Here is a 53,578-nt window from a genome sequence, read left to right on the forward strand (position 1 = left end):
GACTGGCCGCGACCCGGCACGAGGGTGGCCATGGAACCCGAGGCGTCGACCACCGTGGTCAGCCGCGCGCTCTGGACGGTGATCGTCCACATCCCCAGCATCTCCTGGAGCTGCTTCGCCGACGGTGCCTCGGCCGCCGACGTGGCGTACGGCTGCGGCGACCTGCCGCCCGCCGACGTGACGACGGCGTCCTCGGCCGCCCCGTCGGCGGGGCGGAACCCGTACCGGGCGAAGACGGCTCGCGAGCTCCTGTCGTTGAGCAGGGTCATGAAGCGCAGGGCCGCCCGGGACTGGGCGAGGGTCAGCTTCTCCTCGTCGACCAGCGTGTAGGGGTAGTCGAGCAGCGGAGTGCCGTCCTCCGGGTAGAACAGGTTCAGCCTGCCGCTGCCCGTCGCCTCCGCGTTGTGCGTGAAGGCGGCCTGCTCGGATATGAGGACCGCCTGGTTACGTCTCGGATTGCCCTCCTCGGCTCCGGAGCCGCTCCGCGCCAGGGTCTCCAGCACCTGCGCGTCGCTGTCCGACATCCGCTCGGCCAGCACCTTCGCGGTCTCCGCGACCCTGGTGTCGCTGTCCCCGCCCTGCTGCGCGGACGAGCCGCCGATGCTGGTGAGCGCGAGGAGGCCGGTGGCGCTGCGCGCCGGGTCGGCCGCGCCGAGGCGGACCTTCTCCGACTGGAGGGAGGCGCCGACCAGCTCGGCCCAGGAGTACGTCTTCTTCGGCCAGCCCAGCCGCTTCGACGCGGACGGCACCATGGCGAGGGCCACCGGGGAGGAGGCCACCGAGTCCGAGGGGGAGATGGGGGTGCCCGTGCCGAGCCCCTCGGCCCGGTCCAGCCAGAGATCGGAGTCGGGCAGCCAGACCTGGAAGTCCGGGGTCTCGCCGCCGCCCGCGAGCGCGTCGGCCACCTTGTAGGAGTCGCGGGCCACCACCTCCACATCGAGGCAGTGGCCGTCGGATCGCACCTCGTCCGCGAAGGCCTGCTCGGCGATGTCCCGGACCGCCGGGGCGATGTCCGGGGAAGCGGCCAGGGACAGACGCACGGCGGAGTCCTCGCAGGACTCGGAGAACGACAGCAGGCCGCCGTTGACCGCCACCCCTGTTCCCGTCGCCACCGCGAGGACGAGCAGCGTGGCGATAGCGATGGTGCGACGCCTGCGCCGGGGAGACGCGTCCCCGCGTGTCCCCGGCGCGCCGGCGTCGGGCAAGCTGTGACGTCCCATGTCGGTGGAGCCCCCTGAAGACGAACGATGAACGAGGAACGGTGAACAAGGAAAAGGGGGACCTCACCACCGGCGATGGTGGTCGTCCCCCGGCCTGTCGCGCATGATCTTCGTACCTGCATTCGAGACCCTAGCGGGACGGTGGGCGGGATGAGACGCGATTGCAGAACAAAAGGCAGGTGGAGCGGTGAAGGTGGGGCGCGTGGCTGATTCTTATCCTCAAGAGGGCGTATCACGAGGGATCTTGCGGTCGGAGACGATCCTGGTCCTGGCGCTCTCCCTGGGCGCGAGTGCGGTCTCCGCACTCATCAGTTTTGTCGGATCGCTGACGAAACCGGGGGGTCTGAAGGATCAGGCGGCGACGCTCAACGGTTCGTACGCCCCGGGCCGTCCATGGCTGGATCTGGCGTGGCAAATGTTCGGAATCGCAACGGCCCTGGTGCCGGTCGCCCTGGTGGCGCACCTGCTCATCAGGGAGGGGGCGGGCCTGCGGACCATCGGATTCGACCGCACCAGGCCGTGGTTCGACCTCGGTCGCGGAACGCTGATCGCGGCGGGCATCGGCAGCGCCGGGCTGGCCTTCTACCTGGTCGCCAGGGCGAGCGGCTTCAACCTCACCGTCGTACCGGAATCGCTGCCCGACGTCTGGTGGAAGTTCCCCGTGCTCATCCTCTCGGCGGCGGAGAACTCCGTGGTGGAGGAGGTCATCGTCGTCGCCTACCTGCTGCGGAGGCTGGACCAGCTGGGCTGGTCACCGATGGCCTCGCTGGTGGCCAGCTCCGTGCTGCGCGGCTCGTACCACCTGTACCAGGGCATCGGCGGCTTCATCGGCAACATGGTGATGGGCGTCGTCTTCGTGCTGCTGTACCGGCGTTGGGGGCGGGTGGGGCCGCTGGTCGTCGCCCATACGCTGCTCGACATCGGGGCGTTCGTCGGGTATGCGCTGCTCGCGGGGAAGGTGGACTGGCTGCCGACGCCGTAGGGACGGCCTGGTCCAGGGCTCAGAGGGCGGTCAGCAGCTCGCCGTCGATGACGGTGACCGCCGAGCCCGTCAGCAGGGTGCGCTCGCCGCGCAGCGCGGTGCGGACGAACCCCGAGCGGGCCGAGGCCTGGAGCCCGGTGAGGTCGTCGCGGCCGAGGCGGGCCGACCAGAACGGGGCCAGCGCGGTGTGCGCGCTGCCCGTCACCGGGTCCTCGTCGATGCCGACACCGGGGAAGAAGCCGCGCGAGACGTAGTCGTAGCCGCGGGCGGGGTCCTCGGCGGCGGCCGTGGCGATGACACCGCGCCGCGAGTGGGCCTTGAGGGCGGCGAAGTCCGGGGCGAGAGCCCGTACGGTCGCCTCGTCGCGGACCTCGACGAGCAGGTCTCCGATGTGCTCCCCGGTGTCGTGGACCGAGACCGGCTCCGCCCCGAGCGCCTCGGCGAGTCCGGGCGGCGCGGTCTCGGCGCGCAGCGGGGCGGTGGGGAAGTCCAGGGTGAGGGAGCCGTCCGCGTGGGCGGTGGAGGTGAGGATCCCGCAGCGTGCGGTGAAGCGTACGGTGCCGGTGGCCCGCCCCGTGGTGTGCAGGACGTGCGCGGTGGCGAGCGTGGCGTGCCCGCACATGTCGACCTCGGTGGCCGGGGTGAACCAGCGCAGCGCCCAGTCGGCCTCGCCGCCCGGCGGCAGGGGGTGGGCGAAGGCGGTCTCGGAGAGGTTGACCTCGGTGGCGATCTCCTGGAGCCGTTCGGCGTCCGGGAAAGCGGGGGACTCCAGCAGGAGGACGCCCGCGGGGTTGCCGGAGAAGGGGCGGTCGGTGAACGCGTCGACGATACGAATCCTCATGGGGCGACCGTAGAGGGGCGGCGCGGCCACGGACCAAGGCCAATCGCGGGTTCCTGGCCCTCTTGGCCGGGCGCGCGCCGGCGGCCCGGGCGCGCGTCGGCGGTTCAGACGGCCCCGGCGCGCGTCGGTGGTTCAGACACTCGTCGGTGGTTCAGGCGCCCGTCGGTGGTTCTCAGGGGCAGCGGGCGCCGCCGCCGTGGCCGGGGCGGCCCGGGCGGGTGTCGAGCGACCAGGTGTGGGTGCAGCCGGGGCACTGGAGGTGCAGGACGGGACCCTTGTTGGAGATCAGGTAGCGCCAGTGCTCGCCGCAGGTGCGGCGGTCCGCGCAGGTCGCGCAGTGCCGGGCGTCGTCGCAGGCGGGGCAGGCCACCCAGGCGCGGCGGGCGATGTCCGCCTGCGGATCAATGGGCAGCCGCACGGCCCTGGTCCTCGCCCGGCAGGACACCGGCGGCCACCAGCCGGTCATAGGTGCGCTGCTGCTCGGCGTCGAGGTCCGAGTAGAGCAGGGCGTAGGCCTCGTCCTCACCGCGCAGGGCGGCCATCGGGTCCCAGTCCGGTCCGAGCGCGGCGACGACCGCAGCCCGTCGCCGGGCTTCCTCGAGGGTCAGGTCGATGGTGAAGGGGATGAGGTCGGCGGTCCCGTCCTGATGCATGGCCGCACTTCCGGGGTGGTGGGGACGCGGCCATCACGGCCGGTGACAGCATCATGCCCGCCGCCGTCACCAGGAGGCTGGTGCGCAGCCCCCACCCCTGCGCGAGGAAGCCACCGAGCAGCGAGCCGAGCGGGGCGGACCCCGGAGCGGAGCAGTTGGGGGAGGGGGATGGCACAAAGACCCCTGGGGTTGGCCGGAACGAGGACCGCCGGCCAGGGCGCGCGAAGGCGCGCCCTAGGGGCGGGGTGAAGGGCTCGCTGTGCCGCGACCTCAGGGGCAGCACGCGATGACGGGCCGGTCTCGGCCTAGGACGTCAACGCGCGCTCGGACGACCGGGCATGCCTCACCGCTTCCCTCGTGGCTCACTCGTCGGCCCGAACGCTAGCGCGCGGCGGCGGGAGGCGACAGGCGAGTTCGGCCGGGACCGGCTGTGTGGGCGGGGCAGGCCGTGCGGGCGGCGGCGGCCGTCGTGGCAGCTTCTTGCCAGACGATAGCTTCCGATATATCGTTGACGCATCGCGACAGATCAACGATGGAAGGAGCGTAGCGATGCGTTCACACGGATACGGGCACGAGCATGAGCACGGACCGGGGCATTTCGGGCCCGGTCATCAGGGTCATCACGGTCGGGGCGGCCACGACGGCCGCCGGGCCGCCTTCGGGCCGTTCGGGCCGCCGTTCGGCGGTGGTCCCTTCGGTGGCGGGCGCGGCCGGGGCGGAGGCCGGGGAAGGGCGCGGCGCGGTGATGTGCGCGCGTCGATCCTGGCCCTGCTGAAGGACCGGCCGATGCACGGTTACGAGATGATCCAGGAGATCGGCGAGCGCAGTGGCGGGGCGTGGAAGCCCAGCCCCGGTTCGGTCTACCCGACGCTCCAGCTGCTGGAGGACGAAGGGCTGATCGTCAGCGCGAGCGAGGGCGGCAAGAAGCTGTTCACGCTCACCGACTCCGGGCGCGGTGAGGCCGAGTCCGGCCCCGAGGCTCCCTGGGAGGAGGTCGGGCGCGGTGCGGACTGGGAGGGCGTGAACGAGATCCGCCAGGCCGGATTCGGTCTGATGGAGGCGTTCGGGCAGGTCTGGAAGACCGGCTCCGCCGATCAGCGGCAGAAGGCGCTGACCGTCATCAACGACGCCCGTAAGAAGCTGTACCTGATTCTTGCCGACGAGCACTGAGTCGGTGGTCCCGCCGCCGATGCCGAAGGGGCCCGCTCCGAGCGGGCCCCTTCGGCGTGCGTGCGGTGGGTGTCAGGGTGTGACCAGGCCGTCGAGCTTGCGCAGGGACTCCTGGAGCGCCGCCGTCGCGGAGTCCTTGAGTTTGCCGCCCATCAGTGAGACCGCCGCACCGGTGAACTCGCCCTCGATGCGGACCGTGGTGGCGCCCCCGTCCTGGGCCGGTGCCAGGGCGTAACGCATGGCCAGGTTGACCCCCATCGGGCCCTTGCCCCGGGTCGTCAGCAGCCGGCCGGCCTCCAGCTCGTCGACCGTCCACACCACTTCGGCGGGGAAGCCCATGAGCTTCATGTTCTCCTCGTAGGTGGCCCCGAGCTCCAGGGGAGCGGGGCCGCCCTTGGGAAAGCTGGTGTGGGTGGCGTTCCACTCGCCGTACGACGAGAAGTCCGTCAGCTGCGCCCAGACCTTCCCGGCGGGTGCTTCGATGCGCGCCTCGGCGCTGACTTCGGCCATGCGACCACCCCTGGTTCATCCGGTTCCGGTGGAGCGGAACGTAACGGCGGCAGCTCCAACATTCAATGCTGATGAACCGTCAGATTCGCTGGCGCTGCCGGGTTCCGCCAGATCTCCGCCGCGTCGAACCGGTCCGACGCGCGCGGATGCGGGCCTTCGTCGTGGCAGTGGAAAGCGGCCCAGAACAGATCGGCGGGCAGGGCGTCGTCCGGTGCGTACACGCGGTAGACGTACTGCATCCCGTCCAGGGCGAGCAGAGCGACCATCCAGAACACCCTTGGTTTCCTCCGCCCGGAGCCGATGCGTGTTGTTACGTGCCGTGTGCCATCAGTGACGTACGCGCGGGGGGTGACGGTTGCCAAGGGGAGTGCGGCGCAAGGCGGCGCGCCCTCTTGAAGGCGATGGTTGTACGCCATGGCGCGATCTCATCCGCAGGGATGAGGGGGCGCTCCGGTGTACCCAACTTGGGTGGGACGCGTGAATGGGCCGCTCCGCCGATGCTTCGCCGCCCGGGGACTGATGGGGTGGAGTAGTGCAAAACCGGACGCCGAGGATCCCCGAACAGCCCACCCCGAACCCCGTCGACGCCGACGCCGGACTCACCGTCGAACTGGCCTCGGTGGTGACGGGTGCGCGCCGGCGTGCGCTGCGGGACGGCGACCGGCAGATCGACACCGCCCACCTGCTGCACTCCCTCATCGAGAGCGACCCCGAGGTCCGCGAGGCCTTCGACGGCGGACCGCAGCTGGCGAAGGTGCTCGGCTACCTCGTACAGCGCAGCATCGGTTACGGGCTCCGCTGGCAGGGGTCGGTGGAGGACTCGGGCGCCGTTCCCGTCGTAGGGCACCCGGCCGCGGACGTCGTACGGGACCCGGCCGCGGAGGGCTGGTCGCCGTCGGCCGCCACCGCGATGGAGGACGCGCTGCACCGTGCCGGGCTGCGCGGGGAGCCGCGCGCCCGCGGGCTGGATCTCCTCGCCGCCCTGGCCGCCGACGGCGAGTGCCGTGCGGTGGAGGTGCTGGGCCGGGCGGGCGTGGACGCGCGGTGGCTGTCGGGGCGCGCGGTGGAGCGTACGGCGGAGGTGTCTCGGTAGGGGGCTGTGTCTTGTGGCCGAGGTGATATGGGGGGCCTGAGCGGGGTGCGTACCGCCTGCGCGTCTCGACAGGTGTCACAGAGGTGACGCTGCTGTCGGCTGCTGTCATGATGTGCCGATGCACGCGTCTCGGGGTACTCAGAAACGAAGCGCCGGCCTGGGGCTCGCCCTCCTCTCGGCCTTCGCTTTCGGCGGCTCGGGGGTCGCCGCCAAGCCACTGATCGAGGCGGGGCTCGACCCGCTGCACGTGGTGTGGCTCCGGGTGGCGGGCGCCGCGCTCATCATGCTGCCGGTCGCCTGGCGCCACCGGAACCTGGTACGTGAACGGCCCGCCCTGCTCGCCGGGTTCGGGCTCTTCGCCGTGGCCGGTGTGCAGGCCTGCTACTTCGCCGCCATCTCCCGTATCCCGGTCGGTGTCGCGCTCCTCGTCGAGTATCTGGCGCCCGCGCTGGTCCTCGGCTGGGTCCGGTTCGTGCAGCGCCGGCCCGTCACCCGGGCCGCCGCACTCGGCGTGGTCCTGGCGGTCGGCGGCCTCGCCTGCGTCGTCGAGGTCTGGGCCGGGCTCAGCTTCGACGCCCTCGGGCTGCTGCTCGCCCTCGGCGCCGCCTGCTGCCAGGTCGGCTACTTCGTCCTCTCCGATCATGGCGGCCAGGAGGCCAAGGGCCGGGAGGGCAGGGAGGGCAAGGGCGGCGACGGCGGGAGCGTCGAACCTCCGCCTCCGCTCGGTGTCATCGCGTACGGACTGATCGTCGGTGCCCTCGTCCTCACCGTCGTGGCGCGCCCGTGGGGCATGGACTGGTCGCTGCTCGGCGGTACCGCCGGGATGAACGGCACCGGGGTCCCCGCCTGGGTCCTGCTCGGCTGGATCGTGCTGATCGCCACCGTGCTCGCGTACGGCACCGGCGTCGTCTCCGTCCGGATGCTGTCGCCGCAGGTTGCCGGGGTCGTGGCCTGCCTGGAGGCGGTCATCGCGACCGTGCTGGCCTGGGTGCTGCTCGGCGAACACCTCTCCGCCCCGCAGCTCATCGGCGGTTTCACCGTCCTGACCGGTGCGTTCATCGCCCAGTCGTCCGCCCCCAAACCGCCGTCCGGGCCCGTCGCCGCGGGCGCGGGTGCGGCGGCCGCCGCCGGGGAGAGCGAGTTGTCCGCCGGGCGGGCCTCGCATTAGTGTGCCGATCATGCATCTGACTGTGCTGCCGCCGCCTGCCGCCTAGCGCGGGCGGCCACTCCTGACGAAGACCGGGCTCGGGCAGTCCCCGAGCGGTTCGTCGCTGCCCGCGTGCGGAGCCGAGCGACCACCACCCTGTCCTCCTCTGGAGCGGTCCTATGTCCCTTCCCGCTGTTTCCGCGCTGCCCGTCGGGCGGAGCCTGCTGTATCTCGTCATCGCCGGTGTCGCCTGGGGCACCGCAGGTGCGGCCGCCTCCCTGATCTTCCGGGTCAGCGATCTCGGTCCCCTCGCCCTGTCCTTCTGGCGCTGCGTCGGCGGCCTCGTCCTGCTGGCCGGGGCGCTCGCCGTACGTCCCCGCCGGGCACCCCGGCAGACCGAGCCCCGGCGTCGCCGGCTGCTGCGCATCCTCGGCACGGGGGTCGGTCTCACCGTGTTCCAGAGCGCCTACTTCGCGGCGGTGGACCTCACCGGCCTCGCCGTGGGCACCGTCGTCACCCTCGGCGCCGGGCCTGTCCTGATCGCCGTCGGCGCACGGCTGATGCTGGGCGAACGCCTCGGCAAGGGCGGCCTGGCTGCCGTGACCGGGGCGCTCGCCGGACTGGCCGTGCTGGTCCTGGGCGGAGAGGGCGGCGACATCGTCCCGGCCGGGGTGCTGCTCGCGCTCCTGTCCGCCTCCGGGTACGCGGCGATCACCCTGCTCACCCGATGGCTGGGGCGGGACGGCGGCGGCGGTGACGCGCTGACCACCAGCGCCTGGGCGTTCGGCATCGGGGCGGTGGGGCTGCTGCCCATGGCCGCGGCCGAGGGCCTCGTGCCGCACACCGCCGAGACGGGCCAGGTGCTGTGGCTGCTCGTCTACGTGGCGGCGGTGCCCACCGCGCTCGCGTACGCGCTGTACTTCGCGGGGGCCGCCGCCGTCCGCTCGGCCACCGTCTCCGTGATCATGCTCCTGGAGCCGGTGAGCGCCGCGCTCATCGCGGTGACCGTCCTGCGGGAGCGACTGACGGCGGCCACCGTCCTCGGCACCCTGCTCCTGCTGACCGCCGTGGCCGGGCTCGCCCTGGCCGAGGCGCGGGGCGCCTCGGCCACGCGCCGGAGGGAGGGCGAGGCGGTGGCTGTGTAGCGGAGTGGCGGGGGAGGGCCGGGGCCGGCCGTCGAGGCGGGGCCCGCCCCTCCCCGGATGGCTCCGGATCAGAGCGCGCGGAGGTAGTCCGGTACGCCGATGGCCGGGTCCAGGTCGTCCGCCGGGACCGGCTGCGCGTAGCCCCGGGTGAGCGGCACGATCCCGGTCCAGTGGGGGAGGGTGAGGTCCTCCGGCTCGTCGTTGGGGCCGCCGGTGCGCACCTTCGCCGAGACCTCGTCCAGGTCCAGCCGGATCACCGCCGTGGCGGCCAGCTCCTTGGCGTTGGCCGGGCGCGCGTCCCGGGAGCGGCCGGGGACGGCCTGGTCGACGATCGCGTCGAGGGCGATGCGCCGCTCCTCGGGGTCGGTCACCGTGACGGCGGTGCCGTGGACCACCACGGAGCGGTAGTTCAGCGAGTGGTGGAAGGCGGACCGGGCCAGCACCAGCGCGTCGACATGGGTGACGGTCAGACAGACCGGCAGCCCCGGGTCCGTCGCCCGGGCGGTCCGCAACGGGCGGGAGCCGGTCGACCCGTGGACGAACAGGCGCTCCCCGACCCGGCCGTACATGGTCGGCAGCACGACCGGCGCCCCGTCCCGGACGAAGCCGAGGTGGCAGAGGTAGGCCGCGTCGAGTATCGAGTGGACCAGCTCCCGGTCGTAGGAGGCGCGCTCCTTGGCCCGGGTGGGCACTGTGCGGGCGGTGGGCGTGTAGGGGGCGGCGACGCCGGGGCCCGTGGTGGTGGGCGGTGCGGTGTCCTGCATGGCGTACTCCCGTTGCGGATCTCATTGCACTAGTGCATACTGTTGTTTGTGCTAGGAGAGTATCGGATCAGTGGGCGGCGCGCATCGGAGATTGCCGCCAGTGTGGAGCGCGGGGTCGGTTCCGGAGACCTCCCGCCCGGTCATGTGCTGCCCCCCATGCGGGAGTTGGCCGAGCGGCTGGAGGTCAACCCGAACACGGTGGCGGCCGCCTACCGGACGCTGCGCGAGCGCGGAGTGATCGAGACGGCGGGCCGCCGGGGGAGCCGGGTGCGGCCGCGTCCGGCCAGCACGTCGCGCGGCTCCCTGCGCATCGAGGCTCCGCCGGGCGTACGTGATCTCGGCGAGGGCAACCCCGATCCGGCCCTGCTGCCGGAGCTCGGCCCGGCGCTCGCCGCGGCCGCCGCGGTCCACGCGGAGAGCCCGGGGCTGTACGGAGAGGCGCCCGTGGTCTTGGAGTTCGCCGCGTACGCGCGTACCGCGATGGACGCCGACGGGGTGCCCGAGGGGCCGGTCGCGGTGACATCCGGAGCCCTCGACGCCATCGAGAGGGTGCTCGCGGCGCACCTGAGGCCGGGCGACGCGGTGGCGGTGGAGGACCCGGGGTGGGGCAGCGTCCTCGACCTCGTACCGGCGCTCGGGCTGCACGCCGTGCCGGTCGGGGTGGACGACGAGGGGCCGCTCGTCGCGGATGTGGAGCGGGTGCTGCGGGCCGGGGCGCGGGCGCTCGTCGTCACCGACCGGGCGCAGAACCCGACCGGTGCCTCGGTGAGCGCCGGCCGGGCCCGGGAGCTCAAGGCCGTGCTCGCCCGCAACCCGGGCGTGCTGCTGATCGAGGACGACCACGGCCACGCCATCGTCGACCTGCCGCTGCACCCGCTGGCCGGGACCACGGACCACTGGGCGTTCGTCCGGTCGGCGGCCAAGGCGTACGGCCCCGACCTGCGGGTCGCCGTCCTCACCGGCGACGCGGTCACGGTCGACCGGGTGACGGGCCGGCAGCGGCTGGGGCCCGGCTGGGTCAGCCGGCTGCTCCAGCGTGCCGTACTCCACCTGTGGACCTCGGAGGCCGTCGACACCGCCGCTGTCGCCCGGTCCTACGGGGAGCGGCGCGACGCCCTCGTGCACGCGCTGGCGGAGCGCGGGGTGGCGGCCCACGGGCGCAGCGGGATGAACGTGTGGGTGCCCGTCAGCGACGAGACCGGGGCCATCGCCCGGCTGCTCCACGCGGGCTGGGCCGTGGCCCCCGGAGCGCGCTTCCGGATGGGCACGCCCCAGGCGGTGCGGCTCACGGTGTCCCCGCTGACCACGGCGGACATCGGGCCGCTGGCGGACGCGGTGGCGGCTGCGGCGGGGCCGGCGCGGCCGGTGACGTACGGCTGAAGTGCGGTGCTGTGCGGTGCGGTGCGGTGCTGTGCTGTGCCTGCCGGTCACATGCGGTGCCTGCCGGTCACGTGCGGCTGAGGCGCTTCGTCCGGTCGCCCGCCGTACGGGTCCGGGCGGCGGTGGTGGCCGACGGGCGGCTCTGGGTGAGCGCCGCCCCGGCCAGCACGATCACCGCGCCCACCGGGGTGTTCCAGGTCAGCTGCTCGCCGAGCAGGGCGACGCCCGCGGCGGTGGCGATCACCGGGATGAAGTAGGTGACCATCTGCCCGGTCGTCGGTCCGACCTCCTGGACCAGCCCGTACTGGAGCAGCACCGCAAGCCCCGTGCCGAGTGCTCCGAGCGCCAGGACCGACAGCGTGGGCAGCAGGGGGAACGTGTCCGGTGCGGAGGTGAACACCGGTGTGACCACGGCCAGTTGCAGCGTCCCGATGAAGAGCTGGCTGCCGGTGAGCGTCAGCGTCGAGGAGCCGGTCCCGGCCAGCGTACGGCGGACGTAGATCCAGCCGACCGCGTAGCTGAACGAGGCCAGCAGCGCCATCCCCGTACCTGGCAGGTCCAGGCCGGAGAAGCCCTGCCAGGCGCCCAGGACGGTCAGCACCCCGAGGAAGCCGACGCCCAGGCCGGCGACGCGGCGGCGGGTCGGGCGGTCCTCGGAGAGGGCGACCACCGAGAGGGCCATGCCCCACAGGGGTGAGGTCGCGTTGCAGATGCCCGCGAGGGTGGAGGGGATCGTCAGCTCGGCGTAGGAGAAGAGGGAGAACGGCAGCGCGTTGAGGAAGAACGCCGCCACGGTGATGTGCCCCCAGGTCCGGGCCGAGCGCGGCAGCCGCTCACGGCGCATCGCCATCGCGACGGCCAGGACGGCGGTCCCGGCCAGCAGCCTGCCGAGCGTGACCTGGAACGGCGCGAACCCCTGGGTGCCCACCTTGATGAGCAGGAAGCTGAACCCCCAGATCAGGGAGAGCGCGGCGAACCGGATCCGCCAGTCTACGGCCGGGCGCCGGGTGGCGGGAGCGGGTGTGAAAGGGGGTACGGAGGCGGCCGGAGGGGCGGCGGGCTGCTGGCAGGGGACGCTCATGGCTCAACGATGACGAACAGCATTGATAAGAACAAGCGAGAGTTTCTGTGCTGGTTCGCGTAGCATCGCTTACATGTTGAACGTGGGGCGGACATCGTGAATCGGGAGCGGACATGTTGAGCCGGGAGCGGACATGCTGAATCTGGAGCGGCTGCGCACCCTGGACGCCCTCGCCCGGCACGGCTCTGTGAGCGGAGCCGCCGGGGGGCTGCATGTCACCACGTCGGCGGTCTCGCAGCAGATGGCCAAGCTGGAGCGCGAGGTCGGGCAGCAGTTGCTCGCCAGGCACGGGCGCGGCGTCCGCCTCACCGACGCGGGCCGGCTGCTCGCGGACCACGCCGCACGGATCCTGTCGCAGGTCGAGCTGGCCCAGTCCGACATCGAGGCCCAGCGCGGCGAGGTGGTCGGCGAGGTGACGCTCTCGGCGTTTCCCACGGCGGCGCGCGGACTGCTGCCCGCCACGCTCACCGCCCTGCGCGTGGACCATCCCGAACTGAGAGTGCGTACGCGGGAGCTGGAGCCGGAGCAGGGGCTCCAGGCGGTGCTGCGGGGCGATGTCGACGTGGCCGTGGTGCTCGACTGGAGCAACAAGCGGCTTCCCGTGCCCGGCGGCCTGGCCAAGGCCGAACTCCTGGAGGACGCACCGGATATCGCCATGCCGGCCGGGCACCCGTTGGCCGGCCGTGCAGAGGTGGATCTGGAGGACTTCGCCCAGGACGAGTGGGTCTCCTGGCCCGAGGGCGAATTCTGTTACGAGTGGCTCATGTTCACCCTGCGCTCCCGGGGCATCGAACCGCGCATCTCCCACCTCGCCGGAGAGCACCACACGCAACTCGCCCTCATCGCTGCTGGGTTCGGCGTCTGCGTCGCACCACGACTGGGCCGTGGACCCGTTCCCGAGGGGGTCGCCCTGGTGCCGGTGCGGCAGACCATGCGCCGCCACATCCACGCCGTCTGGCGCACGGACGCCGACCGCCGCCCCTCCGTCCGGGCCGCCGTCGCGTCGCTGCGGGCGGCGGGAGCACGGGTGGCGGCCGGGATCTCCACGGCGGGGTGACTACCGGGACAGGTCCGCCAGCTTGCGGAAGTCCCACGAGGTGATGGCGTCCGGGGTGAGCCGCAGCCAGGCGTGCCGGCCGTCGTGCGGCATCTCCTCCATCCCGAAGTACTTCACGGGGAACAGCCGCTCCGGTACGTCGAGTTCGGGGCACGGCTCGCCCGTACGCGGCGCCTCGCCGACGAACTCCGCCGTACCGGACAGCTCCACGCCGCGCAGCTCGTCGTACTCCACGCCGTCGTCGACCACGACGGCGATCCGCGGGTCCTTGCGCAGCTGGGACCAGCGCAGGCTGCGGGTGATGGAGTACAGCCAGAGCGAGGTGCCGTCCCAGACGAACCAGAGCGCGCCGATGTGCGGAGGGCCGTCGGCGGCGAGCGTGGCGACCCGGCAGGTGCGCTGCTCACGGAGGTAGGCGTCCCGCTCCTCGGGGGTCATCATGATCCGGCGACCGCGGCGCTGGGTGTCGGTCATGCGGGTTCCTCCCCTTGTCATCTGACGATCTGTCAGAAAGCATGGGGCCTCTTTCCGTGCGGCGCAATGCCACTCGCCCCGCGCGGCAGACCCCGGACGGGAGAAGGCCCACAAGGAGGAGGAGCGCCGTGGCGTCCAGAGAATCCCAGGAACGGCTCGCCGCGCTGCTGGCCCCCGACACCACCGTACTGCTGACCGTCGAATGCCAGCAGGGGGTCGTGGGGCCGGACAGCGCCCTGCCCGAACTCGCCGCGGCCGCCCGCTCCTCGGGCGCCCTCGACAACATCGCCCGGCTGGTCGCCGCCGCCCACGAGAGCGGGGTCCAGGTCATGCACGCCGTCGCCGAGAGCCGCCCCGACGGACGCGGCGCCAACCGCAACGCCCGGCTCTTCCGCGCCGCCGCCCGGCTCCCCGTACAGCAGCACACCGGCACCACCGCCGTACGGGTCGCGGCGCCCGTCCAGGTCGCGGAGGAGGATCTCGTCGTGCGGCGGCTGCACGGGCTCTCGCCGCTCGCCGGGACCGATGTGGACGCCCTCCTCCGTAACCTCGGCTGCCGCACGCTCGTCGTCACCGGGGTCTCGGCCAACGTCGCGATCCCCAACGCCGTGTTCGACGCCGTCAACCTCGGCTACACGGCCGTCGTCCCGGCCGACGCGATCGCGGGGGTGCCCGCCGAGTACACCCCCGCGATGATCCGCAACACGCTCGCCCTGGTCGCCACCGTCACCACCACCGACGACATCCTGGGCCGCTGGAAGGAGCCCCGCAGGCGCGCCGGGACCTGACCTGGCACAGACCTCTACGCCAGGGTGATCGAGTCTCCCGCCACCGAGATCTCCCGGGCGGGCAGAGGCTGGGTGGCGGGCCCGGCGGTCGGGCTGCCGGTCGCCGCGTCGAACGTCGAGTTGTGGCAGGGGCAGGTGATGACGTTGTCCACCACGTCCTTGACCGCACAGCCCTGGTGGGTGCACGTGGCCGAGAACGCCTTGAACTCACCGGCGCTCGGCTGGGTCACCACGACCTTCTGCGCGGCGAAGACGACCCCGCCGCCCTCGGGGATGTCGGCGGTCTTCGCCAGGACGGCCCCACCCGACCCGCCCGCCCCGCTGCTCCCGGGCTGCTGCTCGACCGACTCCGCGCCACCCGACCCGTCCGAACCCCCGCACGCGGTGAGTGCGGCGGCCGCCCCGGCCGCACCCACCGCCAGGACGACGGTGCGGCGTTCGAGGAGGGTCCGGCGCTCCTGGGCTGCGCTCATCGTGGCAAATCCCTTCATCGGTATCCATGAGTGTGTCCTTCGGCCATGGGTACGGAGAGCGGGGCGCGGGTGTTCAGCGGACGGGTGCGGAGCCTGGGGCCGGGCGCGGGAGGGGTGGGTGCCCACCCCTCCCGCCTGGTCAGGGCGCGTCGACCAGTACGCGGCCGTCGGCCGGTGTGCGTGTGGCGGCACGGCCGGCGTACGCGGACTCGACCCGGGACCGCTCAGTCGCGTTGGGGACGGAGTTCCTGCAACTGGTGCCCGCGCTGGAGCCCGACATCAGCTGGGAGCAGGGGCCGGGCTTGGTGTCCGGCAGGCCCAGGTTGTGACCGATCTCATGGGCGGCGATGCGGGTCTTGTCGTGCCCTTCCGAGACGGCCAGGCTGCCGAGCTCCACCCGGGCCTGGCCGCCGGGGCGGACCGGGCCCAGCGTGGCCTGCGGCCAGCCGTTGGTGGCGACGATCTGGATCTCGGCGCGGGTGCCGGGCCGTGCTTTCGCCAGCTTCACGTTGCCGACGTTCGCGTTCCACGCGGCGACGCCGGCGGTGACGGCCGACTGCCAGCCGGTGGCCCGGGTGTCGTCGTAGTAGAGCGTGGTCACCGCGGCGACGCGGGCGGGCGCGGCCGGTGGGGAAGCGGACGCGGCGTGCGTCGCCGGGGCCATGATCATGGTGAGCGCCGCGGCGGTGCCTGCTGCGGCGAACCACTTGGAGTGGGGCATGGCTTGGTCCTTTCGCTGGGCTGGGACGTACGTGGGAGGGGGCGTGCCGGGTCACATCGGAATTGACGGTGCTCTGTCAAGGTGTCGCGGTCGGAAGTATGCGCGCGTTCCGCCGGTTCCGGCCCATGCCGATCGGCCATCACGCGGATGGATGGGTGGCGCCATGGGGTTGCGGGCGGGTCAGTCCGACCTGACGCAGCGGGCCTCGAAGGCGTCCCGGACGAGTCCGAGCAGCAGGGGGCGGGCGCCGAAGAGGGGGGATTCGCGGTGCAGGGCCAGCAGATGTCTTCCGAGCAGGGGGTCGCCCGTGAGTCTTCGCATGGCCACGCCCTCGCGTGCCCGGGCCGACCCCTGCGCCAGGGTGAGGCCGACGCCCTGTGCGACCAGGTCGCACAGGATGCTCAGGTCGCCGATCCGGTGCGGTGACAGCCTTGGTACGAATCCGGCCGCCGCGCAGGCGTCGACCAGTGCCCCGTAGTCGTCGCAGCCCGGGTCGTTCGGCGGCAGGAGCCAGGTCTCGTCGGCGAGGCCCGCGAGGTCGATCCGGTCCTTTGCGGCCAGGGGGTGCCCGGCCGGGAGGATCACGACGACGGGTTCGAGTCCGATGATGTCGACCGCGACCCCGTCGGGAGGCGTCGTACCGAAGCCGTCCAGGTCGACCAGGCACGCCGCGTCGATGGACCGGTTGGCGACCTGGTCCATGGCTTCCCCGGTGCTGGCGAACTGGACGAAGCTCACGGGGTTGCTCAGTGCCGCGGGTAGATGGAGCGTCAGGTGGCTCAGCATCGGACCGGAGCTGCCGCCGACCGTCACCGGCTCGGGGCCGTCGGCCGACCGGAGCCGGTAGCTGCGGATCCGGTCGGCGCTGGTCACCGCGGAGCGGGCGTGCGAGATGACGAGTTCGCCGGCCCGGGTGGGCACCACTCCGCGGGCCGAGCGCTCGAAAAGCGGCTGGCCGAACGAGGCCTCGATCCGCCGCAGCTGGGTGGTCATGGCCGGCTGGGAGAGCATCAGGGCGGCGGCCGCCCGGGTCAGGCTGCCCGCTTCGGCGATCGCCAGCAGAATGCGGAGATGCCGCAGTTCCAGGTCCATGGCTGATTGAGGCTAGTTCACGCGCGTATGTCATGTCCATGAGTCGACGTGGGGTCGAGGGCGGCGGGGTGGACGAGGCGAGGTGGACGCGGTGGACCACGCGGATCGGGGTCAGGCGGAGGCGGCGTGCGCCGGGCCGCCTCCGCCCGGCTCCGGCTCGGCGGCCCGGGCCCTGGCGGCCCGGGTCGCCGGACGGATGTGGGCTCAGAGCGCCCCGGTGTACTGCTGGATCCAGGACCGCCAGGAGGCCAGGTCCGTGTAGACGGCGCCGCCGACGCCGCAGGTGCTGCTGTTGGAGCCGCTGCGGCTGGTGGCGCCGGCCAGTTCGAGGCGGCCGTTCCGGTTGACCAGGGCCGGGCCGCCGGAGTCGCCGTAGCAGGCGGTGTTGGAGGTGGTGCCCGCGATGCACAGCTCGCGGCTGTTCACCATGCCGAGGCAGGAGCTGTCGGGCAGCACCTTGGTGTCCAGCTGCTTGAGGTAGCGGGGTGCGCCGGTGGAGCAGCCGCGCTGCGGGCAGGTCTGGCCCCAACCGAGCAGCCGGGTGGCAGAGTTGTCGGGCGGGGTGGAGGCGGTGATCGGCACGGGCGTGTTGGCGACCTGGCTGCTGAGCCGGAGCAGGGCTATGTCCTGGCCGGGCATGCTCTGGCTGCTGGAGGGCCGGACGATCTGCGAGACGCCGGCCAGGGTGCCGCCGCTGAGGTGGTCGTTGGAGCCGATCCGGACGCGCAGCGCAGACGCGGGGAGGGCGCCGTTGCCGTACGTACAGTGCAGGGCCGTGACCATCCATCCCGGTGAGATGAGCGAGGCGCCGCAGTAGTGGCCGCCGTTGACCTGGATGGACCCCATGAACGAGTAGGTGGAGGTGGCCTGTCCGCCGCCGACGATGGGGTTCGGGGCGGCAGTGGCGGTGCCGGTGAAGGCCGGAGCGGCGATGGCCAGGCCGAGGGCGATTCCCGCGGCGAGCAGGGGCCGGGAAAGGGGCATGGGAGGTCCTTCGCGTGGGAGGTGTGGGAGGTCCGGAGGGGGCGGGCCGTCGATCCGACCGGTGGTCGCGTCTTGTTCGTGGCCCGTCAACCTGCCGTCCACAGGAGTATGGGAGGGGCCCGCGGCGGTCCGCCAATGTCAGCGCCCCATAACATCCGGGAGTACCGGCAGGTAGTTCGCGCCGGGCGCGGTGCTATCGGCGGGCGGCACGGAGGGAGCGGCCGATAGCCTGGCCGCATGCTCACCGAAGTCACCGCGACCCGCTACGTCACGCCCCTGCGTGAGGGCGGCTCGCTCCCCGGAATCGTCGAGGCCGACGACCTGGGCACGTACGTCATGAAGTTCACCGGGGCCGGCCAGGGCCGCAAGACGCTCGTCGCGGAGGTCATCTGCGGGGAGCTGGGGCGGCGGCTCGGGCTGCGGGTGCCGGAGCTGGTGACCATCGAGCTCGACCCGGTCATCGGTCTCGCCGAGCCCGACCAGGAGGTGCAGGAGCTGCTCAAGGCGAGCGGCGGGCTGAACCTCGGCATGGACTACCTGCCGGGCTCGCTCGGCTTCGACCCGCTCGCCTACGAGGTGGGTGCGGCCGAGGCCGGGCGGGTCGTCTGGTTCGACGCGCTGATCAACAACGTCGACCGCTCCTGGCGCAATCCCAACATGCTGGTCTGGCACGGCGATCTCTGGCTCATCGACCACGGCGCCACCATGATCTGGCACCACAACTGGCCGGGCGCCGAGGCCTCGGCGGCGAAGCCGTACAACGCCTCCGACCATGTGCTGGCCCCCTTCGCCCCGGACATCGCCGCCGCGGCCGCCGAGCTCGCCCCGCTGGTCACCGAGGAGCTGCTCACCGAGGTGGCCGCCGAGGTGCCGGACGCCTGGCTGGTGGACGAGCCCGGGTTCTCCTCCACCGACGAGCTGCGCCGGGCCTATGTGGCGCCGCTGCTCGCGCGGGCCGCCACCATCCACGAGCGGATCACCCTGGACGCGCCGGCCCCGAACCGGCCCTCCCAGGCCCCCGGCTGGCTCACCGAACGCCTGCCACCCCGGCCTCAGCCGACCGGTGAGGACCGCGCCGCGGCAGCCGCCCGTACCGGCCAGGAGGGTGGCCGATGACGCGCCGCGATGTCTTCGAGTACGCGCTCCTGCGGGTCGTCCCCCGGGTCGAGCGCGGGGAGTGCTTCAACGCCGGGGTCCTCGTCTACTGCCGGGCCCATTCGTTCGTCGCCGCCCGTACGCACCTGGACGAGGCGAAGCTGAGGGCGCTGGACCCGTACGCCGACGTGGTGGGCGTACGGGCCGCCCTCCGCGCGGTCGAAGGGGTCTGCGGCGGCGGGGAGGGGGCCGGGCAGGCGGCCGGTGACGACGCCGGGCGGCGCTTCCGCTGGCTGATCGCGCCGCGCTCCACGGTCGTCCAGCCCGGGGCCGTGCACACCGGGCTCACCACCGACCCGGCCGGTGAGGTGGAGCGGCTGCTCGACCTGCTGGTGCGCTGAATCCGGTACGAGGGGGTCGCCGCCCGGTGTGACGTGCGGCCCCCCGGGCCGCGCGCCGTTGACACCGGGTGCCAGGGCTTCTAGCGTCTCGACTGCTGAAGGTACTAAGCGGTTGCTCAGCCATCGGGTCTCTCTGTCAGGGAACGGCCACGACGTCCGCTGAGCCGCTATCCAAGGGCGAGGAGAACCAAGCATGTCCACCACCGAGCAGCGCGTCGCCATCGTGACGGGAGCGGCGCGGGGCATCGGCGCCGCCACCGCCGTACGCCTGGCGGCCGAGGGCCGCGCCGTCGCCGTACTCGACCTCGACGAGGCGGCTTGCAAGGAAACCGTCGAGAAGATCACCGCCGCCGGCGGCACCGCGCTCGCCGTCGGCTGCGACGTGTCGGACAGCGCCCAGGTGGAAGCCGCCGTCGCGCGGGTCGCCGCCGAGCTGGGTGCCCCGACGATCCTCGTGAACAACGCGGGCGTGCTCCGCGACAACCTGCTGTTCAAGATGAGCGAGTCCGACTGGGACATCGTGATGAACGTCCACCTCAAGGGCGCGTTCCTGATGGCGAAGGCCGTCCAGGCGCACATGGTGGAGGCCAAGTTCGGCCGGATCGTCTCGCTGTCCTCCTCCTCGGCCCTCGGCAACCGCGGCCAGGCCAACTACTCCGCCGTCAAGGCGGGCCTCCAGGGCCTCACCAAGACCCTCGCCAAGGAGCTCGGCAAGTTCGGCGTCACCGCCAACGCCGTCGCCCCCGGCTTCATCGTCACCGAGATGACCGCGCAGACCGCCGCCCGCGTCGGCATGGGCTTCGAGGAGTTCCAGGCGGCCGCCGCCACCCAGATCCCGGTCCAGCGCGTCGGCCGTCCCGAGGACGTCGCCAACGCCATCGCCTTCTTCGCCGGTGACGACGCCGGCTTCGTCTCCGGCCAGGTCATCTACGTGGCCGGCGGCCCCCTCAACTGACCCGAAGGGCAGCGAACGACATGACGGTGCAGGACAGCGGAAAAGTCGCCCTCATCACGGGCGCGAGCCGGGGCATCGGCTACGGGATCGCCGAGGCGCTCGTCGCGCGCGGCGACCGGGTGGCCATCACCGGGCGGGGCGAGGACGCCCTCAAGGAGGCCGTGGAGCGGCTCGGAGCCGACCGGGTCATCGCCATCCCCGGCAAGGCCCACGACGAGTCCCACCAGGCGGCTGCGGTCGAGCGGACCATGGAGGCGTTCGGCCGGGTCGACTACCTGGTGAACAACGCGGGGACCAACCCGGTCTTCGGCCCCATGGCCGAGCTCGACCTCAACGTGGCCCGCAAGGTCTACGAGACCAACGTGATCTCGGCGCTCGGCTTCGCCCAGCAGACCTGGAAGGCCTGGCAGAGGGAGAACGGCGGGGCGATCGTCAACATCGCCTCCGTCGCCGGCGTCGCCCCCTCGCCGTTCATCGGCGCGTACGGGATGTCCAAGGCGGCCATGATCAACCTGACCGCCCAGCTGGCGCACGAGTTCGCGCCGGTCGTCCGGGTCAACGCGATCGCCCCCGCCGTGATCAAGACCAAGTTCGCCGAGGCGCTCTACGAGGGCCGGGAAGCGGAGGCGGCCGCCGCCTATCCGCTCGGCAGGCTCGGTGTGCCCGAGGACATCGGGGGTGCCGCGGCCTTCCTGACCTCGGCACAGTCGGACTGGATCACCGGACAGACCCTGGTGGTCGACGGAGGAATTTTCCTCAACGCCGGCGTGGGCTGAGAGCAGCCTGAACCGTTTTGGCCCTGATTGACTCAAGTGCCCCGCCGGGCTGACGGATTGTCCCGGCGGGGCGCTGCGGTATGGTCTGCCGACCCATGGCTGATCGAGGAGCGTGCACGTGTTCTACCGGGCCAGTCTGCAGGCCGCTGCAGCCCTAGCATCCCTTTCTCTGCTGGCCGGCTGCGGTCTTCTTTCCGACAGCGGATCGGAAGAGAACCAGAAGATAACCGTCGGGACGACGAGCTCCCCGTCCACGCTGGACCCGGCGGCGGCCTGGGACGGCTCCTGGGAGCTGATGCGGAACATCTACCAGACGTTGATGAGCTTCCCCACCGGCAGTACGAGCCCCGAGCCGGACGCGGCCGACACCTGCACCTTCACCGACGCCACGAGCATGGCCTACCGGTGCACGCTCAAGAAGAACCTCAAGTTCTCCAACGGCGAGAAGCTCGACGCCGCGGCCGTGAAGTACTCCATCGACCGGGTCGTGGACATTCACTTCAAGGGCGGCCCGGCCGGCCTGCTCGGCTCGCTCGACCGGATCGAGACCAAGGGTGACGACACCGTCATCTTCCACCTGAACAAGTCCGACGCCACCTTCCCGTTCATCCTGGCCACGCCCGCCATGTCCCTGGTCGCGCCCGGCGACTACCCCAAGGACAAGATCCGCGACGACGGGAAGATCACCGGCTCCGGCCCCTACCTCCTGGACTCCTACGAGGGCGGTGTCTCCGCGGAGCTGTCGAAGAACCCCGACTACAAGGGCTTCGCCAACCGGAAGAACAACGCGGTCACCATCCGGTACTTCGAGAAGTCCAGCGAGATGGTGAACGCGCTCAAGGCCAAGGAGATCGACGCCACCTACCGCGGTCTGACCGCCGAGGAGGTCGTCGGCCTGGAGGACAAGAAGGAGGGCAACGACGGCCTCCAGATCATCGAGACCACCGGCGCGGACATCCGCTTCCTGGTCTTCAACCCGAAGGACCCGGCCGCCGCCAAGCCCGCGGTCCGCAAGGCCATCGCCCACATCGTCGACCGGGACGCGCTGGTCGCCAAGGTCTACCGGGGCACCGCCGAACCCCTCTACTCGATGATCCCCAAGGGCATCTCCGGGCACACCACCAGCTTCTTCGACACCTTCGGCGACCCGGACGTGAAGAAGGCCAAGGAGATCCTCACCGAGGCGGGCATCACCGAGCCGGTGAAGATGACCTTCTGGTACACCACCGACCGGTACGGCTCCTCCACCCAGCCCGAGTTCGAGGAGCTGGAGCGGCAGCTGGAGAAGACGGGGCTCTTCGACATCACGCTGGAGAGCGCCCCCTGGAAGACCTTCCAGGAGGGCTTCACCCAGGGCGAGTACCCGGTCTTCGGCCGTGGCTGGTTCCCGGACTTCCCGGACCCGGACAACTTCATCGCCCCGTTCGTCGGCGAGGAGAGCGTCACCGGAACTCCGTACCGCAACAAGGAGATCACCCAGCAGCTCATCCCGGCCACGCGGCAGGAGAGCGACCGGGGCGCGGTCAGCAAGCAGTTCGAGCGGGCCCAGCAGATCCTCGTCGACGACGTCCGGCTGCTGCCGCTGTGGCAGGGCAAGTTGTACGTCGCCTCCGGCGAGGACATCGGCGGCGGCGAGCGCGCACTTGACCCGCAGACCGTCATGCAGATGTGGGAGTTGTACCGCAAGGCCAGCTGGTAGCAGATACCAGGCAGCAGGTGTGCGGGCCCGGGGAGCAGGTCTCCCCGGGCCCGTTGTCAGTGGCGGGCGGTAGGTTCTGGGATCAAGAACCTGTTGCTCACCGGAGGTTGTGGACGTGACCGATATCGACCTGCTGCCCGAGTCCTGGCGCGGCGTCCTCGGCGAAGAACTGCAGAAGCCGTACGTCAAGGAGCTGGCGGACTTCGTCGAGGAGGAGCGGTCCAAGGGGCCGGTCTATCCGCCGCGCGAGCAGGTCTTCGCCGCCCTCGATGCCACGCCGTACGAGAAGGTCAAGGTCCTCGTCCTCGGCCAGGACCCGTATCACGGCGAGGGCCAGGGGCACGGGCTCTGCTTCTCCGTGCGGCCCGGCGTGAAGACGCCGCCCTCCCTGCGCAACATCTACAAGGAGATGCAGGAGGAGCTCGGCCTGCCCGTCCCGGACAACGGCTATCTGATGCCGTGGGCCGAACAGGGCGTGCTCCTGCTGAACGCGGTGCTCACCGTGCGCGGCGGGGAGGCCAACTCCCACAAGGGCAAGGGCTGGGAGAAGATCACCGACGCGGTGATCCGCGCCGTCGCCGAGCGGCCCGACCCGGCCGTCTTCGTCCTCTGGGGGAACTACGCCCAGAAGAAGCTCCCCCTGATCGACGAGGAGCGCCACGTCGTGGTGAAGGGCGCCCACCCCTCCCCGCTCTCCGCGAAGAAGTTCTTCGGCTCCCGGCCCTTCACCCAGATCAACGAGGCCGTCGCGGCCCAGGGCCACCAGCCGATCGACTGGCGCATCCCGAACCTCGGCTGAGGCCCGACCGGGCCGTGGAGCCCGTGCCTCAGCCGTATTGCCCCGGCCCGGCGCTAGCGTCGGGAAGGACCGGGACCACGACCGGCCGGCACGGGCCTGAGGAGACCACAGTGGTGGAGCAGCAGGAGGCGTCCGAGGACGCCGTCATGACCAGGATCGGCCAGGCGGTCATGCTGCTCCACGGCGGTGACCGGGAGGAGGCCCGCAACCGCTTCGGCCTCCTCTGGTCGGAGCTCGGCGCCGACGGTGACGGCCTGCACCGCTGCACCCTCGCGCACTACATGGCCGACACCCAGGACGACCCCGGGGACGAGCTCGCCTGGGACCTGCGGGCGCTGACGGCCGCCGAGGCGCTGAGCGGCGAGCGGCCGGCCGAGCACCGGGACTCCTTGGCGGTCCAGGCGCTCTACCCCTCGCTCCACCTCAACCTGGCGGCGGACTACGTCAAGCTCCAGCGCCCCGACGCGGCCCGTATCCACCTGCGCCAGGCCCGCGACGCGGCGGATGCGCTGGAGGACTGCGGGAGTGGGGCACCCGGCCCGTACAGCGGTTACGACGGGGGAGTGCGGGCCGCCATCGAGCGGCTGGAGGAGCGGATGCGGGGGGTGTGAGACCCGGGGGATGCGGGGCCCGGGGCGGCCTGGATGCCGGGGCGGTCCGAAAGCCCGGCCGTCCCGGGCCCCGGCGGGCTTCACCGCCCGTACGTCTCCTCGCAGATCCGGGCCTCCCTGCTGTCCCCGGGCCAGCCGCCGTACCCCCGGCCGAGCGCGCACACGTCATGCAGGCCGCCGCCCCGGGCCTGCGGCAGGGCGGGCAGCACGCCGGGAGGGATGACCGGGACCTGCCGGGGCGGGGTCCGCCGGGGCGGTGGCGCGGCCCGCTCCGGCGGCCGGGGTGCCGGGGGAGGCCCGGCCCGCCGGGCCTCCGCGGAGGAGCGAGGCGCGGGGAAGGCGGGCCTGCCCGGTGAAGGGCTCGGCTCCACGATGGTCTCCAGCGCCTCCCGCCCGGGCGGCTGCACCACCTGCGGGAACACGTCCTGGGCCGGTCTGCTGCTCTCCGTCGTCGAAGGCTGCCGCGGGCCCGCCTCCGGATCGACCGACACACAACCGGAGACGGCGGTGACGGCCACCCCGACCAGGAGTTTCGTGGTGAATCTGGTTCGCTGCACGCGGGTAACTCTGCGCTGCGGACAGCCGCCCGGGCAGCCCGTGGGCGAGGAATGGCCCGCACGAGTGACCCGGTCAGCACGGCGCCCCGGCCCGCCGCCCCGCTCCGGAGCCCCGGCCCGGCGCCCCGCTCCGGCGTGAGGGCGCGGGCAGCCGGACCGGAGGGGCGCGCGCTGGAACATGATCACGAGGCTGGCCAGGCATTTCTTCGCCGGGCGGGCGCCGGAAGCGGCCTGGCGGCGGCCCCGTATGCTGCCGGGCAACGGAACTGACGGAACTTCCGCACGGCGAGAGGGAGACCCCTGTGAAGGTCGGTTGCATCGGGCTCGGCGACATCGCGCAGAAGGCTTACCTGCCGGTGCTGAGCGCCGTACCGGGGGTCGAGCTGCACCTCCAGACCCGTACGCCCGCCACGCTCGACGCGGTGGGCGACACCCACCGCATCCCGGCCGCCGCCCGCCACACGACCCTGGACTCGCTGCTCGCCGAAGGGCTCGACGCGGCCTTCGTGCACGCCCCGACGGCGGTCCACCCGGAGATCGTGGAGCGGCTCCTCGAAGCCGGGGTCGCCACCTATGTCGACAAGCCGATCGCCTACGAGTACGCGGAGTCCGAGCGGCTGGTGAACCTCGCGGAGGAGCGCGGTGTCAGCCTCGCCGTCGGCTTCAACCGCCGCCTCGCGCCGAGCTACGCCCAGTGCGCCGAGCACCCCCGCGAGCTGATCCTGATGCAGAAGAACCGCGTCGGGCTGCCCGAGGATCCCCGCGCCCTGGTGCTCGACGACTTCATCCACGTCGTCGACACGCTGCGCTTCCTGGCCCCGGGGCCCGTCGACCACACCACCGTGCGGGCCAGGATCGTGGACGGACTGATGCACCACGTGGTGCTCCAGCTCTCCGGCGACGGATTCACCGCGATCGGGATGATGAACCGGCTCAACGGATCGACCGAGGAGATCCTGGAGGTCTCCGGCCGGGACACCAAGCGCCAGGTCCTCAACCTCGCCGACATCGTCGACCACAAGGGCCAGCCCAGCGTCCGCCGGCGCGGCGACTGGGTGCCGGTGGCCCGCCAGCGCGGCATCGAGGCGTGCGTCCACACGTTCCTGGACACGGTCCGCGCGGGCCAGGTGCTCAGTGCTCGGGACGCTTTGGCGACCCATGAGCTGTGCGAGCGGATCGTCCGGGACTCCCTGGAGCAGGCCTCCTCCTGAGCGCCCGCAGCCCCTCGGCGGCGCACAGGACGGCCAGCGCCGCCAGGGCCCCGTACACCGCCCAGTCGCCGAAGCGGACGTAGAGCGTGGTGCCGCGCGTCAGCGGTACGTCGTACACGGCCGCCGCGCTCTCGTCCGTACCGAGCGGCGTCCCGATCCGCTCCCCACGCGGCCCGTACACGGCGCTGATCCCGGTGAGCGTCGCGTGCACCAGGGGGCGGCCGTTCTCGGCGGCCCGCAGCGCGCCCAGGGACGCGTGCTGGGCCGGTGCCCAGCTCTCCTGGAAGGTGGAGGTGGCGGACTGCGCGACGAGCACCTGGGCGCCGTCCCGGGTCAGCCGCCGGCTCATGTCGGGGAACGCCGACTCGAAGCAGACCAGCGGACCGATCCGCAGCCGCTCGTCGCCGTCGGGCAGCTCCATCACCACCTGCCGGTCGCCCCGCAGCCGGTCCTCGCCCGCCGCCTTGCCCACCGAGGTCGCCCAGCCGAGCAGGGAGCGCGCCGGGACGTACTCACCGAACGGCACCAGGCGCATCTTGTCGTACCGGTCCCCGGTCGGCCCGTCAGGACCGACGAGCACCGCCGACTTGAAGATCCCGCTCCGCCCGGAGCCGTTCGTCTGCCGGGCGTCCACATTGACCAGCAGGTCGGCCCCGGTCTCCCGGGAGAGCGCCGCGAGCCGCCGCGCCGTCTCCGGGTCCCGCCAGACGCCCGCCCCGATGCTGCTCTCGCCCCACACCACGAGGTCGACGTCCCGGCCCGCCACCGTACGGGTCAGCTCCTCACCCCGGGCGAGGCGCCGCTCGACGCTCCCGGGGCCGGCGATGACACCCGGCTGTACGACGGCGATCCTGGCCGTCCCCGTGGTCACCGGCTGCGGCGCCCAGGCCCACACGAAGGTCACCGTCAGCGCGCACACGACCAGCAGCACCCCGCCCGTCGTCCGGGCCCCGGTCCGCGCGACCGTCAGCAGGACGAGCGCGGTGTTGACCGCCACCATCAGCAGGCTCACCAGCCACACCCCGCCCACCGACGCCACCCGCAGCGCCGGAGCGACCTCCCACTGGCTCGCGCCGAGCAGCCCCCAGGGCCCGCCCAGCCCCTCCCAGGAGCGGACCAGCTCGATCACCAGCCACCCCGACGGCACCGCCACCACCGCCGCGGCCGCCCGCAGCGCGGAGGGCGCACCGCCTAGCAGCCGCTGGACCAGCACGCCCCAGGGCGCCCACAGCAGGCCCAGCAGCGCGGCCAGCAGCACGATGAAGACGTGCAGGCTCGGCATCAGCCAGTGGTGGACGGCGATGACGAAGCCGGTGCCGCCGATCCAGCCGTCCAGCGCCGCCCGGCGCGTCGTCCCCGCCGAGCGGATCAGCAGCAGCCAGGGGACGAGCGCGACACAGGCCAGCCACCAGAGCGAGAGCGCGGGGAACGCGAGCGCGGGCAGCGCCCCGGCGAGGAGCGCCAGGGCACCCCGGCCCCAGCCGGACGCCGGAACCCGTCCGCCCCGCATCCGCATGCCGTGCCCTCCTCGTCCCACGTGGGTGAGCAGCCGCGTGGTCTGCCAGGTCAGCTCTGTGTACCCAGTGTGGGGGAGGTGATCCCCAGCGGATACCGGACACCCCCGGCCGAAGGACGCGTGCGCGTCAGGCCGCTCCGGGCGCCCGGCGCCACTTCTCGTGGACGGTGACCGTACGGATCCGCCAGCCCGGGTCCGTACGGTGCAGCTCAAAGGTGTACCGCCCGCCGGAGACGAAGTCGGGTGCGGTGTCATCGGACCCTGAGGCCCCGCCCTCCCGCGCCAGGCGCATCGGGTTCAGGTAGTCGGCCCGCACCTGGGCCCGGTCGCCCGGGTAGCCGCCCAGGTCCTGGAGGTCGATGCGCCGGTTGACGATCAGGTGCTGGCGCATCGCGAACAGGCGCATCGTGCCCGTGAGCCAGCGCGCGATCTCGTCCGCCGGGCCCTCCACTCCGCCCGCGCCCGTGTAGTCGGCGCGGCCGTCCGGGGTGAACAGGGCTTCGTAGGCGGGCCAGTCGCCGTCGTCCACGGTCACGGCGTATCCGGTGATCACATCATCGATGGCGAGCCGGTCCATCACGGTCGCGAGTGCCACACGCTGTGTCATCGGTCAAGTCTCGGTCAAGCCGCCCGCCACGCCAAGGGGCCTGCGCGGTCGGGCGGATGACCGCCCACCCGCTCAGCAGGGCACGACCGCGACCGGGCCCAGTGCGTGCGTGACCGTCGTCTGGGCCACCGGGGAGAGGCCGAGACCGAGCGACTCCCCGCCCTTCCGGCGACCGATCACGGTCAGGGCCGCCGTCGCGGAGGCCGTCACCAGGGTGCGCGAGGCGGACCCGTTGACCGGCTCCCGTACGACCTCCACCTGCGGGTACCGCTCCTGCCAGCCGGAGGTCACCTCGGCCAGGCCCCGCTCGGCCGAGCCCTGCGCGGACTCCCGGTCGAAGACCGGTCCGCCCGCCAGCATCGAGGAGAACATCGTCCAGCCGTGCACGATCCGCAGCCGTGCGCCGGGCCGGGCGGACGCGGTGGCGAAGGCGAACTCCAGGACCGCCTCGCTGCTCTCGTCGGCGGCCACCCCCGCCACGATGTCGGCGTACGCCTCCTCGTCCTCGGGCCGGTCGTCCTCGTCCGAGCGGCCGTCCTGCACGATGACGACCGGGCAGCTCGCCATCGACGCGGTGGCCAGGCTGTTGGAGCCGATCATCAGCGACCGGAAGCCGCCGAGCCCCCGCGAACCGACCACGACCATCGACGCGTCCCGGCTCAGCGAGACGAGAGCCGCCGCCGGGAAGTCCAGCGGGGCCAGCGTCGAGGGCCGTGACGCCGGTGCGACCAGTTCGCTCCGGCGTACGGCCTCGGCGAGCAGTTCGTCCGCCTCGTGCTGCCCGGTCTCCTCGTCGACGTTCCGGGTGAGCGGCCGGACATGGACGATCAGCAGCGGCAGGTCGCGCCGCGCGGCCTCGCGTGCGGCCCAGTCCAGCGCCTGCCGACTGTGGGTGGAACCGTCGACGGCGGCGATCACAGGAAGATCATGAGTGGTCATGGACCCGAGCGTACGGCGGTGGGCAAAGAGCGCCGGTCAGTCGTGGTTGTGGCTGGAGGAGGTGTCGTCCGGCGGCACGGTCCGCCCGCCGTCGCTCCCGCTGACCACCACCACGACCAGCGCCACCACGACGCCCACCACCGCGAGCCGGCCGCCCAGGCGCAGCGCCCAGCCGGTCCGGGAGGCGGTGGCACCGGGCGAGAGGGGCAGCTTCTCGGAGCGGCGGGCCGGGCGCAGCAGCCGGACGAGCAGCAGGGCGGCGATCGGCAGCTGGAGCAGCCACACGCTGGTGCGGAACCAGCCGTCGTACCAGACGTTCGTCCCGTACAGCAGGGTGTGCCAGACGCTCAGCACGTAGACCACGATCACGAACCGGTGCAGGACGCGCCAGGTCTTCGGGCCGATGCGGTGGCGTACGTAGAAGAGCAGGCCGAGCGGGATCGCGAGGTACAGCGCCGCCTGGCCGATCGGGATGGCGATCTGGCCGGTCCCCGAGGTGTAGCCGCCCGGGACGAACGTCTCGACGAAGGCGGTGCCCAGCGCGGAGTTCCAGGCGTCGGTGGAGTGCCGGAACAACTCGGCGCCGAACAGCAGCGCATGAGCGGTGATCAGCGCGATGGTGTTGAGGCTCGTGGTGCGGTGCAGGCGCTCCAGACGGGGGCCCGAGAGTGGCAGGCGGCCCGGGCGCTGCCCGGAGAGCAGGAGGCCGAGGATGACCGTGCCCCAGGCCCAGAGCAGCGCCGACCAGCCGAACGCCTGGCTGAGGAAGTACATCCAGAAGCCGCCCGCATCCGCCATGAACGGCATCACGGAGACCGTGGAGGAGGTCTTGTTGCGGATGCGTATGTAGAGCAGGACGAAAACGGCCGCCGTCACCAGGAGTGCCACGAGCCCGTCGGGCCAGGAGGCGCGCAGATCCGAGCCGAGGGTGGTGCGCTGGGTCGGACGGGGCTGCCGGGGGCCGGGGAGCGGGGCGTCCGGCGTGGCATCGGTCTCGGGGGATGCGGTGGGGAGTTCGGCGGCCGCTGCCGGTTCGGGTGCGGGGGGCTGGTTCGTCATGCGGCCTCTTCGGGGGCGTCGGCTGGCGGGGCGGGTGCGTCGGCCCCGGGCCACGAGGCGTGTGCGGACGCGTTGTTGGAGCAGTCGGTGGGGGAGAGGGGAAAGTTCCCCCGATGGTTGTGTGACATGAATCACAGGGGTGGCGCCTGGGGCAAACGGGGTGAACTCCCGTTGTTTCCGCATCTGCTGGTCTTCTCCACGAGGTGGGGGAGGCTGGCACGATGGCCGCCATGGGAGCCGGAACCGCACTCCGCCTCGCCCGCACCGCGCTGTTCGCGGTCGTGTGCGTCGCCGTGTCCGGGCTCGGCCATGCCCTGATGTCCGGCGGCCCCCTGCCGCTGCCGCCCCTGCTGGCCGTCCTCGTACCGGTCGCCACCGCAGGCTGGTTACTCGCCCGCCGCCCACGGAACGCCCCGGTCACCGTCTCCGCCCATGTGCTGGGCCAGTTGGGGCTGCACGCCTACTTCACCGCGTACGCCACGGGGGGAGCGCACCACGCGCACGGGGCGATGCCCCACGCCACCCACGTGGGCCCGGCCGGGGACGTCTCGCACCGGATGGAGCTGCTGGCGGCCTTCGACGCCTCGGTGTTCACCACCGGCATGGCCGCCTCCCACGCCGTCGCCGGGCTGATCTGCGGCTGGTGGCTGTGGCGCGGCGAGGTGGCGCTCGCCCGACTGGGCCGCTGCCTCGCCTACTTCGTACGGACTCCGCTGCGGACGGCCTGGCGCCTCTGGTCGGCGACGCCCCTCGACGGGGTCCCGTCCCCTCGGCCGCGCACCCGCCGCCGGCCGGGCCGCCGCCTTCAGGACCTCCTCGCCCTGCACGCCATCTCCCGGCGCGGTCCACCGCTTCCCGTCCCCTCCCTGTGACTTCCCGCCGCCCACCCGGTTCCGTGTGACCCGGTGGCGGTACGGGTGTGCGCCCGCGCCCACACCCGTGACAGGCATGCCGTTACCGCCGGACCCGCCCCTCCCGGGCCCGTCCATGCGGCCGGCCATGCGAAGCCGTGTGCCGACGACCGTGCCACGGCTCCGCCAGGACGCGAAGGACTGCTGTGACCCTTACTGCCACCCCCCTCCCCGCCGGGCCGCCCGTCACCCCGGCGCCCCGGCCCCGGGTGTACGCCACCCGGCAGAACGACGTCCAGATCACCGACTGGGCGCTGGCCGCGGGCGGCGGCGACCGGGAGGCCGCCGACCGCTTCGTCCGGGCGACCTACGAGGACGTCCGCCGGTTCGTCGCCTACCTCAGCGCCGACGTCCCCGGCGCCGACGACCTCGCCCAGGAGACCTACCTGCGGGCGATGAGCGGACTGGCCCGCTTCGCCGGACGCTCCTGCGCCCGCACCTGGCTCCTCTCCATCGCCCGGCGCGTCGTCATCGACCGCCACCGCACCGCCGCCGTCCGCCCCCGGACCGCCGACACCGCCGACTGGCAGGTCGCGGCGGAACGGGCCCAGCCGCGCCACCTCCCCGGCTTCGACGAGTCCGTCGCGGTCTTCGACGCCCTCGGCCACCTGGACCCGGCGCGCCGCCAGGCCTTCGTCCTCACCCAGGTGCTCGGGCTCTCCTACGAGGAGGCGGCGGACGCGGCGGGCTGCCCCGTCGGCACGGTGCGCTCCCGCGTGGCGCGCGCCCGCCGGGAGCTGGCCGGGCAGTGGCGTACGGAACCGCGGGAGCGGGTGACGGTGGCCGCCGGTTCAGCCACGTAGCTCCGAGGCCGTCTCCGCCCGGGGCTCCGGCCGGCCCCGGGCGGTACGGCGGCCGCCGTACATCAGCAGCACCGGCAGCAGCAGGCACTGCAGGCCGACCGCCACCCAGAACGCCCGCGCCGAACCCGCCGACTCCGCCGCCGCGTACAGCTGCCCGCCCACCACCCCGCTGGCGAACGCCCCGATGCCCGCCGCGAGCCGCTGCCGCCCGAACACGGTGGCCGGGGAAGCGGAGCTGCGGGCCAGCGCCTCCAGGTCGTTCTTCAGGAAGAGCACGATCTCGCCGACGCAGAGCAGCGCCCCGCCCACCGCGATGCCCGTGTGCCCGCCCCCGGCGATGGCCGCCATCCCCGCCGCCATGGCCCCGAACCCCCACCGCAGCGCGGCCGGGTAGCTCAGGGCGGCGATCCACTCCGCCAGCAGCGGCTGGGCCACGACGAGGAGGGCCGCGTACCCCATCAGGACCACGCCGTAGAAGCCCGCCGAGGTCCGGGGGACCGCGTACAGCGCCAGGTAGTGCTGGAAGAACATGAACGCGTAGACGCTCACCACCGTGACCAGGAACGGCGAAAGACCGGACTGCCGTTCGCCGTTCCCGGGCTCCTGGGAGGCGACCGTCTCCGGGCGGGCCTCCTCGCGCGGCAGGAACGCGTGTCCCACCCCCACCAGCGCGAACAGCCCCGCCACGCACGTGAAAAGCACCCCGGGGGAGCCCATCACCAGCGGCGCGGCGGCCGGGGGGCCGAGCGCCATCCCCGCGTTGAACGCCGAACTGCTCGCCGACAGCAGCCGCGGCCGGTCCGCGTCCGGTGAACCGGCCACCATATAGGCCTTGTTGGCCGGGAGGTAGAGTGCCGCGCCCGCCGACACCAGCAACAGCGCGCCGGTCGCCAGGACGGGACTGGTCAGCCCCGGTACGAACGCGGCGAATCCGGCCGTCCGCAGGGCCAGCGCCAGCAGCATCGACCGCCGCAGCCCGATCCGAGCGGCGACCGGCCCCGCGACCACGCCCCCGGCGAACTGGATCAGCGAGGCCACCGCCAGGACGAACCCGACCGTGCCGAGCCCGAGGCCGAGCCGCTGGTGGAGCAGGACCGACATGTACGGCAGCACGGCGAAGCTGCCCAGCGTGATCAGGAACGAGCCCGCCAGCAGGAACCCTTGCGGAGCGGTGAACCGCTGCTGCTTCGGGGCCCGTTCGATGCTCACCCCGCCCTCACGGCGTGTCCGCGATCACCGGACGCACCCGGACCGCCGCGCTCCACGCCCGGTGCTGGGCCAGCTCCGCCGTCGCCGCCTCGGCCAGCACCATGCCCGTGCACCCGCGCTGATCGCCCACGTGCGGCAGGTGCTCGCCCGGTTCGCGTACGGGGAACCACTCCACGGACCCGGGAAAGGCGGCGAGTTCACCGAGACCGTGCCAGCCCTTCAGCACGCCCGGCCGGTCCGCGTAGACGAGGACGAAGCCGTACGCGAGGCCCTGACCGCCTCCGAGCGGGGCGTCCAGCAGAGTCGGGCGGCGGCCGAGCGCCTCGTCCGTCATCGCCGTGTACACATTGGTGCCCAGCGTCCGGCAGAGCACCTCGCCGACCAGCGCACCGCCGATCCGCCGGTTGACCTCCACCAACTCCGGCCCCTCGGCGGTCAGGATGAACTCCACATGAGCGAACCCCCGCCCGTGCCCGGCCACTTCGAGGACCTGCCCCACCCACGCCTCGATCGCGTCCCGCTCCCCGTCCGGCAGCGCCACCGGGAAGGCCGCGACCTCCTCCCGTACCACCGCCGACCGGGACGTCTGGCGGCTCAGCACCCCCAGCAGCCGGGTGGTCCCCTCCCAGCTCAGGGTCTCCGCGCTGTACAGCGGACCGGCGAGGAACGACTCCGCGAACAGCGCCCCCTTCAGCGGCTGTCGCTCCGCCTCCGCCAGCGCCCGGTGCAGCGCCTCCTCGTCGTGCACGATCCACACGCCCCGCGACGAGGTGCCCGCCGAGTCCTTCAGCACGGCGGGGAGTCCGACCGTACGCAGGACCGCCTGGGCCCCTTCCGGCCCGGGCGGTACGGCCACGGCGGCCGACCGGCTCAGCCCCCGCTCGTACAGCGCCTCCCGGACCCGGCGCTTGTCCCGCAGCAGCCGGACCGCCTCCGGGTCCGGGCCCGGGAGCCCCAGCTCGGCGGCGAGAGAGGCGGCCGGGACGCTCCAGGTGTCCGTCGTGTTGATCAGGCCGGCCAGGGACGGGAGGGCGGCCAGCGCGCGGCGGACCGCTTCCGGGTCGTCGGTGTCGACATCGACGACGTCCAGCGCGTCGGCCGGCAGGGTGGCCAGCTCGTGCCGGTACACCGAGCGGTCACCGGTGAGCAGGCACAGCCGGTGCCCGGTCTCCGCGGCGGCCTCGGCCATCCGGCCGAGCCCGAAGGACAGGGACTCCAGAGCGGCGATCGTCATGGCTGCATCTCCACGGTCGGTACGGGGGCGGGGGCACCGCCCTGTTCGGGCAGGCGGGCGGCCTCGGGTGCGGCGCGCCGGCCCCACTCCATCACCGACCACGGCGGCCGCAGGGCGTCCAGCGACGCGATCGGGCGGGGCCGCAGTCCGGCCGGGTCCAGCGCCTCGGCGTGCCGGGTGAACACCCGCTCGGCGTACCGGTGTCCGGTGTCGGCGCCCAGCACGAGGTGCAGCCGGCCCGGGTCGCGCGCCGCCTCCCAGGAGGCCGCCAGATGCGCCGCCCCGGTGGAGAGCCCGGCGAACACCGCGTGCCGGCGCAGCAGTCCGACCGCTCCGGCCATCGCATGGCGGAAGTCCAGCCAGTGGACGGTGTCGTACAGCTCGTGGTGGACGTTCCCGAAGGGGATGGAGCTGCCGATGCCCGCGATGATCGCCTCCGGGTCGCTGAACTGCTCGCTGGCGAAGGTGACGCTGCCGAACGGCTGGATCCCCACCAGCCGCACCGCCCGCCCCGACTCCCGTAGCGCGCGGGCCAGTCCACCGGTCGAGGCGCCCGTGCCGACCGCGCCCACGACGGTCAGCGGGCCCTCGGGCAGGGAGGCGTCGAGGAGTTCGGCGAACTCCCGGTACCCCTCGTGGTGCACGGCGTCGTGGTACTGCCGCATCCAGTGGAAGTCCGGCCGTTCGGCCAGGAGTTGCCGCACATGGCGCACGCGCAGCTCTTGGTCCAGCCGCAGGCTCTGCGACGGCGGCATCTTGTCCACGGTCGCGCCGAGGATCTCCAACTGGGCGAGCATCGTGGCATCGACGGTGGTGGACGCCACGATGTGGCAGCGCAGCCCGTAACGGTGACACGCCATGGCCAGCGCCACCGCGTAGATGCCGCTGGAGCTGTCCACCAGCGTCTGCCCGGGCACCACCCGGCCCCGGCGCAGCAGCGAACGGACCGCGCCGAGCGCCGCGTACACCTTCATCGTCTCGAACCGCGCGAGCACCACCTCACCGTCCAGCCGGATCAGATCCGGGGTCTTCACGGCGTCGGTGATGTGCTCGTGGACGGTCGCGGTGGCGGCCGACTGCCGCGCCCCGGAACTCACTTGCGCCGCCCGCGGACGATGAGCCGGTCGGAGTGCTGGTTGTACCCCGAACCGTCGAAGCCGCCGAAGCACTCCACGTCGGTGAAGCCGGCCTCCTCGAAGAGGGCGTCCAGCTCGGCGGCGGAGTAGAGCCAGGAGTGGATGGAGGCGGTACGGGCCGAACCCCCGCGCACCAGCGTCCAGTCGGTGCGCAGCCGCCGCCAGCTGTCGAGGACCGTGTCGCGCTGGACTACGTACGCGCCGTCCGGCAGGTCCACCACCTTCGGCCGCCCGATCCAGCCCGCCAGCACCTCCTTGCCCATCACGTCGACCAGCAGCTGGCCACCGGGCGCCAGGCTCTCGTGGGCGTTGCGGAGCACCTGGAGGTTGTCCTCGGCGTCCTCGAAGTAGCCGAACGAGGTGAAGACGTTCAGCACGACGTCGAAGGCGCCGGGCTCCGCGTACGTGAGCATGTCGGCCCGCTCCAGACGGACCTCGGCCCCCGCCGCGTCGCAGGTGTTCCGGGCCCGCTCCAGCATCGAGGGAGACAGGTCGACGCCCGTCACCGCGTACCCGCGCGCCGCCAGCGGCACCACGAACAGGCCCGGTCCGCACGCCAGGTCCAGCACCCGTGAACCCGGTGGGAAGTCCAGCAGGGGCGAGGAGGCGACAAGGGCGGCGGCGGACTCGGCCCGAGCGGGCGGGAACATCGTCGAGGCGAAATCGGACCAGAGCGTCTCGTCCTCGTACCAGTGCATGCCTCTCGGCCTCCTCCCGGCCCTCGTAGGGCCGTCGCGCCGCCGCGGCTGTTCGCCGGGCTCGTCCTCCAGTAGTCGGCGGCCCGGGCCGGGAAGTTCCCGCCCGGGAGGTGTCCTACGATCACCGGGCGGAGGCGGGCCGGACCGCCTGCGGAGGGAGCCGAGGACGATGAGCTGGACCGAAGTGCCGGTGGACACCGAACCGGCGGCGGGAGCCGTCCTGCTGAGCGGTATCCCGGGCAGCGGCAAGTCCACCGTGGCCGCCGCGCTCGCCGCCCGGTTCGCCGCCTCGGCCCACATCGAGGTGGACGCCCTCCAGGAGCTCATCGTCACGGGTGGGCGCTGGCCCTCCCCGGAGCGGGACGAGGAGGCGGACCGGCAGATCTTCCTCCGGGCCCGTAACGCCTGCCTGCTGGCGGACAGCTTCGTCAGCGCCGGATTTCTGCCGGTCATCGACGACGTGGTCGTCCGCCGGGCCCACCTCGACTTCTACCGGCGGCAGGCCGCCGTCGGACCGCTGCACTGCGTGGTGCTCGCCCCGGGCGCCGCGAAGGCGGGGGAGCGCAACCTCGCCCGGGACAAGACGCTCACCACGGACTGGTCGTTCCTGGACACGGCGATGCGCGCCGAACTGACCGGCGAGGGCATCTGGATCGACAACGCGGAGCTGACCGTCGAGGAGACGGTGGACGCGGTCCTCGCGGCGACGGGCCTCACGGACCGCTGAACCGGCGGCGGGGCGGCGTTGTCAGACCCCCGTTCTACGGTGGTGACATCTATCCGCGCTGCTGGCTGCTGCGCTGCTGGATCGGCCCCGCCCGGCTGCTCCCGGGCGGGGCCGCACAACGGAAGACGTCAGCCCGCCGACTCACCCGCGTGCGGGCTCAGCGCACCGGTGGAGACGAGGATGAAGATGAGGATGCCGAGCGCCACCCGGTAGTAGACGAACGGCATGAAGCTCTTGGTCGTGATGAACTTCATGAACCACGCGATCACGGCATATCCGACGAAGAACGCCACGACGGTCGCGAAGATCGTCGGCCCCCAGGAGACATGGCCCTCGCCCACGTCCTTCAGCTCGTACGCGCCCGACGCGAGCACCGCGGGGATGGCCAGCAGGAAAGAGTAACGGGCGGCGGACTCACGGGTGTAGCCCATCAGCAGGCCACCGCTGATGGTCGCGCCGGAGCGCGAGACACCGGGGATCAGGGCCATCGCCTGGCAGAACCCGTAGATCAGACCGTCCCGGATGCCCAGGTCCTTGAGCGTCTTGCGCTCCTTCACCGCGCGGTGCTTGCCGCCGTCCTCGTCGCGCGCGGCCAGCCTGTCGGCGATGCCGAGGACGATGCCCATGACGATCAGCGTCGTCGCGATCAGCCGCAGGTCGCGGAAGGGGCCCTCGATCTGGTCCTTGAGCGTGATGCCGAGCACGCCGATGGGGATCGAGCCCACGATGACCAGCCAGCCCATCTGGGCGTCGTGGTCGGCGCGCATCTCCTTGTCCGTCAGCGAGCGGAACCAGGCCGACACGATCCGGGCGATGTCCTTGCGGAAGTAGATCAGCACCGCCGCCTCCGTGCCGATCTGGCTGATCGCGGTGAAGGCGGCCCCCGGGTCGTGCCAGCCGGCGAACGCGGCGGTCAGCCGCAGATGGGCGCTGGAGGAGATCGGCAGGAACTCGGTCAGTCCCTGAACGAGTCCCAGAACAAATGATTCGAACCAGCTCATGGGGCTTTGGCCATCCCGGAAATGATCGTGCATCGGCCAGGGACGACTGGGCCCGTCGGCAGAGTGCGGCGTACGGAGTGCGGAACACGGCGTGCGGATTACGGCGTGCGGACCACGGAGTGCGGCCGCGGACATCGCGGACATCGAGGTCGCGGGAAGCGTATCGCCTGTAGGTGAACGTCAGGATGACCGCAGCGGTCATCCACGTGCCGCCGTACGTTCAGTTGTCCGGCGTGTCCCGGCCGAGCCGGTGGCGCTTGCGCCAGGCCACCAGCGCGCCGCCGAGACCGGACACCACGATGAACCCCATCGCCGCCAGGAACAGGGGCGAGGTCGGCGAGGCGGCCTCGCTGCCCGCTATGACGTACGCCGCCGTGTTCGGGATGGAGCCGAGTCCGGTGGCCAGCAGGAAGGGCGGGTAGCCCATCCGGGAGGTCGCCGCGCAGTAGTTGGCGGCGGCGAACGGGACGCCGGGGAAGAGGCGGAGCGCCAGCACCGAACGGAAGCCGTGCCGGCTCAGCACCCCGTCGGCGGCGGTGAGGACCTTGCCGCGCAGCAGCGTGCGCAGCGCGTCCTGGCCCAGCACCCGGCCCAGCAGGAACGAGACGCCCGCACCGAGCACCGTCCCCGCCAGGGCCGCCGCGAGGCCCAACTGCGCGCCGAAGAGCGCCCCCGCCGCCAGGTTGAGGAGCGGACGCGGCACGAACGCCACGGTCAGCGCCCCGTACGCGAGTCCGAACAGCAGCGCCGCACCGCCGCCGGTCAGCTGCTCCGGCCAGCCCGACGCCAGCAGTCTCTGTGGCTCGAACAGCAGCATCGTCGAAGCGGCGCCGAGCAGCACGGCGACGAGCAGCGAGAACCGGGACCAGGGGGAGAGCAGCCCCTTCGAACGACGAAGGGCCGTGGCGCCGGCGGGCCGGGCGGTGGGGACGGGGTCGAACATTCGGGGAGAGTAACCGAAAACGGTGTCTGATCGTCGTAATGTGCGTCGCGTGGACCCCGCAGCAGCCCCCGCCCCCGCCGTACCGGACAGCCCGCTCGCCGACGCCGTCCTCGCCCGGTTGACCGAGCTGTACCCCCCGGCCGCCGACCCTGTACAGGCCGAGGGCGCCGCCGCGTACATGAAGCACATCGCCCCGTTCCTCGGCATCCCCACCCCACGGCGCCGGGCCCTGTCGAAGGCCGTGCTGGCGGGCACCGGGCGGCCCGACGAGCAGGACTGCACGGCGATCGCGCTGCGCTGCTGGGGGCTGCCCGAGCGCGAGTACCAGTACTTCGCCGTCGACTACCTCCGCCGGTACGTGGCCTCCTGCTCCTCCGGGTTCCTGCCCGTCCTGCGCCACCTCGTCACCACCACCCCCTGGTGGGACACGGTCGATCTGCTCGCCGCCCATGTCGCCGGGCCGCTGGTCTCCGCCGACCCGGCGCTCGCCCGCGCGATGGACCGGTGGATCGACGACGAGAACCTGTGGGCCGCCCGGACCGCCCTGCTCCACCAGCTCCGGTACAAGGACGCCACCGACACCGACCGGCTCTTCGGCTACTGCCTGCGCCGCGCGGATCACCCGGACTTCTTCATCCGCAAGGCGATCGGCTGGGCGCTGCGGGAGTACGCGAAGACCGATCCCACCGCCGTACGCGACTTCGTCGAGGGCGCCCGGGACCGCCTGTCACCGCTGTCGGTGCGCGAGGCGCTCAAAAACCTCTGAGGCGCGGGAAAGCCACCGGAAAACCGGCGGGGAAGCCACCGGAAAACCATTCGACGCGGCGGTCCCGCCCGGACATGATCAGGGCATGTTCCGGTACGCCTTCCTCGCAGCACGGCCCGCAGTCGCGGCCGCGCCGAAGGCTGCCGTGAACGACATGGCCGCAGCCACCACCGCAGCCCTCGACGCAGCCTTCACCGCTGCCGCAGCGCCCCTCGGCGGCGCCCGAAGCTGACCCTCCCCCGACAGTCCGGCGGACCCCGCAAGGGGAGGGTCGGCGGGGCCCTGGGGTCTTCATCTCTTCTCAGCTTCGAGTGCTTCAGAAGGAACGAGCCATGTCCAAGACGGCTTACGTGCGCACCAAGCCGCACCTCAACATCGGCACCATGGGCCACGTCGACCACGGCAAGACCACCCTCACCGCCGCCATCACCAAGGTCCTCAGCGAGCGCGGTGGCAGCTCCACCTCCTACGTGTCGTTCGACCGGATCGACCGGGCCCCCGAGGAGGCCCAGCGCGGCATCACCATCAACATCGCGCACGTCGAGTACGAGACCGACACCCGCCACTACGCGCACGTCGACATGCCCGGTCACGCGGACTACATCAAGAACATGGTCACGGGAGCGGCGCAGCTCGACGGGGCGATCCTCGTCGTCTCCGCGCTCGACGGCATCATGCCGCAGACCGCCGAGCACGTCCTGCTGGCCCGTCAGGTCGGCGTCGACCACATCGTCGTCGCCCTCAACAAGGCCGACGCGGGCGACCCCGAGCTCACCGACCTGGTCGAGCTGGAGGTCCGCGAGCTGCTCTCCGCGCACGGGTACGGCGGCGACGCCGTCCCCGTGGTCCGGGTCTCCGGGCTCAGGGCGCTGGAGGGCGACCCGCGGTGGACGGCGGCGATCGAGGGGCTGCTGGACGCCGTCGACACGTACGTACCGATCCCGGTGCGCTACACCGACGCGCCGTTCCTGCTCTCCGTGGAGAACGTCCTGACCATCACCGGCCGGGGCACGGTCGTCACCGGCGCGGTTGAGCGCGGCACTGTCCGCGTCGGGGACCGGGTCGCGGTGCTGGGCGCGGACATCGAGACGGTCGTCACCGGTCTGGAGACCTTCGGCAAGCCGATGGAGTCCGCCGAGGCCGGGGACAACTTGGCGCTGCTGCTGCGCGGCGTCGAGCGCGACCGGGTCCGCCGCGGCCATGTCGTGGCCGCGCCCGGCAGCGTCACGCCCAGCCGCCGGTTCACCGCGCAGGTGTACGTGCTGTCGACGAAGGAGGGCGGCCGGTCGACCCCGGTCACCACCGGCTACCGGCCGCAGTTCTACATCCGTACGGCGGACGTCGTCGGCGATGTCGACCTCGGCGACACGGCGGTCGCCCGCCCCGGCGACACCGTCACGATGACCGTGGAGCTGGGCCGTGACGTCCCGCTGGAGTCCGGCCTGGGCTTCGCGATCCGCGAAGGCGGCCGCACGGTCGGCGCGGGCACGGTGACCGGCCTGCTCTGAGGGCAGCCGCGGCCCGCCACCCCTGGACCTCAGGGGCGGCGGGCCGCGCGACAATGGAGGGGTGAACGAGCCGATACCCGTCATCCGCGACGTCGACTGCGGCACCGCCCGGCTGCTGCCCGATGTGGACCGAGACCGGGCCTGGCTGCTCACCGTCGACGAGGCTCCCCAGTCCTACGTGGACCTGGACGACCCGACGTACCTGGAGTTCGAGTACGTACGGCGCCTCGCGCATGTCCTGGACTGCACGGCGCCCGAGGACGCCCCGCTGGACGTCCTGCACCTCGGCGGCGGGGCGCTGACCCTGCCCCGGTACGTCGCGGCGACCCGCCCCGGCTCGCGGCAGGACGTCGTCGAGGCGGACCGGGAGCTGCTGCGGATGGTGCGGGAGCACCTGCCGCTGCCCGACGGGAGCGGCATCTCCGTGCACGCCGCCGACGCCCGGGCCCGGCTGGAGGCGGCACCGCCCGGGTCCGCCGATGTGATCGTCGCGGACGTCTTCGGCGGCTCCCGGGTCCCGGCCCACCTCACGTCGGTGGAGTACGCGCGGGCCGCCGGGCGGGTCTTGCGGCCGGACGGGATCTACGCCGCCAACCTGGCGGACAGCGCGCCGTTCGCGTTCCTCCGGTCCCAACTCGCCAACTTCGCGGCGGTCTTCGGCGAGCTGGCGCTGATCGGTGAACCGGCGGTGCTGCGCGGCCGGCGGTTCGGCAACGTGGTGCTGCTCGCCTCGCACACCCCGATCGCCACGGCGCCGCTCACCCGCCGCTGTGCCGCCGACGCCTTTCCGGCCCGGGTCACCGACGGGGCGGCGCTGGTCCGGCTCATCGGCGGGGCCCGCCCGGTGGCGGACGCGGACGCCGTCGCCTCGCCGGAGCCGCCGGACGGCGCCTTCAGCATCGGCTGAGCAGTACGGTGCCCTCCGGCCCGGGGGACAGCGTTCCCGGGCCGGAGGGCAGGCGTCAGCGGTGTGTGAGTCGCGTCAGGCCGTCAGGCGATCAGCCCTATGTCAGCCGCTCGTCAGCCGGTCGGCTTGTCGGCGGTGAGGCGGACCGTGCTCAGGATCTGCTGGATGGTGGTGTCCGGCAGCTCGCCGTCGACGCCCTTGGGGCCGTAGAGGACCCAGGTCGAGAACTCGTCGTTGCCGTTCTTGAACGAGAAGGCGATCGACTTGCCGTCGGTGTCGCACTTCTCCTTCTTGGCCAGACCCGTCGCCGTGGCGGTCACGACGCTGCCGGAGAGACCCGACTTCGTGGTGAACGGCTTGGCCGGGGCGATTTTTACTTTGTTCTTGGAGTCGGTCTGGGCGTACGCCGCCCACACCCAGGTGCCCGCCTCGGCACGCGCCGCCTCGTCGGAGTTCTTCGCCCCCCGCGCGCCCTTCGTCCCGACGCCGGCGAGCTCGGTCTCCTCCTTGTTGCCGTCCTTGTCGGAGTCGTCGACGCACCACTTGCTCTTGTAGTAAGCGGGCGCGGAGAATCCGGCGACGGGCTTGCCGGTGGGGTTCTTGGCGTCCTCGAAGCCGGCGAACACACCCGAGCTGGAGACCTCCCAGTCACCGGGCACGTCGAACTGGGTGCCCCACTTCGGGTTGGTGACGACCTTCCAGCCCGGGATGAGGGGCTTGGGGTCGCCCTCGGAGCCGCGCGGGTTCTCCACCGGCGCGGAGCTCGTGTCCTCGGACGCGCTCGGCTTCGCGCTGGGGGAGGCGGACTTCTTGTCGTCGGCGACGGTCGAGCCGCCCTCGTCGTCCTTGTCGTTCAGCACGATGACGCCGGTGACGACGGCGGCCACGACGACGGCGGTCGCCGCGACGACGGCGATGACGGTCGTCTTCTTCTTGTCACCGTCCGGCTTGGGCCCACCGGGCGGGCCCGGCACCGCGTACTGCGGGACGGTCGGCTGCTGGTAGGGATTGGGCTGTCCGTAGCCCGGCTGCCCGTATCCGGGCTGCTGTCCGTAACCCGGCTGTCCGTAGCCAGGCTGGCCCTGCTGCGGATATCCCGGTTGCTGATAGGGATTCGGCTGCTGGTACCCCGGCTGCTGGTACGGGTTCTGGTTCGAGTCCTGCGGGTTCTGCTCGCCCCCGGGCGGCTGCTGTCCTGGCCACATGGCTGGTAACCATAGATGGGTGTCGTGTGCACTGCTACGGGCACCCCTGTCCCAGTGCTGTCCCGGTGCTGTAACAGCGGTAGGTCCGGACCGGGCGCAGGGGATGGCCAAACATCGCTACTCATGAGTAACCTTCGTTCCATGAGCGCTGAACAGATGACCGTGGGCGAGATGCTCGTCGCGACGGTTCCGATGGCCCGGACCCTCAACCTCGAATTCCTGGAGACAACCCCCGAGCGCGCCGTCGTCCGGCTGCCGGACCAGGCGGAGTACCACAACCACGTCGGCGGGCCGCACGCCGGCGCGATGTTCACGCTCGCCGAGTCCGCCAGCGGCGCCATCGTCATCGCCGCCTTCGGCGACCAGATGTCCCGGGCCGTCCCGCTCGCCGTCAAGGCCGAGATCGGCTACAAGAAGCTCGCCATGGGCGAGGTCACCGCGACGGCCACCCTCGGCCGCCCGATCGCCGACGTCGTGGCCCAGCTCGACGCCGGGGAGCGCCCCGAGTTCCCGGTCGCCATCGAGATCCAGCGGGCGGACGGCGCGGTCACCGGCGAGATGACCGTCGTGTGGACCCTGCGCCCCAACAGCTGACGCCTGCGGGCGTACGTTCCCGGGGCCGCCGCCCCCTCCGGTCGGGGAGGGTGCGGCGGCTTCGGTATGCCTGGGTGCCGGTCTCAGCCCTCGTGCGCCGCGCGGTGGGCCTTGGCCAGCTCCACGTAACCGGCCGCGTTGAACCGGATGCCCTCCAGCTCCTCCGCCGTCAGCGGCCGCTTCACCTTGGCGGGCACGCCCGCGACCAGCGACCCCGGCGGGATCTGCATCCCCTGCGGTACGAGCGCCTGCGCCGCGACCAGGGACCCGGCGCCGATGTGCGCGCCGTTGAGCACCGTGGCGCCCATCCCCACCAGGACGTCGTCCTCGATGACGCAGCCGTGCAGGACCGCGTTGTGGCCGACCGAGACGCGCGCGCCCACGGTCAGCGGGAAGCCCGGGTCGGTGTGCACGCTGCAGTTGTCCTGGATGTTGCTGTCGGGACCGAGCGTGATGGGGCCGCAGTCGGCGCGCAGCACCGCCTGGTACCAGACGCTGGAACCGGCGGCCAGCGTCACCTCTCCGATCACCACGGAGGTCGGGGCGACGAACGCGTCCGCGTCGATGTCCGGCTCCTTGCCGCCCATGCCCGTGATCAACGCCTGTTCCGCCATGGCCTGCTCCTCGGTGGTCCGGTGCTGCTGGGGTGTGCTGCGCTTGGGGCCGTCGATCGGGATCGGGCCGCCTCACACGGTAGGCGACGGCTCCCCGCGTACGCCGGGGGGTAGGGCGAACATCACAGGTCACCGCGCGGATCGCCGCCATCCGCGCCGACTACCGTGACCCCGTGCCGAAGAACCGAAACACGTTCTCCTTCCTCGCCCGCCGACGCCGCCGCGCCGCCTCCTGGGTGGTCCACCGCGGCTGGGCATGGGCGCGGGAGGCGGGTGCCGTCACCGCCGAGCACCCGGGCCGGCTGCGCTTCGGCGCGATCGGGGAGGGGACCCGGCTCGCCTTCCCCCAGGGCACCGTCTTCGGGGAGCCGTGGATCCAGCTCGGCGGGCACTGCATCATCGGCGAGCAGGTGACCCTGACGGCCGGGATGATGCCGGACCTCGACCTGGGGCCCGAGCCGATCCTCACGCTGGGTGACGGGGTGGTGCTGGGGCGCGGCAGCCACGTCATCGCCGACACGACGGTGAGCATCGGTTCGGACACGTACTGCGGTCCGTACGTCTACATCACCTCGACGAACCACAGCTACGACGACCCGCACGAGCCCGTGGGCAAGCAGTGGCCCCGGATGGAGCCGGTGGAGATCGGCCCCGGCTGTTGGATCGGCACGGGCGCGGTGATCCTGCCCGGCGCCCGGCTCGGCCGCAATGTGGTGGTCGCCGCTGGCGCGGTCGTCCGGGGCGAGGTCCCCGACCACGCGGTGGTCGCGGGGGCCCCGGCGCGTGTCGTACGGAGGTGGGACCCGGAGAAGGGCTGGCAGCCGCCCCTGCGCACGCCGGCCCCCGTACCGATCCCGAAGGGCGTCACGCCCGAGCAGCTGCTCGCGCTGGCCGAGCTGGGGGAGGAGCAGGAGCCGGACACCCGCTGACGGCGCTCCAAGGCCCAACGCCCTGCTGGGGCAAGGCCCGTCGCCGTTAGTGTGGGCCCATGCGCGCACCCATCGGCACCTTCGAGGATGCCTCCCCCGCCTCGGAACGGCTCGACCTGCTCCCCGCCCCCGTCGTGGCGGCCCTGGCCGCCGGGTGGGGCGATGTCACCGCCGACCGGATCATCCACGTCGACTCGGACCCGGCCCTGGCCGACACCGCGGTCTTCGTCGAGCACTACGGCGCGGACCTGCTGGACACCTCGGCCAACTGCGTCGTCGTGGCGGGCAAGCGCGGCGGAGACGTCACCCTCGCCGCCTGCGTGGTGCTCTCCCGTACCCGGGTGGACGTCAATGGCGCGGTGCGCAAGCATCTCGGCGCCCGGAAGGCGTCCTTCGCGGCGATGGACACGGCGGTCGGCGAGACCGGCATGGAGTACGGCGGCATCACCCCGATCGGCCTGCCCGCCTCCTGGCCCCTCCTGCTGGACCCCGCCGTGGTGGACGAGGAGTGGGTCCTGATCGGCAGCGGCAGCCGCCGCGGCAAGCTCATCGTGCCCGGCAAGGCGCTCGCCGCTCTCCCGGGCGCCGTGGTCGTCGAGGGCCTCGGGGTCTGACGTCCCGCCCGTCAGAGAAGGGGCGGGTCGGCGCGGCGGGGTGACCGGTCGGCGCCCTTCAGCACGTCGATGACGCGCTCATGGGTGTCGCCCACCCGGTCCGTGACCCGTAAGCGCACATGAACGGTGCGGACCTCCGCCATCGCCGCCTCGGTGAACCAGCCGATCAGCATCATGCCCTGGGCCGGAAGGGGCCTGCCGACGCCGATGAAGTGCAGCGCGAAGTCCGCCCGGTCGACCGGCCCCCGCTCCTCGATCAGCCTCACGGCTACGTCCCGGCGCACCCAGCCCGCCTCGTCGTTCGCCGCATCCGTGTCCCCGGTGAGGACGACCCGGTAGCCGAGCTGTTCGACGACGGCCACGTCCTGGGCGGCATTGAGGACGCTGCACACCCAGGCGAGCCGGTCGTCGGGGGCCATGCCCTCCTTCACCTGGCCGAAGTACCCGAGTGCCGGGCGGACCGCTCGCGCGTACTGCGCCCTGGCCAGCGAGGCTCCCAGACTGCCGACCGCCGCCGTGGTGGCGGACTGGATGTCCAGCAGCTGGAGCTTCCAGGGCCAGGAGTCCGTGAGCGAGTCGGGGGCGTTCTCGCGCCACACGCTGTAGGCGAGCAGCAGCAGGGACAGATAGACGAGCCAGGTCAGCAGGCCGGACAGGACGCGATTTCTCCGCACCACCCGCTGCGATGTGTTCACGCTTCGGACCCCCCGTCGGCCGCCGTGCGAGCAGCGTCACTCTAAGGACTCCGAAGGATGTGCGATAGAGCGCCTGTTCGAGTGCCCGGTCACCGATGTTCCGTGAGCCACCCGGTGGCGAAGTCGACGGCCGCCCGCAGCCGGAGCAGCCTGCACGGCGCGGACCCGAGCCGACCCGTCCGTACGTCACCGGGGCGGGCGGCTTCCTCGAACGCCGCCCCCAGGGCCGCGAAGTCGCCGTCGTCCAGGGCGACATCCTCGTACGCCCACCACTGCCGCACGCCCCGCAGGGTCACCACACAGCGGTAGGTGCGGAGGGGAGGGTCCGGCCTGCGGTACTCGCCCAGGTGGAAGGCGGTGCAGGTGTCGTAGCCGGTGCCGAGCAGGAGGATCCTGGCGTCGGCCTCGTACAGCCGGGCGAGCGGGGAGTCCTCGCCGAGGTGGCAGTCCGGCCGGTGCCCGGCGAGCAGCTTTCCGGCGGCCGGCCCGATCGCGGCGAAGGAGGTCTGCGGATGGCCGCTGCGCTCGGCCCCCGCCGCCGTCCGCACGGCCTCGGCCAGGGCGCCCACCGAGGGGGCGGGGGTGGTCGCCGGATCGAACGGCGCCATCGACGCGCGGACGGCCTCGCGCGCCTCGGCGTCCAGGCCCCGCACACGGGCGCGGTAGTGCGGCGAGGTGTCGGAGTTCTCCGGGGTGAACGAGGGGACCACGACGGTCCCGTCCCGTCCCACGGCCCGGCGCAGGGCCGCCAGCACGGTCTCCGGCCCGCCGGAGACCGGCCCCACCGCTCGCAGGGAGGCGTGCACCAGCAGCACATCGCCGGGGCGCACGCCCAGCTCGGACAGCGCGGACAGTGTGCCGGTCAGCCGGCCGCTGCCGAGGGAGCCGTCGTCGAGAGGGTCGCTCACGGCGGGGATCCCTCCCCACGCCAGGCGGCCCGCACACCCTCACCCCAGCTGCGGAATTTCGATGGCGGGGCACCGGTCCATCACCATGTCCAGCCCCGCCGCCCGCGTCCGCTCGTAGGCGGCCGGGTCCACGACATCGAGCTGGAACCACACCGCCTTCGCCCCCACCGCCACCGCCTCGTCCGCGACCCCGCCCGCCAGCTCGCTGTTGACGAACACGTCCACCACGTCCACCGGGAACGGGATCTCCGCCAGCGAGGCGTACCCCTGCTCCCCGTGCACCGTCTCGGCCTTCGGGTGCACCGGCACCACCCGCTTGCCGAAGCGCTGGAGGACCTGCGCCACGCCGTAGGCGGCACGGGAGCGGTTGTCGGAGAGGCCCACCACCGCCCAGGTGTCGCCCGCGTCCTGAAGAATCCGCCGGATCGTCTCTGTCTCGTTGTCCCTGCCGTCTGCGTTCATGCCGGGACAACCGCCGGTCCCGGTCTCGTCATTCCCGCCGGAACCGGTCGGCGGAGCGGCGCATAAGGTGGACGGATGCAGGAGCAGTACCGGACCGTCGCCCGCGCAGGTGTGCACGAGAGCGAGATCAACCGATCGCGTTTCCTCTGCTCCCTCGCCCCCGCCGCCACCGAACAGGAGGCGCAGGACTTCGTCGCACGCGTCCGCAAGGAACACCCGACCGCCACCCACAACTGCTTCGCGTACGTGATCGGCGCCGACGCCTCCGTACAGAAGGCCAGTGACGACGGCGAGCCCGGCGGCACCGCCGGCGTCCCGATGCTCCAGATGCTGACGCGCCGCGAGGTGCGGTACGTCGCGGCGGTCGTCACCCGCTACTACGGCGGCGTCAAGCTGGGGGCGGGTGGACTGATCCGCGCGTACGGGGGAGTGGTCGGCGAGGCCCTCGACGCACTCGGCACGATCACCCGGCAGCGCTTCCGGCTGGCGACGGTCCGCGTCGACCATCAGCGGGCGGGCAAGCTGGAGAACGACCTGCGGGCCACCGGCCGGGACGTGCGCGAGGTGCGGTACGCGGAGGCAGTGACCATCGAGATCGGGCTGCCGGACGCCGACGTCGCCGCGTTCACCGCCTGGCTGGCCGACGCGACCGCGGGCTCGGCCACGCTGGAGCTGGGCGGCGAGGCGTACGGGGACGTGTGAGGGCTCGCCGCACCATGAGACGGGCCCCACGGGCGGCCGCCTGGGGGTCCCTGGGGGTCCCTGGGCGGCCTCACGGGCGGTCTCATGGGCGGCGAATTCTTGATCGATGCGGGTTCGGGGGCCCGGCGGCGTTAGCGTGGTCGGTGCCGGCGGCGGGATCACGGGCCGCTCCGGCGGTGGCCCAGGGGTGGAGGACGACGTACATGCAGCTCGGAACAGGCGGAGCGATCGCGTGAGGATGCTGCACACCTCGGACTGGCACCTGGGCCGGTCCTTCCACCGCGTCCCCCTCCTGGAAGCCCAGGCCGCCTTCCTGGACCACCTGGTGGCCACCGTCCAGCAGCGGGAGGTGGACGTGGTCCTCGTCTCCGGCGATGTCTACGACCGGGCCGTCCCGCCGCTCACCGCCGTCGAGCTCTTCGACCGCGCGCTGCACCGGCTCGCCGCCATCGGCGTCCCCACCGTCATGATCTCGGGGAACCACGACTCGGCCCGCCGGCTCGGCGTCGGCGCCGGGCTCTTCGACCGGGCCGGGATCCACCTGCGCACCGACCCCGAGAGCTGCGCCACCCCCGTCGTCCTCACCGACGCCCACGGCGACGTCGCCCTCTACGGCCTCCCCTACCTGGAACCGGCCCTCGTCAAGGACACCCTCCGCGCCGCCAAGGCCGGGCACGAGGCCGTCCTGACCGCCGCCATGGACCGGGTCCGCGCCGACCTCGCCACCCGCCCCGCCGGAACCCGCTCCGTCGTCCTCGCGCACGCCTTCGTGGCGGGCGGCGAACCCAGCGACAGCGAGCGCGACATCACCGTCGGCGGGGTCGCCGCCGTCCCCGCCGGGGTCTTCGACGGCGTCGACTACGTGGCCCTCGGCCACCTCCACGGCTCCCAGCGCGTCACGAGCCGCGTCCGCTACTCCGGCTCCCCGCTCGCGTACTCCTTCTCCGAGGCCGACCACCGCAAGACCATGTGGCTGATCGAGCTCGACGCCAGCGGAAGCATCGCCGCCGAGGAGCGGATCGACTGCCCGGTCGAGCGGCCCCTCGCCCGGCTCCGCGGACGCCTGGACGCCCTGCTGGAGGACCCGGCCCTCGACCGCCACGAACACGCCTGGGTCGAGGCCACCCTCACCGACCCCGTCCGCCCCGCCGACCCCATGGCCCGCCTCAGCGCCCGCTTCCCGCACACCCTCAGCCTCGTCTTCGACCCCGAGCGGCCCCCCGAGGACCCCCTCGCCTCCTACGCCCAGCGCCTCAAGGGCCGCGACGACCACCAGATCGCGGAGGACTTCGTGGCCCACGTACGCGGCGGCAGCGGACCCAGCGACCCCGAACGCACCGTGCTGCGCGCCGCGTTCGACGACGTGCGGGTCGACGACAGCGTGCGCGAGGTGTCCCGTTGAGACTGCACCGCCTCACCCTCACCGCCTTCGGCCCGTTCGGCGCCACCCAGGAAGTCGACTTCGACGCGCTCTCCTCGGCCGGCCTCTTCCTGCTCCACGGCCCGACGGGCGCCGGGAAGACGTCGGTCCTGGACGCCGTCTGCTACGCGCTGTACGGGGCCGTCCCCGGCGCCCGCCAGAGCCCCGGCGCCACCCTCCGCAGCGATCACGCCCCCGCCGATCTGCCCACCGAGGTCACGCTGGAGCTGACGGTCGGCGGCCGCCGCCTCGAAGTCACCCGCAGCCCCGCCCAGCCCCGCCCCAAGAAGAAGGGTGACGGCTTCACCACGGAGAAGGCCCAGAGCCGGCTGCGCGAGCGCGACCCCAAGGGCGACTGGCAAGGCCTCAGCAAGTCGCACCAGGAGATCGGCGAGGAGCTGGCCCAGCTGATCGGCATGAGCCGGGACCAGTTCTGCCAGGTTGTGCTGTTGCCCCAGGGCGACTTCGCCCGCTTCCTGCGCTCCGACGCCGAGGCGCGCGGCAAGCTCCTCGGCAAGCTCTTCGACACCCGCCGCTTCGCCGCCGTCGAGGAGCGCCTCGCCGAACTGCGCCGGGCGGCCGAGGCCCGGGTGAAATCCGGCGACGAGCAGATCCTCTCCCTCGCCCAGCGCATCGCCCAGGCGGGCGGCCCGACGGCGGCCGAGGCCGCACCGCCAACCGTACGGGCGGGCGAACCGGGCCTGGCCGAAGCGGTCCTGGAGTGGGCCGCGATCGCGCGCAGCGCCGCCCGTGAACACCTCGACATCGCGCACACGGTGGTCGCGGAGGCGGAGAGCCGCCAACTCGCCGCCCGCCGCGCACTGGACGCCGAACGCGAACTGGCCCGCCTCCAGGAGCGGTACGCGCAGACCCTGCGGCGCGCCGAGGCGCTGGAGGAGCGGCGCCCCGAACACGACCGCTGCCAGGAGCAGTTGGAGCGCGCCCGCAAGGCGGACCGGGTGGCGCCGGCGCTGGAGCTGCGCGAGGAGGCCGAGCGGGCGTACCGGGTCGCGAGCGACGTACTGGTCCGGACCCGGGAGCGGCTGCCCGCCGAGCTGGCCGACTCGGGGGCCGACCGACTGGCCGAGCTGGAGCGGCGGTTCCGGCAGGAGTTGGGCACCCTCGAAGCGGCCCGCAAGGCCGAGGTGCGCAGCGCGAGCATCGACGAGGAGCGCATCCGGCTGAACCGTGACGCCCGCGCCGACGACGAGATCGTCCGGGAGGCGGACGCGTGGCTCGCCGGCTGGGACACCACCCGCGCGGAACTCACCCAGCGCATCGAGACCGCACAGGAGGCCGCCACCAGGGCCGAACAGCTCGCCGGACAACTGGCCCCGGCCCGCCTCCGGTTGGACGCGGCCCGCCGGTGTGACGCGCTGGCCACCGACGTACAGGACGCCCGGGAGGCGCTCGCCGCCGCACGTGAACGGGCCCTGGCCGCCCACGAGTCCTGGCTCGGCCTGCGGGAACGCCGTCTCCGCGACATCGCGGCGGAGCTGGCCGCCGGTCTCGTCGCGGGCGAGCCCTGCACGGTCTGCGGCTCGGCCGAACACCCGTCCCCCGCAAGCCCTGGCGACGGCCATGTGGACCGGGCCACCGAGGAGAAGGCCCTCGCGGTCCACCGGTCCGCCGAGGAGGACCGCACCGGCGCCGAGCACGCACTCGCGCTCGTACGCGAACGGCAGGCGGCAGCCCGGAGGGAGGCTCAGGGGGACGATTCCGCGGACCCCACCGTCGCTGAACTCCACTCCCTCGTCGACCGGTTGAGCGGCGAACACGCCGAGGCCCACCGCCTCGCCGCCGGGATGCACGCCGCGCGTGAGGCGCTGGCCGCCGCCGAGCGGGAGCACGCCAAGAGGGTGGAGGAGCGGCAGGAGGCCCGCCGCAGGGCAGATGCTCGCATGGTCGAGGGCGAGGCGCTGGACGGCGAGCAGGCCCGCCTGGAGGAAGAGATCACCGCCGCCCGGGGCGAGTCGGAGTCCGTCGCCGCGCACGCGGACCGGCTGACCCGCCGGGTGGCGCTCCTCGCCGACGCCGCCGAGGCCGTACGCACCGAACAGGACGCGGCCCAGCGCCGGAAGGAGGCCGACGACCGGCTCTCCGACGCGGCCTTCAAAGCCGGGTTCGACACCCCGCAGGCCGCCGCCGCGACGCTCCTGGGCGCCGCCGCGCAGCGCGACCTCCAGCACCGCATCGACGCCTGGCAGGCGGAGGCGGCGGCGGTCGCCGACCGGCGCACCGAACGGGACGCACGCGAAGCCGCCGAACGCCCGGCGGCGCAGACCGCAGCGGCCGAAAGTGCCCACGAGACGGCGGAATGGCTGCTGCGCGAAGCCGCCTCGGCCCGCGCGGCGGCCCGCGACCGGTGCGCCGAACTCGACCGGCTCTCGGGACGGGCGGCCGAGGAGGTACGGCGACTGGGACCGGTGCGCCAGGAGTACGAGCGGGTCGCCCGGCTCGCCGGCCTCACCGCGGGGACCTCCGCCGACAACGAACGCAAGATGCGCCTGGAGGCGTACGTCCTGGCCGCCCGCCTCGAACAGGTGGCGGCCGCGGCCACCGCCCGCTTGCAGCGGATGTCCTCCGGCCGCTACACGCTCGTCCACTCCGACGCCCGCACGGGCGGCCGCCGGGCCGGGCTCGGACTCCATGTCGTGGACGCGTGGACCGGCAGCGAACGGGACACGGCCACGCTCTCCGGCGGGGAGACGTTCTTCGCCTCCCTGGCCCTGGCGCTCGGCCTCGCCGACGTCGTCACCGAGGAGGCCGGGGGCGTGCGCCTGGACACCCTCTTCATCGACGAGGGCTTCGGCAGCCTGGACGACCAGACCCTCGACGAGGTGCTCGACGTGCTGGACTCCCTGCGGGAGCGGGACCGCAGCGTCGGGATCGTCAGCCACGTGGCCGATCTGCGCCGCCGCATCCCCGCCCGGCTCGAAGTGGTCAAGGACCGGCACGGATCGACGGTGCACCACCGCCTCTGACGCCTCCAGGGGGTGGCTCCGGCGGCTCAGCGGGCGATCGCGCGCCGGGGGAGCGGCGAGGAGTAGACGACACTGGTGGTCACCGAACCGAGCGCGCCGATCCGGCCGGTCACCTCCTCCAGATGCCGCATCGAGCGGGCCGTCACCTTGAGGACGAAGCAGTCGTCACCGGTCACATGGTGGGCCTCCACGATCTCCGGGGTCGTCTCCAGGAGGTCGTGGAACGGCTTGTAGTTCCCGTTCGGGTAGCGCAGCCGTACGAGAGCGAGGACCGGCAGCCCGAGCCGCTCGGCGTCGACCACCGCCGCGTAACCGCTGATCACCCCGGTCTCCTCCAGGCGCCGCACCCGTTCCGTCACGGCGCTCGGGGACATGGCGACGGCACGGGCGAGCTCGGCGAAGGTGGCCCGGCCGTCGCGCTGGAGGACATCGAGAATGCGCCAGTCGGTGGCGTCCGGGGAATACTCGGTCATGCCGTGGAGCCAACAGGGAAATCCCCGGCGGATCAAGAGGAGTGCCGGGGAATCCCCCTTCCTGGTCCCGGACGACGGTCATAGATTCATGGTCATGACCTCCCCGGCCACGGCCACCGCCGTCAACTCCGTCCTGCGCGTCCCGCCCGCCTCCCCGGCCGCGGCTGCCGCCTACTTCGGCGCCTCGCTCGCCTTCCACGCCGATGTCTCCGACGTCGCCTCGGCACTCGCCGCCGACGGTGACCCCGGGTTCGTCGTCGTGGACTCCCGCTCCACCGCCTCCTGGGACCAGGGGCACATCCCCGGCGCGGTACACCTGCCCACCGCCCTGATCC

General features: G+C 72.7%; 60 protein-coding genes and 1 pseudogene (2 of these 61 cut by a window edge). 30 read left to right on the forward strand and 31 right to left on the reverse strand.

Annotation, left to right across the window (positions count from 1 at the left end; genetic code table 11):
* Positions 1–1,220: the 5' portion of a substrate-binding and VWA domain-containing protein gene (locus tag R2B67_RS31830; RefSeq protein WP_317822876.1), read on the reverse strand. The gene continues 571 nt to the left of window position 1, outside the view; 1,220 of the gene's 1,791 nt are visible here — the first part of the coding sequence; the start codon lies at positions 1,218–1,220; the stop codon falls past the left edge of the window.
* 202 nt (positions 1,221–1,422) lie between these two features.
* On the opposite strand from R2B67_RS31830, the gene R2B67_RS31835 reads away from it, so the two are divergent.
* Positions 1,423–2,202 (forward strand): CPBP family intramembrane glutamic endopeptidase, encoded by a 780-nt coding sequence (locus R2B67_RS31835; RefSeq protein ID WP_317822878.1) that lies wholly within the window; start codon positions 1,423–1,425, stop codon positions 2,200–2,202.
* A 19-nt stretch (positions 2,203–2,221) separates the two neighbouring features.
* On the opposite strand, the gene R2B67_RS31840 is transcribed toward R2B67_RS31835, so the two are convergent.
* The 4 genes and pseudogenes from R2B67_RS31840 to R2B67_RS36090 all read right to left on the reverse strand — a co-directional run.
* Entirely contained in the window at positions 2,222–3,043 is an 822-nt protein-coding gene (locus R2B67_RS31840; protein ID WP_317822882.1) for a PhzF family protein, read from the reverse strand.
* A 172-nt stretch (positions 3,044–3,215) separates the two neighbouring features.
* On the reverse strand, positions 3,216–3,461 hold the full coding sequence (locus R2B67_RS31845) for an LSm family protein (RefSeq protein WP_317822887.1): 246 nt from the start codon (positions 3,459–3,461) through the stop codon (positions 3,216–3,218).
* Complete coding sequence (locus R2B67_RS31850) at positions 3,445–3,696, reverse strand: DUF6400 family protein (RefSeq protein WP_317822893.1); 252 nt, start codon at positions 3,694–3,696, stop codon at positions 3,445–3,447. The genes R2B67_RS31845 and R2B67_RS31850 overlap by 17 nt, the downstream gene beginning before the upstream one ends.
* Positions 3,697–3,706: 10 nt before the next feature.
* A pseudogene (locus tag R2B67_RS36090) lies at positions 3,707–3,838 on the reverse strand (MFS transporter); the annotation flags it as partial.
* 407 nt (positions 3,839–4,245) lie between these two features.
* Between R2B67_RS36090 and R2B67_RS31855 the strand changes: the two are divergent.
* Positions 4,246–4,866, forward strand: coding sequence for a PadR family transcriptional regulator (locus R2B67_RS31855; RefSeq protein ID WP_317822896.1), 621 nt, complete (start codon positions 4,246–4,248; stop codon positions 4,864–4,866).
* A gap of 72 nt (positions 4,867–4,938) precedes the next feature.
* On the opposite strand, the gene R2B67_RS31860 is transcribed toward R2B67_RS31855, so the two are convergent.
* Both R2B67_RS31860 and R2B67_RS31865 read right to left on the reverse strand, forming a co-directional pair.
* Positions 4,939–5,376, reverse strand: a complete 438-nt coding sequence (locus R2B67_RS31860; RefSeq protein WP_317822900.1) for a type II toxin-antitoxin system Rv0910 family toxin — start codon at positions 5,374–5,376, stop codon at positions 4,939–4,941.
* A 62-nt stretch (positions 5,377–5,438) separates the two neighbouring features.
* Entirely contained in the window at positions 5,439–5,651 is a 213-nt protein-coding gene (locus tag R2B67_RS31865; RefSeq protein WP_018516162.1) for a hypothetical protein, read from the reverse strand.
* Positions 5,652–5,908: 257 nt separating this feature from the next.
* Here R2B67_RS31865 and R2B67_RS31870 point away from each other — a divergent pair, with 257 nt between their 5' ends.
* The 3 genes from R2B67_RS31870 to R2B67_RS31880 all read left to right on the forward strand — a co-directional run bounded on the left by R2B67_RS31870 (position 5,909) and on the right by R2B67_RS31880 (position 8,761).
* A complete protein-coding gene (locus R2B67_RS31870) occupies positions 5,909–6,469 on the forward strand; it encodes a Clp protease N-terminal domain-containing protein (protein WP_317822914.1) in 561 nt (186 codons plus the stop codon).
* Between the two features lie 118 nt (positions 6,470–6,587).
* Positions 6,588–7,637: an EamA family transporter gene (locus R2B67_RS31875; RefSeq protein WP_317822918.1), complete on the forward strand. Its 1,050-nt coding sequence runs from the start codon at positions 6,588–6,590 to the stop codon at positions 7,635–7,637.
* 158 nt (positions 7,638–7,795) lie between these two features.
* Positions 7,796–8,761, forward strand: coding sequence for a DMT family transporter (locus tag R2B67_RS31880; RefSeq protein ID WP_317822924.1), 966 nt, complete (start codon positions 7,796–7,798; stop codon positions 8,759–8,761).
* Between the two features lie 68 nt (positions 8,762–8,829).
* Here the strand turns inward: R2B67_RS31880 and R2B67_RS31885 are convergent, their stop codons facing one another.
* Positions 8,830–9,525: a pyridoxamine 5'-phosphate oxidase family protein gene (locus tag R2B67_RS31885; RefSeq protein ID WP_317822926.1), complete on the reverse strand. Its 696-nt coding sequence runs from the start codon at positions 9,523–9,525 to the stop codon at positions 8,830–8,832.
* Between the two features lie 48 nt (positions 9,526–9,573).
* Here R2B67_RS31885 and R2B67_RS31890 point away from each other — a divergent pair, with 48 nt between their 5' ends.
* Positions 9,574–10,905 (forward strand): aminotransferase class I/II-fold pyridoxal phosphate-dependent enzyme, encoded by a 1,332-nt coding sequence (locus R2B67_RS31890; protein WP_317822935.1) that lies wholly within the window; start codon positions 9,574–9,576, stop codon positions 10,903–10,905.
* Between the two features lie 67 nt (positions 10,906–10,972).
* Here the strand turns inward: R2B67_RS31890 and R2B67_RS31895 are convergent, their stop codons facing one another.
* A complete protein-coding gene (locus tag R2B67_RS31895) occupies positions 10,973–11,986 on the reverse strand; it encodes a DMT family transporter (protein ID WP_317822939.1) in 1,014 nt (337 codons plus the stop codon).
* Positions 11,987–12,119: 133 nt separating this feature from the next.
* Here R2B67_RS31895 and R2B67_RS31900 point away from each other — a divergent pair, with 133 nt between their 5' ends.
* Positions 12,120–13,043 carry a LysR family transcriptional regulator gene (locus R2B67_RS31900; protein WP_317822941.1) on the forward strand — a complete coding sequence of 308 codons (924 nt, stop codon included), beginning with the start codon at positions 12,120–12,122 and terminating at the stop codon, positions 13,041–13,043.
* On the opposite strand, the gene R2B67_RS31905 is transcribed toward R2B67_RS31900, so the two are convergent.
* Positions 13,044–13,517: a pyridoxamine 5'-phosphate oxidase family protein gene (locus tag R2B67_RS31905; RefSeq protein WP_317822943.1), complete on the reverse strand. Its 474-nt coding sequence runs from the start codon at positions 13,515–13,517 to the stop codon at positions 13,044–13,046.
* Between the two features lie 128 nt (positions 13,518–13,645).
* Between R2B67_RS31905 and R2B67_RS31910 the strand changes: the two genes are divergently transcribed.
* Positions 13,646–14,305 (forward strand): cysteine hydrolase family protein, encoded by a 660-nt coding sequence (locus R2B67_RS31910; RefSeq protein WP_317822944.1) that lies wholly within the window; start codon positions 13,646–13,648, stop codon positions 14,303–14,305.
* Between the two features lie 14 nt (positions 14,306–14,319).
* Here the strand turns inward: R2B67_RS31910 and R2B67_RS31915 are convergent, their stop codons facing one another.
* The 4 genes from R2B67_RS31915 to R2B67_RS31930 all read right to left on the reverse strand — a co-directional run bounded on the left by R2B67_RS31915 (position 14,320) and on the right by R2B67_RS31930 (position 17,575).
* Entirely contained in the window at positions 14,320–14,778 is a 459-nt protein-coding gene (locus tag R2B67_RS31915) for a Rieske (2Fe-2S) protein (RefSeq protein WP_317822945.1), read from the reverse strand.
* Positions 14,779–14,917: 139 nt separating this feature from the next.
* Entirely contained in the window at positions 14,918–15,499 is a 582-nt protein-coding gene (locus tag R2B67_RS31920) for a snapalysin family zinc-dependent metalloprotease (protein ID WP_317822946.1), read from the reverse strand.
* Positions 15,500–15,679: 180 nt separating this feature from the next.
* Positions 15,680–16,591, reverse strand: a complete 912-nt coding sequence (locus R2B67_RS31925; RefSeq protein WP_317822948.1) for a LysR family transcriptional regulator — start codon at positions 16,589–16,591, stop codon at positions 15,680–15,682.
* Positions 16,592–16,795: 204 nt separating this feature from the next.
* Positions 16,796–17,575, reverse strand: a complete 780-nt coding sequence (locus R2B67_RS31930) for a S1 family peptidase (protein WP_237324833.1) — start codon at positions 17,573–17,575, stop codon at positions 16,796–16,798.
* Between the two features lie 237 nt (positions 17,576–17,812).
* Here R2B67_RS31930 and R2B67_RS31935 point away from each other — a divergent pair, with 237 nt between their 5' ends.
* The 7 genes from R2B67_RS31935 (at position 17,813) to R2B67_RS31965 (ending at position 23,911) form a co-directional block, all read left to right on the forward strand.
* Entirely contained in the window at positions 17,813–18,691 is an 879-nt protein-coding gene (locus tag R2B67_RS31935) for a HipA family kinase (RefSeq protein ID WP_317822950.1), read from the forward strand.
* Positions 18,688–19,071, forward strand: a complete 384-nt coding sequence (locus tag R2B67_RS31940; RefSeq protein WP_317822951.1) for a DUF3037 domain-containing protein — start codon at positions 18,688–18,690, stop codon at positions 19,069–19,071. The genes R2B67_RS31935 and R2B67_RS31940 overlap by 4 nt, the downstream gene beginning before the upstream one ends.
* A 193-nt stretch (positions 19,072–19,264) precedes the next feature.
* Positions 19,265–20,026: a 3-oxoacyl-ACP reductase FabG gene (gene fabG, locus R2B67_RS31945; protein WP_317822952.1), complete on the forward strand. Its 762-nt coding sequence runs from the start codon at positions 19,265–19,267 to the stop codon at positions 20,024–20,026.
* 20 nt (positions 20,027–20,046) lie between these two features.
* Entirely contained in the window at positions 20,047–20,802 is a 756-nt protein-coding gene (locus tag R2B67_RS31950) for an SDR family oxidoreductase (RefSeq protein ID WP_317822953.1), read from the forward strand.
* Positions 20,803–20,920: 118 nt separating this feature from the next.
* Positions 20,921–22,501, forward strand: a complete 1,581-nt coding sequence (locus R2B67_RS31955) for an ABC transporter substrate-binding protein (protein WP_317822955.1) — start codon at positions 20,921–20,923, stop codon at positions 22,499–22,501.
* A 115-nt stretch (positions 22,502–22,616) separates the two neighbouring features.
* On the forward strand, positions 22,617–23,300 hold the full coding sequence (locus R2B67_RS31960) for a uracil-DNA glycosylase (protein WP_237324830.1): 684 nt from the start codon (positions 22,617–22,619) through the stop codon (positions 23,298–23,300).
* A 110-nt stretch (positions 23,301–23,410) separates the two neighbouring features.
* Positions 23,411–23,911 (forward strand): hypothetical protein, encoded by a 501-nt coding sequence (locus tag R2B67_RS31965; RefSeq protein ID WP_317822958.1) that lies wholly within the window; start codon positions 23,411–23,413, stop codon positions 23,909–23,911.
* A gap of 80 nt (positions 23,912–23,991) precedes the next feature.
* On the opposite strand, the gene R2B67_RS31970 is transcribed toward R2B67_RS31965, so the two are convergent.
* A complete protein-coding gene (locus tag R2B67_RS31970) occupies positions 23,992–24,468 on the reverse strand; it encodes a hypothetical protein (protein ID WP_317822959.1) in 477 nt (158 codons plus the stop codon).
* Between the two features lie 302 nt (positions 24,469–24,770).
* Between R2B67_RS31970 and R2B67_RS31975 the strand changes: the two genes are divergently transcribed.
* Complete coding sequence (locus R2B67_RS31975; RefSeq protein WP_317822960.1) at positions 24,771–25,679, forward strand: Gfo/Idh/MocA family protein; 909 nt, start codon at positions 24,771–24,773, stop codon at positions 25,677–25,679.
* Here the strand turns inward: R2B67_RS31975 and lnt are convergent.
* The 4 genes from lnt to R2B67_RS31995 all read right to left on the reverse strand — a co-directional run bounded on the left by lnt (position 25,600) and on the right by R2B67_RS31995 (position 29,800).
* Positions 25,600–27,195, reverse strand: coding sequence for an apolipoprotein N-acyltransferase (lnt, locus tag R2B67_RS31980; protein ID WP_317822962.1), 1,596 nt, complete (start codon positions 27,193–27,195; stop codon positions 25,600–25,602). The two genes, R2B67_RS31975 and lnt, sit on opposite strands and share 80 nt — an antisense overlap.
* Positions 27,196–27,322: 127 nt before the next feature.
* Positions 27,323–27,802 carry a nuclear transport factor 2 family protein gene (locus R2B67_RS31985; RefSeq protein ID WP_317822964.1) on the reverse strand — a complete coding sequence of 160 codons (480 nt, stop codon included), beginning with the start codon at positions 27,800–27,802 and terminating at the stop codon, positions 27,323–27,325.
* A gap of 72 nt (positions 27,803–27,874) precedes the next feature.
* Positions 27,875–28,741 (reverse strand): universal stress protein, encoded by an 867-nt coding sequence (locus R2B67_RS31990; protein WP_317822965.1) that lies wholly within the window; start codon positions 28,739–28,741, stop codon positions 27,875–27,877.
* 36 nt (positions 28,742–28,777) lie between these two features.
* Complete coding sequence (locus tag R2B67_RS31995; protein WP_317822967.1) at positions 28,778–29,800, reverse strand: ferric reductase-like transmembrane domain-containing protein; 1,023 nt, start codon at positions 29,798–29,800, stop codon at positions 28,778–28,780.
* A gap of 221 nt (positions 29,801–30,021) precedes the next feature.
* Between R2B67_RS31995 and R2B67_RS32000 the strand changes: the two genes are divergently transcribed.
* Positions 30,022–30,672: a hypothetical protein gene (locus R2B67_RS32000; protein WP_317822969.1), complete on the forward strand. Its 651-nt coding sequence runs from the start codon at positions 30,022–30,024 to the stop codon at positions 30,670–30,672.
* Between the two features lie 185 nt (positions 30,673–30,857).
* Complete coding sequence (locus tag R2B67_RS32005) at positions 30,858–31,514, forward strand: sigma-70 family RNA polymerase sigma factor (RefSeq protein WP_317822971.1); 657 nt, start codon at positions 30,858–30,860, stop codon at positions 31,512–31,514.
* Here R2B67_RS32005 and R2B67_RS32010 read toward each other — a convergent pair.
* Genes R2B67_RS32010 through R2B67_RS32025 form a run of 4 tightly spaced genes read right to left on the reverse strand, consistent with a single transcriptional unit; the run spans position 31,503 to position 35,791 of the window.
* Complete coding sequence (locus R2B67_RS32010) at positions 31,503–32,723, reverse strand: MFS transporter (RefSeq protein WP_317822973.1); 1,221 nt, start codon at positions 32,721–32,723, stop codon at positions 31,503–31,505. The genes R2B67_RS32005 and R2B67_RS32010 overlap by 12 nt on opposite strands.
* Before the next feature lie 7 nt (positions 32,724–32,730).
* Positions 32,731–33,957: an ATP-grasp domain-containing protein gene (locus tag R2B67_RS32015; RefSeq protein ID WP_317822975.1), complete on the reverse strand. Its 1,227-nt coding sequence runs from the start codon at positions 33,955–33,957 to the stop codon at positions 32,731–32,733.
* A complete protein-coding gene (locus R2B67_RS32020; protein WP_317822977.1) occupies positions 33,954–35,054 on the reverse strand; it encodes a pyridoxal-phosphate dependent enzyme in 1,101 nt (366 codons plus the stop codon). The genes R2B67_RS32015 and R2B67_RS32020 overlap by 4 nt, the downstream gene beginning before the upstream one ends.
* Positions 35,051–35,791, reverse strand: a complete 741-nt coding sequence (locus R2B67_RS32025) for a class I SAM-dependent methyltransferase (RefSeq protein WP_317822979.1) — start codon at positions 35,789–35,791, stop codon at positions 35,051–35,053. The genes R2B67_RS32020 and R2B67_RS32025 overlap by 4 nt, the downstream gene beginning before the upstream one ends.
* A gap of 169 nt (positions 35,792–35,960) precedes the next feature.
* On the opposite strand from R2B67_RS32025, the gene R2B67_RS32030 reads away from it, so the two are divergent.
* The gene (locus tag R2B67_RS32030; RefSeq protein WP_317822980.1) at positions 35,961–36,518 is read left to right on the forward strand and encodes an AAA family ATPase; all 558 of its coding nucleotides are present in this window, start codon (positions 35,961–35,963) and stop codon (positions 36,516–36,518) included.
* Positions 36,519–36,646: 128 nt separating this feature from the next.
* Here R2B67_RS32030 and R2B67_RS32035 read toward each other — a convergent pair whose 3' ends face one another.
* Entirely contained in the window at positions 36,647–37,519 is an 873-nt protein-coding gene (locus R2B67_RS32035; protein WP_018516128.1) for an undecaprenyl-diphosphate phosphatase, read from the reverse strand.
* A gap of 220 nt (positions 37,520–37,739) precedes the next feature.
* Complete coding sequence (locus R2B67_RS32040; protein ID WP_030567353.1) at positions 37,740–38,462, reverse strand: TVP38/TMEM64 family protein; 723 nt, start codon at positions 38,460–38,462, stop codon at positions 37,740–37,742.
* Between the two features lie 49 nt (positions 38,463–38,511).
* Between R2B67_RS32040 and R2B67_RS32045 the strand changes: the two genes are divergently transcribed.
* The 4 genes from R2B67_RS32045 to R2B67_RS32060 all read left to right on the forward strand — a co-directional run bounded on the left by R2B67_RS32045 (position 38,512) and on the right by R2B67_RS32060 (position 41,643).
* Entirely contained in the window at positions 38,512–39,228 is a 717-nt protein-coding gene (locus tag R2B67_RS32045) for a DNA alkylation repair protein (protein WP_317822984.1), read from the forward strand.
* Between the two features lie 85 nt (positions 39,229–39,313).
* On the forward strand, positions 39,314–39,460 hold the full coding sequence (locus R2B67_RS32050) for a hypothetical protein (protein WP_317822986.1): 147 nt from the start codon (positions 39,314–39,316) through the stop codon (positions 39,458–39,460).
* A 100-nt stretch (positions 39,461–39,560) separates the two neighbouring features.
* Positions 39,561–40,736 (forward strand): elongation factor Tu, encoded by a 1,176-nt coding sequence (tuf, locus tag R2B67_RS32055; protein ID WP_317822988.1) that lies wholly within the window; start codon positions 39,561–39,563, stop codon positions 40,734–40,736.
* Positions 40,737–40,797: 61 nt separating this feature from the next.
* The gene (locus R2B67_RS32060) at positions 40,798–41,643 is read left to right on the forward strand and encodes a spermidine synthase (protein WP_317822990.1); all 846 of its coding nucleotides are present in this window, start codon (positions 40,798–40,800) and stop codon (positions 41,641–41,643) included.
* A gap of 113 nt (positions 41,644–41,756) precedes the next feature.
* On the opposite strand, the gene R2B67_RS32065 is transcribed toward R2B67_RS32060, so the two are convergent.
* Positions 41,757–42,848 (reverse strand): DUF8017 domain-containing protein, encoded by a 1,092-nt coding sequence (locus tag R2B67_RS32065; protein ID WP_317822992.1) that lies wholly within the window; start codon positions 42,846–42,848, stop codon positions 41,757–41,759.
* A 156-nt stretch (positions 42,849–43,004) separates the two neighbouring features.
* Between R2B67_RS32065 and R2B67_RS32070 the strand changes: the two genes are divergently transcribed.
* Complete coding sequence (locus R2B67_RS32070; protein ID WP_018516122.1) at positions 43,005–43,442, forward strand: DUF4442 domain-containing protein; 438 nt, start codon at positions 43,005–43,007, stop codon at positions 43,440–43,442.
* Positions 43,443–43,525: 83 nt separating this feature from the next.
* Here the strand turns inward: R2B67_RS32070 and R2B67_RS32075 are convergent, their stop codons facing one another.
* The gene (locus tag R2B67_RS32075; RefSeq protein ID WP_317822994.1) at positions 43,526–44,056 is read right to left on the reverse strand and encodes a gamma carbonic anhydrase family protein; all 531 of its coding nucleotides are present in this window, start codon (positions 44,054–44,056) and stop codon (positions 43,526–43,528) included.
* 173 nt (positions 44,057–44,229) lie between these two features.
* Here R2B67_RS32075 and R2B67_RS32080 point away from each other — a divergent pair, with 173 nt between their 5' ends.
* Together R2B67_RS32080 and R2B67_RS32085 are read left to right on the forward strand one after the other, a co-directional pair.
* Positions 44,230–44,985, forward strand: coding sequence for an acyltransferase (locus tag R2B67_RS32080; protein ID WP_317822996.1), 756 nt, complete (start codon positions 44,230–44,232; stop codon positions 44,983–44,985).
* Positions 44,986–45,044: 59 nt separating this feature from the next.
* Complete coding sequence (locus R2B67_RS32085; RefSeq protein ID WP_317822998.1) at positions 45,045–45,599, forward strand: YbaK/EbsC family protein; 555 nt, start codon at positions 45,045–45,047, stop codon at positions 45,597–45,599.
* An 11-nt stretch (positions 45,600–45,610) separates the two neighbouring features.
* On the opposite strand, the gene R2B67_RS32090 is transcribed toward R2B67_RS32085, so the two are convergent.
* From R2B67_RS32090 to R2B67_RS32100, 3 genes are all read right to left on the reverse strand, one after another.
* Entirely contained in the window at positions 45,611–46,294 is a 684-nt protein-coding gene (locus tag R2B67_RS32090; protein ID WP_317823000.1) for a hypothetical protein, read from the reverse strand.
* Between the two features lie 89 nt (positions 46,295–46,383).
* Complete coding sequence (locus tag R2B67_RS32095; protein WP_317823002.1) at positions 46,384–47,202, reverse strand: AAC(3) family N-acetyltransferase; 819 nt, start codon at positions 47,200–47,202, stop codon at positions 46,384–46,386.
* Positions 47,203–47,241: 39 nt separating this feature from the next.
* A complete protein-coding gene (locus tag R2B67_RS32100; protein WP_317823004.1) occupies positions 47,242–47,664 on the reverse strand; it encodes a CoA-binding protein in 423 nt (140 codons plus the stop codon).
* A 75-nt stretch (positions 47,665–47,739) separates the two neighbouring features.
* Between R2B67_RS32100 and R2B67_RS32105 the strand changes: the two genes are divergently transcribed.
* The 3 genes from R2B67_RS32105 (at position 47,740) to R2B67_RS32115 (ending at position 52,770) form a co-directional block, all read left to right on the forward strand.
* Positions 47,740–48,366 (forward strand): YigZ family protein, encoded by a 627-nt coding sequence (locus tag R2B67_RS32105; RefSeq protein WP_237324804.1) that lies wholly within the window; start codon positions 47,740–47,742, stop codon positions 48,364–48,366.
* A 232-nt stretch (positions 48,367–48,598) separates the two neighbouring features.
* A complete protein-coding gene (locus R2B67_RS32110) occupies positions 48,599–49,768 on the forward strand; it encodes an exonuclease SbcCD subunit D (RefSeq protein ID WP_317823007.1) in 1,170 nt (389 codons plus the stop codon).
* Positions 49,765–52,770 carry an AAA family ATPase gene (locus R2B67_RS32115; protein WP_317823009.1) on the forward strand — a complete coding sequence of 1,002 codons (3,006 nt, stop codon included), beginning with the start codon at positions 49,765–49,767 and terminating at the stop codon, positions 52,768–52,770. Before R2B67_RS32110 ends, R2B67_RS32115 begins: the two co-directional genes overlap by 4 nt.
* Before the next feature lie 26 nt (positions 52,771–52,796).
* Here R2B67_RS32115 and R2B67_RS32120 read toward each other — a convergent pair whose 3' ends face one another.
* Positions 52,797–53,243 carry an Lrp/AsnC family transcriptional regulator gene (locus R2B67_RS32120; RefSeq protein ID WP_018516112.1) on the reverse strand — a complete coding sequence of 149 codons (447 nt, stop codon included), beginning with the start codon at positions 53,241–53,243 and terminating at the stop codon, positions 52,797–52,799.
* A gap of 88 nt (positions 53,244–53,331) precedes the next feature.
* Here R2B67_RS32120 and R2B67_RS32125 point away from each other — a divergent pair, with 88 nt between their 5' ends.
* On the forward strand, positions 53,332–53,578 hold the start of the coding sequence (locus R2B67_RS32125) for a rhodanese-like domain-containing protein (protein WP_317823012.1). 251 nt of this gene lie beyond the right edge of the window; only the first 247 of its 498 coding nucleotides appear in the window; its start codon is at positions 53,332–53,334; its stop codon lies off the right edge, out of view.

This window comes from Streptomyces cyaneofuscatus (assembly GCF_033109485.1).
Classification (GTDB): Bacteria; Actinomycetota; Actinomycetes; order Streptomycetales; family Streptomycetaceae; genus Streptomyces; species Streptomyces cyaneofuscatus.

What these genes read in the sequence shown, in the direction of transcription:
- R2B67_RS32015 (WP_317822975.1), bottom strand. Translation starts at nt 33,957, where the DNA reads ATGACGATCGCCGCTCTGGAGTCCCTGTCCTTCGGGCTCGGCCGGATG.
- R2B67_RS32030 (WP_317822980.1), top strand. Translation starts at nt 35,961, where the DNA reads ATGAGCTGGACCGAAGTGCCGGTGGACACCGAACCGGCGGCGGGAGCC.
- R2B67_RS32100 (WP_317823004.1), bottom strand. Translation starts at nt 47,664, where the DNA reads ATGAACGCAGACGGCAGGGACAACGAGACAGAGACGATCCGGCGGATT.
- R2B67_RS32075 (WP_317822994.1), bottom strand. Translation starts at nt 44,056, where the DNA reads ATGGCGGAACAGGCGTTGATCACGGGCATGGGCGGCAAGGAGCCGGAC.
- R2B67_RS31930 (WP_237324833.1), bottom strand. Translation starts at nt 17,575, where the DNA reads ATGCCCCTTTCCCGGCCCCTGCTCGCCGCGGGAATCGCCCTCGGCCTG.
- R2B67_RS31950 (WP_317822953.1), top strand. Translation starts at nt 20,047, where the DNA reads ATGACGGTGCAGGACAGCGGAAAAGTCGCCCTCATCACGGGCGCGAGC.
- R2B67_RS31855 (WP_317822896.1), top strand. Translation starts at nt 4,246, where the DNA reads ATGCGTTCACACGGATACGGGCACGAGCATGAGCACGGACCGGGGCAT.
- R2B67_RS31850 (WP_317822893.1), bottom strand. Translation starts at nt 3,696, where the DNA reads ATGCATCAGGACGGGACCGCCGACCTCATCCCCTTCACCATCGACCTG.
- R2B67_RS31915 (WP_317822945.1), bottom strand. Translation starts at nt 14,778, where the DNA reads ATGAGCGCAGCCCAGGAGCGCCGGACCCTCCTCGAACGCCGCACCGTC.
- fabG (WP_317822952.1), top strand. Translation starts at nt 19,265, where the DNA reads ATGTCCACCACCGAGCAGCGCGTCGCCATCGTGACGGGAGCGGCGCGG.
- R2B67_RS31860 (WP_317822900.1), bottom strand. Translation starts at nt 5,376, where the DNA reads ATGGCCGAAGTCAGCGCCGAGGCGCGCATCGAAGCACCCGCCGGGAAG.
- R2B67_RS31895 (WP_317822939.1), bottom strand. Translation starts at nt 11,986, where the DNA reads ATGAGCGTCCCCTGCCAGCAGCCCGCCGCCCCTCCGGCCGCCTCCGTA.
- lnt (WP_317822962.1), bottom strand. Translation starts at nt 27,195, where the DNA reads ATGCGGATGCGGGGCGGACGGGTTCCGGCGTCCGGCTGGGGCCGGGGT.
- R2B67_RS32040 (WP_030567353.1), bottom strand. Translation starts at nt 38,462, where the DNA reads ATGTTCGACCCCGTCCCCACCGCCCGGCCCGCCGGCGCCACGGCCCTT.
- R2B67_RS32120 (WP_018516112.1), bottom strand. Translation starts at nt 53,243, where the DNA reads ATGACCGAGTATTCCCCGGACGCCACCGACTGGCGCATTCTCGATGTC.
- R2B67_RS31990 (WP_317822965.1), bottom strand. Translation starts at nt 28,741, where the DNA reads ATGACCACTCATGATCTTCCTGTGATCGCCGCCGTCGACGGTTCCACC.
- R2B67_RS32050 (WP_317822986.1), top strand. Translation starts at nt 39,314, where the DNA reads ATGTTCCGGTACGCCTTCCTCGCAGCACGGCCCGCAGTCGCGGCCGCG.
- R2B67_RS31940 (WP_317822951.1), top strand. Translation starts at nt 18,688, where the DNA reads ATGACGCGCCGCGATGTCTTCGAGTACGCGCTCCTGCGGGTCGTCCCC.
- R2B67_RS32035 (WP_018516128.1), bottom strand. Translation starts at nt 37,519, where the DNA reads ATGAGCTGGTTCGAATCATTTGTTCTGGGACTCGTTCAGGGACTGACC.
- R2B67_RS31885 (WP_317822926.1), bottom strand. Translation starts at nt 9,525, where the DNA reads ATGCAGGACACCGCACCGCCCACCACCACGGGCCCCGGCGTCGCCGCC.
- R2B67_RS32105 (WP_237324804.1), top strand. Translation starts at nt 47,740, where the DNA reads ATGCAGGAGCAGTACCGGACCGTCGCCCGCGCAGGTGTGCACGAGAGC.
- R2B67_RS31880 (WP_317822924.1), top strand. Translation starts at nt 7,796, where the DNA reads ATGTCCCTTCCCGCTGTTTCCGCGCTGCCCGTCGGGCGGAGCCTGCTG.
- R2B67_RS32000 (WP_317822969.1), top strand. Translation starts at nt 30,022, where the DNA reads ATGGCCGCCATGGGAGCCGGAACCGCACTCCGCCTCGCCCGCACCGCG.
- R2B67_RS31995 (WP_317822967.1), bottom strand. Translation starts at nt 29,800, where the DNA reads ATGACGAACCAGCCCCCCGCACCCGAACCGGCAGCGGCCGCCGAACTC.
- R2B67_RS31925 (WP_317822948.1), bottom strand. Translation starts at nt 16,591, where the DNA reads ATGGACCTGGAACTGCGGCATCTCCGCATTCTGCTGGCGATCGCCGAA.
- tuf (WP_317822988.1), top strand. Translation starts at nt 39,561, where the DNA reads ATGTCCAAGACGGCTTACGTGCGCACCAAGCCGCACCTCAACATCGGC.
- R2B67_RS31985 (WP_317822964.1), bottom strand. Translation starts at nt 27,802, where the DNA reads ATGACACAGCGTGTGGCACTCGCGACCGTGATGGACCGGCTCGCCATC.
- R2B67_RS31935 (WP_317822950.1), top strand. Translation starts at nt 17,813, where the DNA reads ATGCTCACCGAAGTCACCGCGACCCGCTACGTCACGCCCCTGCGTGAG.
- R2B67_RS31875 (WP_317822918.1), top strand. Translation starts at nt 6,588, where the DNA reads ATGCACGCGTCTCGGGGTACTCAGAAACGAAGCGCCGGCCTGGGGCTC.
- R2B67_RS32085 (WP_317822998.1), top strand. Translation starts at nt 45,045, where the DNA reads ATGCGCGCACCCATCGGCACCTTCGAGGATGCCTCCCCCGCCTCGGAA.
- R2B67_RS31920 (WP_317822946.1), bottom strand. Translation starts at nt 15,499, where the DNA reads ATGCCCCACTCCAAGTGGTTCGCCGCAGCAGGCACCGCCGCGGCGCTC.
- R2B67_RS31900 (WP_317822941.1), top strand. Translation starts at nt 12,120, where the DNA reads ATGCTGAATCTGGAGCGGCTGCGCACCCTGGACGCCCTCGCCCGGCAC.
- R2B67_RS32065 (WP_317822992.1), bottom strand. Translation starts at nt 42,848, where the DNA reads ATGTGGCCAGGACAGCAGCCGCCCGGGGGCGAGCAGAACCCGCAGGAC.
- R2B67_RS32070 (WP_018516122.1), top strand. Translation starts at nt 43,005, where the DNA reads ATGACCGTGGGCGAGATGCTCGTCGCGACGGTTCCGATGGCCCGGACC.
- R2B67_RS31840 (WP_317822882.1), bottom strand. Translation starts at nt 3,043, where the DNA reads ATGAGGATTCGTATCGTCGACGCGTTCACCGACCGCCCCTTCTCCGGC.
- R2B67_RS32025 (WP_317822979.1), bottom strand. Translation starts at nt 35,791, where the DNA reads ATGCACTGGTACGAGGACGAGACGCTCTGGTCCGATTTCGCCTCGACG.
- R2B67_RS31905 (WP_317822943.1), bottom strand. Translation starts at nt 13,517, where the DNA reads ATGACCGACACCCAGCGCCGCGGTCGCCGGATCATGATGACCCCCGAG.